55 protein-coding genes and 1 tRNA gene (2 of these 56 cut by a window edge) are annotated in these 56718 nt (G+C 61.3%); 34 read left to right on the top strand and 22 right to left on the bottom strand.

All coding sequences use genetic code 11. From position 1 onward, the window contains the following. Together JYU29_RS11855 and JYU29_RS11850 are read right to left on the bottom strand one after the other, a co-directional pair. On the bottom strand, window positions 1–1366 hold the 5' portion of the coding sequence (locus JYU29_RS11855; protein WP_213984985.1) for an ABC transporter permease subunit. Its footprint begins 428 nt before the window's first position; 1366 of the gene's 1794 nt are visible here — the first part of the coding sequence; the start codon lies at window positions 1364–1366; its stop codon lies beyond the left edge, outside the window. Then, the gene (locus tag JYU29_RS11850) at window positions 1363–2514 is read right to left on the bottom strand and encodes an ABC transporter ATP-binding protein (protein ID WP_213984984.1); all 1152 of its coding nucleotides are present in this window, start codon (window positions 2512–2514) and stop codon (window positions 1363–1365) included. The genes JYU29_RS11855 and JYU29_RS11850 overlap by 4 nt, the downstream gene beginning before the upstream one ends. Before the next feature lie 327 nt (window positions 2515–2841). Here JYU29_RS11850 and JYU29_RS11845 point away from each other — a divergent pair, with 327 nt between their 5' ends. From JYU29_RS11845 to JYU29_RS11795, 11 genes are read left to right on the top strand one after another with little or no spacing between them, the layout of a single operon-like run. Then, complete coding sequence (locus JYU29_RS11845; protein ID WP_213984983.1) at window positions 2842–3651, top strand: CoA transferase subunit A; 810 nt, start codon at window positions 2842–2844, stop codon at window positions 3649–3651. After that, the gene (locus tag JYU29_RS11840) at window positions 3648–4436 is read left to right on the top strand and encodes a CoA transferase (protein ID WP_213984982.1); all 789 of its coding nucleotides are present in this window, start codon (window positions 3648–3650) and stop codon (window positions 4434–4436) included. Before JYU29_RS11845 ends, JYU29_RS11840 begins: the two co-directional genes overlap by 4 nt. A 21-nt stretch (window positions 4437–4457) precedes the next feature. Further along, window positions 4458–5687 (top strand): CaiB/BaiF CoA transferase family protein, encoded by a 1230-nt coding sequence (locus JYU29_RS11835; protein ID WP_213984981.1) that lies wholly within the window; start codon window positions 4458–4460, stop codon window positions 5685–5687. Window positions 5688–5708: 21 nt separating this feature from the next. Then, a complete protein-coding gene (locus tag JYU29_RS11830) occupies window positions 5709–6782 on the top strand; it encodes a 2-hydroxyacid dehydrogenase (RefSeq protein ID WP_213985061.1) in 1074 nt (357 codons plus the stop codon). Window positions 6783–6790: 8 nt separating this feature from the next. After that, window positions 6791–7468: a class II aldolase/adducin family protein gene (locus JYU29_RS11825; RefSeq protein WP_213984980.1), complete on the top strand. Its 678-nt coding sequence runs from the start codon at window positions 6791–6793 to the stop codon at window positions 7466–7468. A gap of 11 nt (window positions 7469–7479) precedes the next feature. Then, a complete protein-coding gene (locus tag JYU29_RS11820) occupies window positions 7480–8997 on the top strand; it encodes an FGGY family carbohydrate kinase (protein ID WP_213984979.1) in 1518 nt (505 codons plus the stop codon). After that, window positions 8994–10556, top strand: a complete 1563-nt coding sequence (locus tag JYU29_RS11815) for an acetolactate synthase large subunit (protein ID WP_213984978.1) — start codon at window positions 8994–8996, stop codon at window positions 10554–10556. Before JYU29_RS11820 ends, JYU29_RS11815 begins: the two co-directional genes overlap by 4 nt. A 14-nt stretch (window positions 10557–10570) precedes the next feature. Next, window positions 10571–12889, top strand: a complete 2319-nt coding sequence (locus JYU29_RS11810) for a molybdopterin-dependent oxidoreductase (protein ID WP_250157353.1) — start codon at window positions 10571–10573, stop codon at window positions 12887–12889. 19 nt (window positions 12890–12908) lie between these two features. Beyond that, on the top strand, window positions 12909–13481 hold the full coding sequence (locus JYU29_RS11805; protein ID WP_213984977.1) for a peroxidase-related enzyme: 573 nt from the start codon (window positions 12909–12911) through the stop codon (window positions 13479–13481). 2 nt (window positions 13482–13483) lie between these two features. After that, window positions 13484–13891, top strand: coding sequence for a rhodanese-like domain-containing protein (locus JYU29_RS11800; protein ID WP_213984976.1), 408 nt, complete (start codon window positions 13484–13486; stop codon window positions 13889–13891). Window positions 13892–13945: 54 nt separating this feature from the next. Continuing rightward, on the top strand, window positions 13946–15586 hold the full coding sequence (locus JYU29_RS11795; RefSeq protein ID WP_213984975.1) for an acyl-CoA synthetase: 1641 nt from the start codon (window positions 13946–13948) through the stop codon (window positions 15584–15586). A gap of 20 nt (window positions 15587–15606) precedes the next feature. Here the strand turns inward: JYU29_RS11795 and JYU29_RS11790 are convergent, their stop codons facing one another. Genes JYU29_RS11790 through JYU29_RS11780 form a run of 3 tightly spaced genes read right to left on the bottom strand, consistent with a single transcriptional unit; the run spans window position 15607 to window position 19154 of the window. Beyond that, window positions 15607–16452: an alpha/beta hydrolase gene (locus tag JYU29_RS11790; protein WP_213985059.1), complete on the bottom strand. Its 846-nt coding sequence runs from the start codon at window positions 16450–16452 to the stop codon at window positions 15607–15609. 20 nt (window positions 16453–16472) lie between these two features. Further along, window positions 16473–17936 (bottom strand): NAD-dependent succinate-semialdehyde dehydrogenase, encoded by a 1464-nt coding sequence (locus JYU29_RS11785; protein ID WP_213984974.1) that lies wholly within the window; start codon window positions 17934–17936, stop codon window positions 16473–16475. An 18-nt stretch (window positions 17937–17954) separates the two neighbouring features. Next, the gene (locus JYU29_RS11780; RefSeq protein ID WP_213984973.1) at window positions 17955–19154 is read right to left on the bottom strand and encodes an iron-containing alcohol dehydrogenase; all 1200 of its coding nucleotides are present in this window, start codon (window positions 19152–19154) and stop codon (window positions 17955–17957) included. Window positions 19155–19359: 205 nt separating this feature from the next. Here JYU29_RS11780 and JYU29_RS11775 point away from each other — a divergent pair, with 205 nt between their 5' ends. From JYU29_RS11775 to JYU29_RS11745, 7 genes are all read left to right on the top strand, one after another. After that, window positions 19360–20046, top strand: coding sequence for a GntR family transcriptional regulator (locus tag JYU29_RS11775; protein ID WP_347879886.1), 687 nt, complete (start codon window positions 19360–19362; stop codon window positions 20044–20046). Continuing rightward, complete coding sequence (locus JYU29_RS11770; RefSeq protein ID WP_213984972.1) at window positions 20043–21593, top strand: sugar ABC transporter ATP-binding protein; 1551 nt, start codon at window positions 20043–20045, stop codon at window positions 21591–21593. Before JYU29_RS11775 ends, JYU29_RS11770 begins: the two co-directional genes overlap by 4 nt. Next, window positions 21593–22588, top strand: a complete 996-nt coding sequence (locus JYU29_RS11765; protein WP_213984971.1) for an ABC transporter permease — start codon at window positions 21593–21595, stop codon at window positions 22586–22588. Before JYU29_RS11770 ends, JYU29_RS11765 begins: the two co-directional genes overlap by 1 nt. A gap of 40 nt (window positions 22589–22628) precedes the next feature. After that, window positions 22629–23591 (top strand): substrate-binding domain-containing protein, encoded by a 963-nt coding sequence (locus JYU29_RS11760; RefSeq protein WP_213984970.1) that lies wholly within the window; start codon window positions 22629–22631, stop codon window positions 23589–23591. A gap of 58 nt (window positions 23592–23649) precedes the next feature. After that, complete coding sequence (locus JYU29_RS11755; RefSeq protein WP_213984969.1) at window positions 23650–24237, top strand: DJ-1/PfpI family protein; 588 nt, start codon at window positions 23650–23652, stop codon at window positions 24235–24237. Window positions 24238–24349: 112 nt separating this feature from the next. Beyond that, window positions 24350–24646, top strand: coding sequence for a putative quinol monooxygenase (locus JYU29_RS11750; protein ID WP_347879884.1), 297 nt, complete (start codon window positions 24350–24352; stop codon window positions 24644–24646). A gap of 108 nt (window positions 24647–24754) precedes the next feature. After that, window positions 24755–26377: an ABC-F family ATP-binding cassette domain-containing protein gene (locus tag JYU29_RS11745; protein WP_213984967.1), complete on the top strand. Its 1623-nt coding sequence runs from the start codon at window positions 24755–24757 to the stop codon at window positions 26375–26377. 46 nt (window positions 26378–26423) lie between these two features. On the opposite strand, the gene JYU29_RS11740 is transcribed toward JYU29_RS11745, so the two are convergent. The 6 genes from JYU29_RS11740 to JYU29_RS11715 form a co-directional block, all read right to left on the bottom strand. Beyond that, window positions 26424–28037, bottom strand: coding sequence for a ribulokinase (locus JYU29_RS11740; RefSeq protein WP_213984966.1), 1614 nt, complete (start codon window positions 28035–28037; stop codon window positions 26424–26426). A 5-nt stretch (window positions 28038–28042) separates the two neighbouring features. Beyond that, complete coding sequence (gene araD, locus JYU29_RS11735) at window positions 28043–28735, bottom strand: L-ribulose-5-phosphate 4-epimerase AraD (protein WP_213984965.1); 693 nt, start codon at window positions 28733–28735, stop codon at window positions 28043–28045. Between the two features lie 63 nt (window positions 28736–28798). Then, on the bottom strand, window positions 28799–29743 hold the full coding sequence (locus tag JYU29_RS11730) for an ABC transporter substrate-binding protein (protein WP_213984964.1): 945 nt from the start codon (window positions 29741–29743) through the stop codon (window positions 28799–28801). A gap of 37 nt (window positions 29744–29780) precedes the next feature. Continuing rightward, complete coding sequence (locus JYU29_RS11725) at window positions 29781–30764, bottom strand: ABC transporter permease subunit (protein WP_213984963.1); 984 nt, start codon at window positions 30762–30764, stop codon at window positions 29781–29783. 12 nt (window positions 30765–30776) lie between these two features. Further along, window positions 30777–32360, bottom strand: a complete 1584-nt coding sequence (locus JYU29_RS11720) for a sugar ABC transporter ATP-binding protein (RefSeq protein WP_213984962.1) — start codon at window positions 32358–32360, stop codon at window positions 30777–30779. Beyond that, entirely contained in the window at window positions 32357–33142 is a 786-nt protein-coding gene (locus JYU29_RS11715; RefSeq protein ID WP_213984961.1) for a DeoR/GlpR family DNA-binding transcription regulator, read from the bottom strand. The genes JYU29_RS11720 and JYU29_RS11715 overlap by 4 nt, the downstream gene beginning before the upstream one ends. 212 nt (window positions 33143–33354) lie before the next feature. Here JYU29_RS11715 and JYU29_RS11710 point away from each other — a divergent pair, with 212 nt between their 5' ends. Continuing rightward, complete coding sequence (locus JYU29_RS11710; protein WP_213984960.1) at window positions 33355–34005, top strand: D-lyxose/D-mannose family sugar isomerase; 651 nt, start codon at window positions 33355–33357, stop codon at window positions 34003–34005. 63 nt (window positions 34006–34068) lie between these two features. Here JYU29_RS11710 and JYU29_RS11705 read toward each other — a convergent pair whose 3' ends face one another. Next, entirely contained in the window at window positions 34069–34683 is a 615-nt protein-coding gene (locus JYU29_RS11705; protein WP_213984959.1) for a pyridoxamine 5'-phosphate oxidase family protein, read from the bottom strand. A 20-nt stretch (window positions 34684–34703) separates the two neighbouring features. Continuing rightward, on the bottom strand, window positions 34704–35993 hold the full coding sequence (locus tag JYU29_RS11700; protein WP_213984958.1) for an ArgE/DapE family deacylase: 1290 nt from the start codon (window positions 35991–35993) through the stop codon (window positions 34704–34706). Window positions 35994–36214: 221 nt separating this feature from the next. On the opposite strand from JYU29_RS11700, the gene JYU29_RS11695 reads away from it, so the two are divergent. From JYU29_RS11695 to JYU29_RS11670, 6 genes are all read left to right on the top strand, one after another. Beyond that, a complete protein-coding gene (locus JYU29_RS11695; protein ID WP_213984957.1) occupies window positions 36215–36949 on the top strand; it encodes an ABC transporter ATP-binding protein in 735 nt (244 codons plus the stop codon). After that, entirely contained in the window at window positions 36936–37652 is a 717-nt protein-coding gene (locus JYU29_RS11690; protein ID WP_213984956.1) for an ABC transporter ATP-binding protein, read from the top strand. The genes JYU29_RS11695 and JYU29_RS11690 overlap by 14 nt, the downstream gene beginning before the upstream one ends. Further along, entirely contained in the window at window positions 37649–38524 is an 876-nt protein-coding gene (locus JYU29_RS11685; RefSeq protein WP_213984955.1) for a branched-chain amino acid ABC transporter permease, read from the top strand. Before JYU29_RS11690 ends, JYU29_RS11685 begins: the two co-directional genes overlap by 4 nt. 13 nt (window positions 38525–38537) lie before the next feature. Beyond that, window positions 38538–39539 (top strand): branched-chain amino acid ABC transporter permease, encoded by a 1002-nt coding sequence (locus tag JYU29_RS11680; RefSeq protein WP_213984954.1) that lies wholly within the window; start codon window positions 38538–38540, stop codon window positions 39537–39539. Window positions 39540–39610: 71 nt separating this feature from the next. Beyond that, a complete protein-coding gene (locus JYU29_RS11675) occupies window positions 39611–40834 on the top strand; it encodes an ABC transporter substrate-binding protein (RefSeq protein ID WP_213984953.1) in 1224 nt (407 codons plus the stop codon). A gap of 132 nt (window positions 40835–40966) precedes the next feature. Further along, window positions 40967–42016 carry a histone deacetylase family protein gene (locus tag JYU29_RS11670; protein WP_213984952.1) on the top strand — a complete coding sequence of 350 codons (1050 nt, stop codon included), beginning with the start codon at window positions 40967–40969 and terminating at the stop codon, window positions 42014–42016. Between the two features lie 57 nt (window positions 42017–42073). On the opposite strand, the gene JYU29_RS11665 is transcribed toward JYU29_RS11670, so the two are convergent. The 3 genes from JYU29_RS11665 to cpdR form a co-directional block, all read right to left on the bottom strand. Continuing rightward, window positions 42074–43246, bottom strand: a complete 1173-nt coding sequence (locus tag JYU29_RS11665; protein WP_213984951.1) for a GAF domain-containing sensor histidine kinase — start codon at window positions 43244–43246, stop codon at window positions 42074–42076. A 237-nt stretch (window positions 43247–43483) separates the two neighbouring features. Continuing rightward, window positions 43484–43558: transfer RNA gene (locus tag JYU29_RS11660), tRNA-Val, on the bottom strand. 162 nt (window positions 43559–43720) lie between these two features. Beyond that, window positions 43721–44083, bottom strand: a complete 363-nt coding sequence (cpdR, locus tag JYU29_RS11655; protein ID WP_189503098.1) for a cell cycle two-component system response regulator CpdR — start codon at window positions 44081–44083, stop codon at window positions 43721–43723. Between the two features lie 219 nt (window positions 44084–44302). Here cpdR and JYU29_RS11650 point away from each other — a divergent pair, with 219 nt between their 5' ends. Continuing rightward, complete coding sequence (locus JYU29_RS11650) at window positions 44303–45190, top strand: N-formylglutamate amidohydrolase (protein ID WP_213984950.1); 888 nt, start codon at window positions 44303–44305, stop codon at window positions 45188–45190. Between the two features lie 210 nt (window positions 45191–45400). Then, window positions 45401–46171: a histidinol-phosphatase gene (gene hisN, locus JYU29_RS11645; RefSeq protein WP_213984949.1), complete on the top strand. Its 771-nt coding sequence runs from the start codon at window positions 45401–45403 to the stop codon at window positions 46169–46171. Between the two features lies 1 nt (window position 46172). Here hisN and JYU29_RS11640 read toward each other — a convergent pair whose 3' ends face one another. After that, entirely contained in the window at window positions 46173–47120 is a 948-nt protein-coding gene (locus tag JYU29_RS11640; RefSeq protein WP_213984948.1) for an alpha/beta fold hydrolase, read from the bottom strand. Window positions 47121–47222: 102 nt separating this feature from the next. Here JYU29_RS11640 and JYU29_RS11635 point away from each other — a divergent pair, with 102 nt between their 5' ends. After that, window positions 47223–47975, top strand: coding sequence for an SDR family oxidoreductase (locus tag JYU29_RS11635; RefSeq protein ID WP_213984947.1), 753 nt, complete (start codon window positions 47223–47225; stop codon window positions 47973–47975). On the opposite strand, the gene JYU29_RS11630 is transcribed toward JYU29_RS11635, so the two are convergent. Further along, complete coding sequence (locus tag JYU29_RS11630; RefSeq protein WP_213984946.1) at window positions 47972–49165, bottom strand: pyridoxal phosphate-dependent aminotransferase; 1194 nt, start codon at window positions 49163–49165, stop codon at window positions 47972–47974. The genes JYU29_RS11635 and JYU29_RS11630 overlap by 4 nt on opposite strands. Window positions 49166–49256: 91 nt before the next feature. Between JYU29_RS11630 and JYU29_RS11625 the strand changes: the two genes are divergently transcribed. The 5 genes from JYU29_RS11625 (at window position 49257) to map (ending at window position 52214) form a co-directional block, all read left to right on the top strand. Next, entirely contained in the window at window positions 49257–49937 is a 681-nt protein-coding gene (locus JYU29_RS11625; RefSeq protein ID WP_213984945.1) for a GNAT family N-acetyltransferase, read from the top strand. 15 nt (window positions 49938–49952) lie between these two features. After that, window positions 49953–50939, top strand: coding sequence for a cation diffusion facilitator family transporter (locus JYU29_RS11620; RefSeq protein ID WP_213984944.1), 987 nt, complete (start codon window positions 49953–49955; stop codon window positions 50937–50939). A 26-nt stretch (window positions 50940–50965) separates the two neighbouring features. Next, window positions 50966–51169 (top strand): hypothetical protein, encoded by a 204-nt coding sequence (locus JYU29_RS11615; protein WP_213984943.1) that lies wholly within the window; start codon window positions 50966–50968, stop codon window positions 51167–51169. A gap of 74 nt (window positions 51170–51243) precedes the next feature. Further along, the gene (locus JYU29_RS11610; protein WP_213985057.1) at window positions 51244–51456 is read left to right on the top strand and encodes a ParD-like family protein; all 213 of its coding nucleotides are present in this window, start codon (window positions 51244–51246) and stop codon (window positions 51454–51456) included. Beyond that, complete coding sequence (gene map, locus JYU29_RS11605) at window positions 51453–52214, top strand: type I methionyl aminopeptidase (RefSeq protein ID WP_213984942.1); 762 nt, start codon at window positions 51453–51455, stop codon at window positions 52212–52214. The genes JYU29_RS11610 and map overlap by 4 nt, the downstream gene beginning before the upstream one ends. Here map and JYU29_RS11600 read toward each other — a convergent pair. The 4 genes from JYU29_RS11600 to JYU29_RS11585 form a co-directional block, all read right to left on the bottom strand. Beyond that, window positions 52206–53297: a nickel/cobalt transporter gene (locus JYU29_RS11600; protein ID WP_213984941.1), complete on the bottom strand. Its 1092-nt coding sequence runs from the start codon at window positions 53295–53297 to the stop codon at window positions 52206–52208. The two genes, map and JYU29_RS11600, sit on opposite strands and share 9 nt — an antisense overlap. A gap of 4 nt (window positions 53298–53301) precedes the next feature. Beyond that, on the bottom strand, window positions 53302–53967 hold the full coding sequence (locus tag JYU29_RS11595) for a DUF1007 family protein (protein ID WP_213984940.1): 666 nt from the start codon (window positions 53965–53967) through the stop codon (window positions 53302–53304). 95 nt (window positions 53968–54062) lie between these two features. Beyond that, entirely contained in the window at window positions 54063–54965 is a 903-nt protein-coding gene (locus JYU29_RS11590; protein WP_213984939.1) for a LysR family transcriptional regulator, read from the bottom strand. 5 nt (window positions 54966–54970) lie between these two features. After that, window positions 54971–56158, bottom strand: a complete 1188-nt coding sequence (locus JYU29_RS11585; RefSeq protein ID WP_213984938.1) for an amidase — start codon at window positions 56156–56158, stop codon at window positions 54971–54973. Between the two features lie 545 nt (window positions 56159–56703). Between JYU29_RS11585 and odc2 the strand changes: the two genes are divergently transcribed. Next, window positions 56704–56718, top strand: partial view of an ornithine/lysine decarboxylase gene (gene odc2 / locus JYU29_RS11580; RefSeq protein WP_213984937.1) — the start only. 1119 nt of this gene lie beyond the right edge of the window; 15 of the gene's 1134 nt are visible here — the first part of the coding sequence; it begins with the start codon at window positions 56704–56706; the stop codon falls past the right edge of the window.

The raw sequence follows: 56718 nt of genomic DNA, 5'->3' as shown, positions 1-56718 counted from the left end.
TGTAAAGCGACAGGCCTAGCACCACCGGCGGCACGATTACCGGCGATACGAGCAGGAGCATCAGGATCGTCTTGCCTTTGATGCGGCTGCGCACGATGCCCATGGCTGCCAATCCACCGAGGGTCACCGCCATAGCCGAGGAAATAACGGCAATGGTGAGCGACGAGGTGAAGGCCGAGATCCACTGCGAGTCGGTCAAGAACTTCTCGTACCAGCGAAACGACCAGCCGGGCGGTGGGAAGGTGAGGAAGCTCGCCTTGGAAAAGGAGATGATCATCACGACAATGATCGGCACGATCAAGGTTGCGATCACGAAGCCGCCCATCAGGCGCACGGTCAGCGTGCCGGTCCAGCCGGGCAGGGCCGACAGAAGCCGCAGGATCGGCCAGCCGATCGTGTCGGCGATCGTCATGCCGATCGTACGGCGTTCGGTTACGGTCGTCGACGTGGCGGTGTCGTCGGTTTGTGGCTTGGCGTGCGTTTCGTTGAGCTTGCCCCCGCCCCAGATGAACTCGAAGCCGAGGAAACGGCCGGCAACGGCGACCACGACGAGGGTGATCGCCAAAAGCACCACGGCCAAAGCCTGCAGGAAGCCTTCGCTGGACACGAAATCCGCCTGCTGGGTGATGTGCATGGCAAACATCATGTCGCCCGGGCCGCCGAGCAGCGTCGGCGTGATAAAGAAGCCGAGTGCGGTCACGAAGACGAGAAGGAAGCCAGCACCCATGCCGGGTGCCGTGAGCGGAAGCAGAACGCGCCAGAAGGTGGCGATCGGTCCGGCACCGCTTGCCTGGGCCGCGCGTGTCAGACCGGGATCGAGCCGCGACACGCTGGAATAGATCGACAACACCATCAAAGGCAGAAGAACGGCCGTCATTCCGAGCAGGACGCTGCCGCGGTTGAACAGCAGCTGTGCCGGCTCGCTCAGGATGCCGAGCCATTGCAGAAATTTGTTGATCGGACCGTTGCGGCCAAGCAGCACCATCCAGGCATAGGTGCGGATCAGGATGGCGATGAAGTAAGGCAGGATGATCGCGGTGGCGATCAGCATCTGCGTGATGCCTCTGCTGCGATGGATCAGAAGCGCGGTGGGATATCCGAACAACAGGCAGAGAAACGCCACGGTGAAGGAGATCTGCATCGTGCGAACGAGCGCATCCCAGTAGAGCGGGACTGCGAAAACGCGTTCGAAATAGACCCATGGGGTCGCGCCGCTCATCGCGATCCGGACCAGGTCGAACAGCGGAAGCAGATAGATAAAAGCGAGGAACCCTGCCGCCGGCACGAGCAGCCAAGCCGGGTTCTTCAGCCGCTCGCGCCAGGGGGTGGCCGGTGCGGCGCTCCAATCGGCGGTGACGGTGCTCATTGCAGCACCCAGCAATCTTCAGCGCCCCAGCTCGCATGCAGGACATCGCCGACATCAGGCAGATGGCGGGTTGCGCTGTCGCCAGCGCGGATCAGCAGCGTTTCGCCGCCTTCCATCTGTGCCTCGATGCGCAGGATTTCGCCCAGGAACAGGGCCGAAGTTACGGTTACCGGGATGCTGTTTTGCGTCGGCTCGTTGCTGATCGCGATGCGTTCGGGACGCACAAGAACCGTGGCACGGCCAACATCGATCGCAGCCCGGCTTTCGGCGTTGAACACGAAGCCGGCGCGGTTCTTCAGCGTCATGGTGGAGCCGCGCTTTTGCACGATCTCGGCGTCGATCAGGTTGGACTCGCCCACAAAACCCGCGACGAAGCTGTTGTTGGGATGGCGATAGATTTCAACGGGATCGCCGACCTGCACGATCTTCCCCGCATCCATGACGGCAATGCGGTCGCTCATGGTGAGCGCTTCGCCCTGATCGTGGGTCACGAACAAGATCGTGCTGCCCAGCGTCTGGTGGAGATCGCGTATTTCGATCTGGATCGATTCCCGCAGGCGGCGGTCGAGCGCGCTCAGCGGCTCGTCCATCAGAACGACCTTCGGGCGCATGACGATGGAGCGGGCAATGGCGACACGTTGTTGCTGGCCACCCGACATCTGGTTCGGGTTCTTTTGTGCATGTTCGCTGAGTCGCATAATTTCCAGCGTTTCGGCGACGCGCCGGTCTGCGGTTTCACGGTCGACACCCGCCATGCGCAGGGGGAAGGCCACGTTTTGCGTCACCGTCATGTTGGGGAACAGGGCATAGCTTTGAAACACCATGCCGAAGCCGCGCTTGTGCGTCGGCACGTTATGAATGGGCTGGCCGTCCACGAGGATCGCGCCGCCATCCAGCTTCTGGAAGCCGGCCACCAGGTTCAGCAAAGTTGTTTTGCCGCTGCCTGAGGGGCCGAGCAGTGTGATGAACTCGCCGGGTTGCACATCAAGGCTGATGTGATCGGCGGCTACAAACGAGCCGTAGCGCTTCACCACTTCGTTGATCGCGATGCTTGATCCGATCACCGTGCGTGATTGGTTGGATGTACCACCGGCGTGTGTGGTCGATCCGCCCGGGCGCTCTCCGCGCCAAGCGACATTCTGAACCATCAGTCTCCTCCCTGACGTTCTATAATATAGAACAGCATTCCGTAATCATCTTCCGGTGGAGTTTGGCGCTTGTCAAGCCGGGTTCGTCCGGAAGGAATGATGTTCGCGTGAGCGGGTGAAGTTGAGAACATGGTTGCTGCCTTTCGCGGACAAGGAAAGGCTAGGCTGCGCGAATGGTGATTGACAGCAGCGCCATGCTCCCGATACGTTTAATTTCAGAATTAAGTTCTATATTGTGGAACGGATTATCTTCTATATTCCGGCCAGCGGCGGTGAGGAGCATCAACCGTTTGCCGGAAAGACGCTTCGAAACGGGCGGAGGAGCCTTTGTTGTCGGATCTCGAAACACTGGCACGGCAGGTGGAAGCCGGCATGCGTCTTGCGCTGCCGGTGGATTATGCCGGCGTGTCCATGGCCATGACGAAGCCGCTGATTGCGCGCGGCGCAGGTGATCTTCATGTGATCTGCGTGCCGACTGGCGGTCTCCAGGTCGATCAGCTGATCGGTGCGGGCCTCGTGAGCACAGTGGAAACCAGCGCCGTGTCGCTGGGTGAAGCCGGCGGCGCGCCGCGTTTCAATCAGGCCGTGAAGACCGGCGCGATCCGCATCATGGACGCGACATGCCCCGCCATTCATGCCGGGCTGATGGCCGCGCAGAAGGGCAGTCCGTTTCTGCCCATGCGTGGGCTGATCGGCACGGATGTCCTGCGAAATCGCGGCGACTGGCAGGTGATCGACAACCCGTTCGAAGATGCCGGCGATCCCATTGTTCTGATCCCTGCGATCAAGCCCGATGTGGCGATTTTCCATGCCCCGATGGCCGATCGCTTCGGCAATGTCTGGATCGGCCGGCGCCGCGAACTGGCCGCCATGGCCTATGCTTCAACCACCACGCTCGTGACGGTGGAGCGGATCGTGGACGAAAGCCTGCTCGCCAACGAGATGAGTGCCGCCGGCACGCTGCCTTCTCTTTATGTGTCGGACATCGCCGTCGCGCCGAAGGGCGCCTGGCCCTACGGCCTATGGGGGGAATACCCGACCGATACGGCAGAGCTCATTCGATATGCCAAGGCGGCGCGTTCCGATGAGGGTTTCGCCGATTATATGAGCGGCCGCATGCTGGAGCCGGCGCAATGAGTGGTGCCAGCCCGATCCTGCCGCGCGAAATTCTGATCGCCACCGTTGCGCGCCTGCTGGATGGCGTGCGCCATGTCGCGGTTGGCGCATCCTCCCCGATCCCGGCAGCGGGCGCGATGCTTTTGCGCGCCTTGAAGCAGCAAGCCGGCGAAAAGCCGGTGCGCATCTCCATTCTGGGCTCGGTGGAGCACAACTTCTTCACAAACGGCTCGGCCGAACTGTTTGATTGCGCGGGGCAGGGGCGCATCGACGCCTTTTTCCTCGGCGGCGGGCAGATCGACGGCCAAGGCAACGTCAATCTGGTTGGCGCCGGCGCATATCCGCAATCAAGCGTACGCTGGCCAGGTTCGTTCGGCTCCGCCTATCTGTATTTCGTCGTGCCGCGCGTGATCCTGTTTCGCGAAGAACATTCTCCGCGTGTGTTCGTGAACAAGGTCGATTTTATTTCCGCTCCCGGCACGAGCGCGGAAGGCGTTTACCGCCGGGGCGGACCGCATGCGCTTCTGACCTCCAAGGGGTTGTTTCGCTTCAACAAGACGCAAGGCAACTTCGCGCTCGACAGCGTGCATCCGGGGCACGACCTCGCCGAAATCAAGGATGCCACCGGCTTCCGCTTCGATCATCCGGCGCGGCCCGAACAAACACCCGAACCCGACGCGCGGACCCTGTCCCTTTTGCGCGGGCAGGTCATGGACGAACTCAGCGAAACCTATCCGGATTTTGCCAAGCAGATGCGCGACGATCTTCAGGCCCTGCAGGATCCGCAGGCGGCGATTGCGTCGTGAAAGAACGATTGGATTGAACCAATGCTGAACCCCGGCTCCCTGTCAAACCTCAAGGTCATCGACGCCAGCCGCGTTCTTGGCGGTCCATATTGCGGTCAGGTGCTCGCTGATCACGGCGCGGATGTGATCAAGATCGAGCCACCGGCAGGTGATGAAACGCGCGGCTGGGGGCCGCCCTTTCTTCACGGTACGGCCAGCTACTTCCTAGGCCTCAACCGCAACAAGCGCGGCATGGCACTCGATATGGCGCAGCCTGCGGGACAGGAACTGCTGCTGGCGCTGCTCGAAACCGCCGATGTGTTCATCGAGAACTTCAAGACCGGCACGCTGGAACGCTGGGGTCTCGGCAGCGAGGACTTGCAGCGCCGCTTTCCGCGCCTCGTGCATTGCCGCGTCTCCGGCTTTGGCGCCGATGGCCCGATGGGGGGCATGCCCGGCTATGACGCGGCGATTCAAGCGTCCTGCGGCATCATGAGCGTCAACGGCGAGCTCGGCGGCGAGCCCTTGCGTGTCGGCTTGCCGGTTGTGGACATGGTAACCGGTCTCAATGCGGTGATCGGCATTCTGATGGCGCTGAACGAGCGCGCCACCAGCGGCAAGGGCCAGTTCGTCGAGACCACGCTTTATGATTGCGGCGTATCGCTGCTCCATCCGCATCTTCCGAACTATTATCTCAACGGCAAGGTGGCCAAGCCCTCCGGCAACGCCCATCCCAATATCTGCCCGTATGATACGTTCGCCACCGGCACGGAGCCGATCTTTCTGGCGGTCGGCAATCATCGCCAGTTCACCACGCTGTGCAAGATCATCGGCCGACCGGATCTGCCGGATGATCCGCGCTTCGTCAGCAATGGCGAGCGCAACATCAATCGCGACGCGCTCAAGGTCGAGCTGGAAAAAGCGCTGGCTGCTTTCGAATGCGATGCGCTGGCCGACCAGTTGATCAAGGCCGGTGTGCCGTGCGGGGCGGTGCGCACGATCGACCAGGTGGTGGCCGATGCGCACACCCAGCACCGCGAAATGGTGGTGGATGTCGGCGATTATCGCGGCACCGGAAGCCCCATCAAACTGTCGCGTACGCCAGCGTCCTATCGCATGGCACCGCCCGCTTTTGCCGAACACACAACGGAAATCCTCGACGAGGTGAAGGCTGACCAGTCGCGCTATCGCGACGTTCTGCCCGGGCTCGAGGACGCGCTCAAGGGCGCGCTTGAGGACACCGTTGTTTCTACCAAAACCCGGACTGCCTGAGGACAGAAGCCCATGGATGCAATGCAAAGCTCGGCCAACAGTGCGGCGGACACAAAGACGCTCACCGTCGGGATCATCGGTGATGGCTTCATGCAGCCGCAGTTCTTCGAGGAAGCGCTGAGCCAGCGTCTCGGAGGCCGCTCGATCCGCTACAAGCACATGCAGCTGGATTGGCCGCTCAAGGTGCAGTCCACCAAGCACGACCCTAATCTGCCGGTGGCCGAATTCGTAGGTCGCCCGGAAGATTACTTCGACTTTCTTTCCGACCTCGACATCCTCGTCACCCATCTGGCGCCGATCACCGCCGACAGTCTCGATCATGCGCCCGATCTCAAGATCATCGCCGTGTCGCGCGGCGGTCCAGTCAACATCGAGATGCCGGCTGCGCGGGAACGGGGCATTACCGTCATCAACACGCCGGGCCGCAATGCTTCGGCGGTGGCCGAGTTCACAGTGGCGTCGCTGCTTGCTGAAACACGCAACCTCATTCGCGGCCATCTCAGCGTGGCGAGCGGCGAGTTCCGCCGCGAGTTTTATCATTACGACCATACCGGCCCGGAGCTTTGCGAGCTGACCGTCGGCATCATTGGCTATGGCGATATCGGCACCCGCGTGGCGCGCCTTCTGCAGCCGTTCGGTTGCCGCATCCTCGTTGCCGATCCGTTCAAGCAGCTGACCGATGAAGACCGTGCCGCCGGCATCGAGAAAGTCGAGTTCGATGATCTCCTGCGCCAGTCCGATGTGGTGACGCTGCATCCGCGCGTGACGCCGCAAACCAAAGGCATGATCGGCCGGGCGCAGATCGAGGCGATGAAGCCGGGCGCTTACATCGTCAACACGACGCGCGGGCAGGTGCTGGATTATGCCGCGCTCTATGATGCGCTGAAATCCGGCCATCTGCGCGGCGCTGCACTCGACACTTTCGATCCAGAGCCGCCACCCGCCGACTGGCCGCTGCTCAAGCTGGCGAATGTCACGCTGTCCCCGCATATTGCCGGTGCCTCGCGCTTTTCCATCACCAAGGCCGCCACGATGATCGCCGAGGATATCGGCCTGATCCTCGAGGGCAAAGAGCCCCGCTATCCCACCAAGTGAGTGAAGCCATGACCGAAGACGAACGCGTTCTGCGCACCGAACTGATCGAAGCCTGCCGCTCCATGAACCGGCTCGGCATCAACAAGGGAACGTCGGGCAATATCAGCGTCCGCAATGGCGACGGCTTCCTGATCTCGCCGACTGGCATTCCCTATGACAAGCTCGAGCCCGAGCATGTCGTGCAGATGAACTGGGACGCGACCTTTGCCGGCGATGTTCTGCCATCGAGCGAATGGCGCTTTCATCGCGACATCCTCCAAGCGCGGCCGGACCTGAAGTCGGTGGTGCACACGCATTCCACCTTCGCGACATCCGTGTCGATCCTGGAGAAGGATATTCCGGCGGTGCATTACTCCATCGCTGCGGCCGGCGGGTCGAGCATCCGCTGTGCGCCTTACGAGCTGTTCGGCACGCAGGAACTGGCCGATGTCGTGGTGAAAGCGCTGGAAGGCCGCCGCGCCTGTTTGATGGCGCATCATGGCGTGATCGCCGCGCATGTGTCGATCGCCCGCGCGCTGGCGCTGGCCGTGACGGTTGAAGAACTGGCGCACCAGTATCTCCTGTGCCTGCCGTTCGGCGAGCCGCCGGTCTTGAACGAAGAGCAGATCGCGGTTGTGACGGAGAAGTTCAAGACCTACGGCCAGCAGGCTGTACCGGCCCTCGAAGGGCTTCGTCAGGCTTCCTGAAAGCGCGCGCCATGGATCCGATCCTGCTTTGCCTCGATTCCGGAACGACAGCCGTCAAGGCCGCCGCTTTCGACCGGCATGGCCGGCTTCTGGCCGTGGCGCAATCCGACAACAATGCGCTGCGCCGCGAAGGCCAGCGCGTTGAACAGGACATGACCGTGACGCGCGATGATGCGTTCCATGTGTTGCGCGACTGTGTTGCCCAGATCGATGCGGGTGCAGTTCAGGGTTTGATCGTCACGGGGCAGGGCGACGGACTTTGGCCCGTTGACAGCGGCGGTGAGCCGGTTGGCCGCGCCATGACCTGGCTCGATGGCCGGGCGCGCGCTTTGGCAGGCACGTTGGGCGAAGCGGGTGCGTTCGCGGACATCGAAGCCGTCACCTTTTCGAGGCCGACTGCCGCATCACAAACGCTGCATCTTCTGTGGCTGCAACTAAATGATCCGTCACGCCTCGCGCGCATCGCCCATGCGCTGCGCTGCAAGGAATGGTTGTTCCTCTCGCTGACGGGCACGCTCATGGGCGAGCCGAGTGCTGCTTTGCCGGTATGGGGCGATTGGCGCACCAACACCTTCTCGCCTGTGGTGCAGGAAAGTCTGGGTCTTCAGCGCGGCATCGAGCTTTTGCCGCCGTTTCTGGATGTCGGCGAATGCCGCGCCAGTTTGAAAGGCGAAGCGGCCGCCGCGATCGGTTTGGCTGCGGGGTTGCCGGTGCTGCTTGGTCCAGGCGATGTGCAGGCGACCCTGATCGGAATGGGACTTGGCACCCGCACCGGTGTCACGCGCGCTTCCATCTTCGGCACGAGCGCCATTCACGCCTGTTTCCTGCTTGACCCCAACCTGATGCGCGAAAAGCCTGCTGGCGCCATGGTGCAGCGCTTTGTGCTTGATGACGGCTATCTCTGCTTTCATCCAAGCTTCAACGGCGCGACCTTGTTCAGCCATGTGGCCAAGCTCACGGGTCAGCCCGCTTCCGTTTCTGTGCCCTCTTATTCCGGCGTGGTGATGCATCCCTTTTTCGAGCCCGGCGGCGAGCGGGCGCCTTATACGTCGCCGCACGCATCAGGCGCGCTGTTCGGTGTCACGGCCGCGACAAAGCCGGCCGACCTTGCCTGGGCGGCGCGTGAGGCGCTGTGCTTCGTTGCCCGTAAAAGCCATGACATGATGAATGCGCCCGCAAACCGCCTGACGCTTGGCGGCGGATTGGCGGGCGATGCGCAGTTTGCCCGTTTTCTTTCCACGATCATGGGGACCGAGGTCGAGCGCAACACTGCCGGTCATGCCGGTTTGCGGGGCCTTGGCGCGGTTGGCGCGAAGGTCCTGTTCGATGCAACCAAGGCACAACTCGTTCAGGATTGGATCACCGAACCCGACGAAGTGCTTGCTCCCGGGCATGCTGATCTGCTCACCTATGCCGAAGAGAAATACGCGCTGTTCTCGAAACTCCTGGATGCTGCTTGCGGCGAATGGGGTACGGTTTCAACCATCGCGGATCGCGCGCAAAAACTGATGGAAGGGTCACCGGCATGAGCCAAAATCCAAACAACGGCGCTGATCTCTTGTGCGAAACGCTGCTCGCCAATGATGTGGATGTGTGTTTTGCCAATCCCGGAACATCCGAAATGCATTTCGTGGCGGCGCTCGACCGGCAGCCCACCATGCGCTGTGTGCTCGGCCTGTTTGAAGGCGTGGTGACGGGCGCAGCCGACGGTTATGCCCGCATGGCCGATAAGCCGGCGGCGACGCTGCTTCATCTGGGGCCGGGTCTGGCGAATGGTCTTGCCAATCTGCACAATGCCAAACGCGCACGCACGCCGATGGTGAATGTGGTGGGCGATCACGCGACCTACCATCTCGATTATGATGCGCCGCTGCATTCGGATATCGACTCGCTTGCCAGGCCGATGTCCCATTGGGTTGGACGCGCGACGGACGCCGATGCTGTCGGTGAGCGCACGGAAGACGCCATTCGCGCCGCTCATGCAAACGGCGGGCAGATCGCGACCTTGATCCTGCATGCCGACGCCGCCTGGAACGAAACAAGCAAGGGCGTGCCGCAGCCGATCGCTCGCGAGCAACAAAAGCAGCCGGATGCCGCCCGTATCCGCGAAGCAGCCGAAGCGCTTCGTTCCGGCAAGACCACCACGATCCTCGTCAGCGGCATGGCGCTGCGTGAACACGAGCTGGAGACGCTCGACCGTGTCGCGCGCAAGACCGGTGCCCGGCTGATGGCGCAGCAGGCGAACGGGCGTATGCAGCGTGGCGCGGGCCGCGTGGCCGTTGACCGCGTGCCCTACGTGGTGGATCAGGCGGTCGCCAAGTTCGCCGACACCGAACAGGTGATCCTGATCAGCGCCAAGGCGCCCGTCGGTTTCTTTGCTTATCCGAACAAGCCGAGCAGCATGCTGCCGGCGGATTGCCGTGTGGTCGATATGGTGGAAGACGACACCAATATCGCCGCAGCCGTAGCCGCACTCGCTGACGAAATTGGCGTTACCGGGGTCGAATCGGAACTGGCGCAGCGCTTTCGCCCCGATCGGGTCACGGGCAAGCTGACAGCCGAAGGAATTGCGGTGGCGCTCGCCCACCATGTTCCCGCCAATGCCATTGTTTGCGATGAATCCATCTCGTCTGGCCGCGACTTCTTCCGCACCACTCATGGCTCCGAGCCACATGACTTCCTGCAGCTGACCGGCGGTGCGATCGGTGTCGGTTTGCCACTGGCCACCGGCGCGTCGATTGCGTGTCCGGACCGCAAGGTCGTTGCGCTGCAGGCCGATGGCAGCGGCATGTATACGGTGCAGGCGCTTTGGACGCAGGCGCGTGAACGCTGCGATGTGGTGACGATCATCTTTTCCAACCGCCGCTACAACATTCTGCTCGGCGAGCTGAAGAATGTCGGCGCAGGCGCACCGGGCGAGAATGCCAGCCGCATGCTCAACATCGACGATCCCGCGCTCGACTGGGTGAAGCTCGCCAACAGCATGGGCGTGGAAGCCGCTTGCACCGACACGGCGGAAGGCTTTGCCGATCTTCTCAAGACCGCCTGCAGCCGACCCGGACCGTTCCTGATCGAAGCGTTGATCTGATTAACAGGAAAGCCATGACCATGGGCACCATCAAGCGTGTTCCGCATTGCTCCCATTGGGGCGCTTATACGCTCCTCGTGGACGACAACGATATCGTGGGTGTCGAGCCCTTCGCGCTCGACCCGGCGCCATCCCCGATCATCCGCTCGGTCAAGGAATGGGCCAATCCCGAGCGCCGCGTCTTGCGGCCGATGGTTCGCTCCGGCTGGCTCGACAAGCGCGAAGGGAGCGACCGCCATGGACGCGGACGCGAGAACTTCGTGGCCGTGCCGTGGGATGAAGTCACCGACATGGTGGCAAGCGAAATTCGCCGCGTGGCCGATGCGTTCGGCAATGAAGCGATTTTTGCCGGCTCTTATGGCTGGACGAGCTGCGGCCGCTTCCACCATGCTTCGTCGCTGCTCAAGCGTACGCTGAACCTGGTCGGCGGCTTTACCGGCCATGTCGACACCTATTCGATTGCCGCGGGACCCGTGATCCTGCGCCATACGTTGGGCGACGACAGGGCCTGCGGCGGTCAGGCGAACACGCTGGATTCCATTGCCGAGCACACAGAAACGCTGCTGGTGTTTGGCGCCCTGTCGCCGCGCACGGCACAGACGGAGGCCGGTGGCATCGCCCGCCACGGGCTTGAAACGCATCTGAAGCGCATGGTTGAGCGCGGCGTGCGCATCATCCTCGTATCGCCCTTGAAGGACGATCTGCCGGAATGGGTGCCTGCCGAATGGTGGCCGATCCGCCCCAATACCGACGCGGCGCTGATGCTGGGTCTTGCCGGCGAGATCGTGAAGGCTGACCGCCATGACAAAGGGTTTCTCGAGCGCTGCACCAGCGGTGCCGACCGGTTGCTGAACTATCTCGAAGCCGGCGAAGATGGCGTGCGCAAGGATGCGGGATGGGCGGCTTCGATCACCGGGCTCGATCAAGCCAAGATCGCCGAACTCGCGCGCGTTCTCGTGGATACCCGTAGCCAAATCACGGTGAGCTGGAGCTTGCAGCGCGCCCATCATGGCGAACAGCCGTTCTGGGCCGCGCTCGGCCTTGCTTCGGTGATTGGCCAGATCGGCTTGCCCGGCGGCGGCGTGGGCTATGGCTATGCCTCGCTCGGCGGCGTCGGTTTGCCGTTCAACCTCGGCAAATCGCCCGCCATTTCGCAGCTGGTGAAGCCGATCAACAGCTTCATTCCCGTGGCGCGCATCTCCGACATGCTGCTCAATCCCGGCGGCACCTACACCTATGAAGGCGAGGAGCGGACCTATCCCGACACCAGGCTGGTGTATTGGGCGGGCGGCAATCCTTATCACCACCATCAGGACCTCAACCGCCTCGAGGAAGCCTGGACGCGGCCGGAAACCATAATTGTGCAGGACCCGATGTGGACGGCGACCGCCCAGCGCGCCGACATCATTTTGCCCGCCACCACCTCCATCGAGCGCAACGATCTGGCCGGCAACAAGCGCTCCGACATGGTGCTTGCCATGCATCAGGCGATCGAACCGCTCGGCGAAGCGAAGTCAGACTTCGCGATCTTCGACATGATCGCGGCCAAGCTCGGCGTCGGCGAGCGCTTCAACGAGGGTCGCGACGAGATGGGCTGGCTGCGCCATCTCTATGACAACAGCCGTGACGATGCCAGAACGCGCTTCGGCTTCGACATGCCGGACTTCGAGACCTTCTGGGAACAAGGTTATGCGCCCGTGCCGGTGAAGGAGAACAACGTTTATCTCGCCGACTTCCGCGATGCGCCGGATGCGCATCCGCTGGGCACCGAAAGCGGCAAGATCGTGCTCGGTTCGGAAAAGCTCGCCAAGCTCGATTACGCCGATTGCCGGTCTCATCCCGCATGGATCGAGCCGGCAGAATGGCTGGGCAGCGCGACCGGTGCCGATGAACTGCACCTGATTTCCCACCAGCCGGCGGGCCGCCTCCATAGCCAGCTCGAAACCGGCGAAGCGAGCCGTGCCTTGAAGAAGAACGGCCGCGAACAGGCGCGCATTCACCCGCAGAAGGCGGCCGAGCTCAACATTGTGGACGGGCAGACCATCCGCTTGTGGAACGAGCGCGGCGCGTGTCTCGCGACCGCTGATGTCAGCGATACCGTGCGCTTCGAGGTCATCGTTTTGCCGACCGGCGCCTGGTTCACGCCGCATGGCAATAGCGGGCTCGATGTGGCGGGCAACCCCAACGTGCTGACGCTCGATATCGGCACATCCCAGTTCGGCCAAGGCTGTTCGGCCCATACCTGCCTCGTTCATGTCGAGCCCTATCATGGCGACACGAGCGATGCCTTCGCTGCCTATCAGACGAGACTGGTCGCACTGGCGGCTGTTTGACACTACCGGAGGAGATACAATGACCCAAGCTGCCGCGATCAGTCGCTTTCCTGTTCCCGAGATTGGGGATTTGCCCGACGATATTCGTGAGCGCGTGCTTGCGGTGCAGGAAAAGTCCGGCTTCGTGCCGAACGTCTTCCTGACGCTGGCGCATCGCCCCGACGAATTTCGCGCTTTCTTTGCCTATCATGACGCGCTGATGGACAAACCCGGTCCGATCACCAAGGCCGAGCGCGAAATGATCGTGGTGGCCACCAGCAACATCAACCAGTGCCAGTATTGCGTTGTGGCGCATGGTGCGATCCTGCGCATTCGCGCCAAGAGCCCGACCATCGCCGACCAGGTCGCGATCAACTACCGCAAGGCCGACATCACGCCGCGCCAGAAGGCGATGCTCGATTTCGCGATGAAGGTGTCGCAGCGCGCTTATGATGTCGGCGACGACGATATCGCCGTTCTTAAGGACCACGATTTCACGGAAGAAGATGCCTGGGATATCGCAGCGATCTCTGCTTTCTTCGGCATGTCGAACCGCCTGGCCAATGTCACGAGCATGCGGCCGAACGACGAATTCTATGCGATGGGACGCTGATCATGGCCAAGGGTTACAAGGATATGCTCGCCGAAGCGGATGCCGTGGTGCAGTCCGTTTCCACTGGTGACATGGTCGCCAAGCCGGATGATGTCGTTTTGGTGGACATTCGCGATCCGCGCGAACTGGAGCGAGACGGCACCATCGAGGGCGCGCTGCATGCGCCACGCGGCATGCTGGAATTCTGGATCGATCCGGAAAGCCCCTATCACAAGCCGGCCTTTGCCGAGGACAAGACCTTTGTCTTCTATTGCGCGTCCGGCTGGCGCTCGCTGCTGGCCGCCAAGGTCGCGCAGGAAATGGGCTTGAAAGCGCGCAGTATGTGCGGCGGTTTCAAGGAATGGAAAGAAGCCGGCAATCCCGTGGCGGAAAAGAAGCGTCGCGAGCCGGACGCCAAGCCGCAAGGCTGAGCTGAAGGCGAAGGTTTGGACCGCAGGAAAAGCAGATAAGGCATAGGCAGGCTGGTGGTGAACAAATACGATCAAGGGCTCGAACGTCGTGTCGCCAACCATCAGTCGCTGACGCCGCTGTCTTTTCTGGAGCGCGCCGCGCGCACCTATCCCGACCACATCGCCGTGGTGCACGGACAAACGCGACTGAGTTACCGCGACTTCTTCCGCAACACCCGCCGGCTGGCATCGGCGCTGGTCGGGCAAGGGATCGGCAAAGGCGACACGGTCACCGTGATGCTGTCCAACACGCCGCCGATGCTCGAAGCCCATTTCGGTGTGCCGTTTGCCGGCGGAGCGGTGCTGCATTCGCTCAACACGCGCTCGGATGCGGCAACGATCGCCTTCCAGCTCGATCATGCGGAATCCAGGATCGTCATCGTCGATCGCGAATATTCGGCGGTGATGAAGCAGGCGCTGGAACAGGCCACGGTCAAGCCGGTGGTGATCGACTTCGACGATCCCGATTATCCCGCCGATGCGCCGTTTCCCAAGGGCGAGCGCATTGGAACGATCGATTATCACGCCTTTCTTGAAAGCGGTGACCCCGACTTCGCGGTGTCGATGCCCGACGACGAATGGGACGCCATTGCGCTGAACTATACGTCCGGCACGACCGGCAATCCCAAAGGCGTCGTTGTGCATCATCGTGGTGCCGCCCTGGCTTCACTCAGCAACATCATTCATTCGGGCATGAACCGGCATCCGATCTATCTCTGGACGCTGCCCATGTTCCATTGCAACGGCTGGTGCTTTCCCTGGACGCTGGCGATCCAGGCTGGCACGCATGTGTGTCTGCGGTGGGTTCGTGCGAAAGCGATGTATGACGCTCTGGCTGATCATGACGTCACTCACCTGTGCGGTGCGCCAATCGTGATGTCGACGCTGATCAACGCGTCGGACGAAGACAAGCGTCCATTCGAGCAAAGCGTCACCTTCAACACCGCCGCCGCGCCGCCACCCGAAGCGGTGTTGCAGGCGATGGCAGAGGAGGGCTTCAACGTCACGCATGTTTACGGGCTCACGGAAACCTATGGTCCGGCCGTCGTGAACGAGTGGCATGACGACTGGAACGCGCTGCCGCCCGCCGAACAGGCGGTGAAGAAGGCGCGGCAGGGCGTCAACTTCCTGGCGCTGTCGGAACTCACGGTGCTCGATCCGCTTACCATGGAGCCGGTGCCGGCCGATGGCGAAACGCTGGGCGAGGTGATGTTTCGCGGTAACATCGTGATGAAGGGCTATCTCAAGAACGAGAAAGCCACCGAAGACGCTTTTGCCGGCGGATACTTCCATTCCGGCGACCTCGGCGTGCTGCATCCCGACGGCTATATCCAGCTCAAGGACCGCTCGAAGGACATCATCATCTCGGGTGGCGAGAACATTTCGTCCATCGAGGTGGAAGACGCGTTGTACCGCCATCCGGATATCGCCTTTTGCGGCGTGGTGGCGATGCCGGACGAGAAATGGGGCGAGCGCCCGGCAGCCTTTATCGAGCTGAAACCCGGCCGCACAGCAACAGAAGCCGAGATGCTCGCCTTCTGCAAAGCCAACCTCGCCAGCTACAAATGCCCCGCACGCATCATCTTTGCGGAGATCCCCAAGACATCCACGGGCAAGATCCAGAAGTTCAGTTTGCGGGGCTTGTTGAAGACCTAGGCAGAATTTGAACTGTTGGCTTACGCTTGCGCTGCTTCCACAAGGTTGCTCAAGCGACGGCCGAGCGGTTGATCGGGATCTCCGAGTTCCAGCATGACGCTCATGTGGTTGTGTTCAGGCACTTCCATGAGGTCCAGTGGCAGGTTCTGGCTTTGCAGCTTTTGGTGCAAAGCGCCGGCCTGGTCATGGAAGGGCGCTGTTTCCGCTCCGCCAAAGGCCAGGATCCGAGGTGGACCCGCATGATGGCTGGAAGAAAGAGGCGACCATGATGCCGCTTCTTCATGCGTCATCGCAGCTTCATCGCGCAGAAAGCTGTCGGGTATGCCCGAAAGATCATAGATGCCGCTCACGAGCAGCAGACCACGAAGATCGGGCAGTCGGGGTGCCTTGGTCTCGTTTGGCCCGGTGGCAGCAAGATAGGATGAAAGGTGGGCTCCGGCTGAATGGCCGCTGACCGTGATGCGGTCGGGGTCGGCGCCAAAGGAACGCGCATTGTCTCGCAGCCAGCACACGGCTCGCCGGACCTGATCGACCAGCACCGGCAGCCTCTGACCGGGCATGAGATCATATTCAACCAAGGCGCAGATGCCGCCGACGGCAAGCACCGGGGCGGCTACGAAGCGGTAGTTTTCCTTGTTGCCAGAACGCCAATAACCTCCATGAACGAAGACATGGAGCGGAGCGCCGTCCGACACCTGATCCGGAAGGATAAGGTCAACCGTTTCGCGTGGGCTGGCGCCATAAGCGATATCCGCGCGCGTGGTCGCCTTGGCCGACAGGGCGCCGCTGCGCGCGGCGAACTCGGCAGCGATCGCATCGAAGTCAGCCACGAAGTCTTTGATCAGGTAGGGGTCGGACCGGGTCACATAGGGTTGAGCTTCCATGTCTAAATGTCCACCGCGTAGTATTTGGCTTCCATGAATTCGAGGATGCCCGTCACGCCGCCTTCGCGTCCGAGACCGCTTTGCTTCACGCCGCCGAACGGTGCTGCGGGATCAGACATCAAGCCACGATTGATGCCGAGCATGCCGCTTTCCAGACCCTTGCCGACCCGCATCGCACGCTTGAGGTCGCGCGAATAGATGTAAGCGGCGAGGCCGTATTCGGTGTCGTTTGCGAGGCGGATGGCCTCTTCTTCCGTTTCGAACTTGTAGACGGGAGCAACCGGTCCGAAGATTTCCTCGAAGGCGATGTCGGCGTCCGTGGGCACATTCTCCAGCACAGTCGGCGGGTAAAAATAGCCGCTGCCTTCCCGCGGCTTGCCGCCGGTGGTCGCGCGAGCGCCGCGCTGGAGTGCGTTGGACACGAGCTGGTCGATCTTCTGCACAGCTTTTTGCGTGATCATGGGGCCGCATTGCGTAGCGACATCGGTGCCGGCACCAACCTTCAGCGACGCCATGCGCTTGGTCAAACCGTCCACGAAAGCGTCATGGATGCCGGCCTGAACATAAAAGCGGTTTGCCGCCGTGCAGGCTTCGCCGGCATTGCGCATCTTTGCGATCATCGCGCCATCGAGCGCTGCATCGAGGTCCGCATCATCGAAAACGAGGAACGGCGCATTACCGCCGAGTTCCATCGAGCAGCTGACCACCGTCTTGGCGGCTTCTGCGAGAAGGGCGCGCCCGACGCCTGTCGAGCCGGTGAAGGACAGCTTTCGCACGCGCGGATCGGCAAGCATCGCGCTGACCACGGGACCGGGATTGCGGGTGGTCAAAACGTTGACCACGCCGGCCGGCACGCCGGCCTCCTCGCCAAGACGCGCCATGGCGTAAGCGGTCAGCGGCGTTTCCGATGCCGGCTTCAGGATCACGGTGCAGCCGGCAGCCAGAGCCGGTCCAATCTTGCGCGTCGCCATTGCGGCCGGGAAGTTCCATGGGGTGATCAGCACCGAAATCCCGATTGGTTCATGATCCACCAGGATCTTGTGCGAGCCCGACGGGGTCGGGCGGTATTCGCCAGGAATGCGTGTGGCTTCTTCGGCATACCAGCGGAAGAATTCGGCGGCATAGCCCACTTCGCCGCGCGCATCGGACAGAGCCTTGCCGTTTTCCAGCGAAATCAGCATCGCCAGATCGTCGGCATGCTCGGTCATTAGGTGGAACCAGCGGCGCAGGATTTCCGAGCGCTGGCGCGACGGCGTTGCGCGCCAGCCGGCAGCGGCTGCATGTGCGGCATCCACGGCGCGCAGGGCATCATCGATTCCGGCATCGGCGACATGGGCGAGAACCTCGCCTGTCGAGGGATCGACCACAGGAATGTCCTGCCCTTTCTCCCATTGGCAGTTAATGTAGAGACCTTCGGCGTGAAGAGCCGGGTCGGCAAATCCTCGTGTTCCGAGCGTTTGAAGCATGGCTGTGTCCTTTGAAGGTCAGATCAGGGCAGCGAAGTCGCCGGAATAGGCTGCACTTACGAGCCTCTGCATTTCCGGCAGCGGCAATGGGCGTGGATTGTTCTGAATAAGCCGGGCGATCCCGCAGCTTTGTTCGGAGACCCAGGTGATACGCTCTTCTTCCAGTCCGAGGTCGCGCAACGTGGCCGGTATGCCGATGCGCTTGAACAAGGCGGTTATCGCGGGGATCACCGCTTCACCGTTGCTGAGGCCGGTAACGCGTGCAATCTCGTCCAGCTCCGGCGTGATCTCGGGGCGGTTCCAGGTCATGACATAAGGCATGAGGCAGGCGACCCCGGCGCCATGCGCAGTGTGGGTGAGTGCGCCCACCGGATATTGGATCGCGTGGGCTGCCGCCGTGCCGGCAACGCCGAACGCAAGGCCCGCGAGCGTTGCTCCCATCATCACCTGCTCACGGGCGAGCCGATCAGAGCCGTCCGTGCAGGCGGCTTCGAGGCCAGCCCAAAGAAGCGCAATCGCGCGCAAGGCGAAATGATCAGACATCGCGTTCTTGCCTACGAACACCCGGTCTTGTGCGATGCCCGGAACCGGTTCGCGACGGATCGCGGTGAAGGCTTCGATCGCGTGGGTGAGCGCATCGGCGCCTGCGATGGCGGTAAGACCGGGCGGGCAGGTGATCGTCAGGTCCGGATCGCAGATCGATGCGGTGGGAATGAGGTAGGGGCTGGAAATTCCGACCTTCAAACTGCGCTCTGCATCCGACAACACGGCAACCGGTGTGACTTCCGAACCGGTTCCGGCCGTGGTGGGCACAGCGATCAAAGGCACGACGGGACCCGGCACGTTGTATTCGCCGTAATAATCCTGCGGCTTGCCGCCATGGCGCAACAAGACGGACAGGCACTTCGCCATGTCGAGGCAGGAACCGCCGCCGATGCCGATCACGAGATCCGGGTCGAAGTCTCGGGCCGCCGCAGCGCTTTCGATCGCCGAATCCACAGGAACATCGGGCAGGGTCGCGCTGTCGACCTGAACCTGCAGACCCGCATCCTGAAGCGTCGCAACCATGGAAAGGAGGTCAGCGTCGTTCGATAGCCGGGCATCGGTAACCACGAGGGCGCGGCTGCCCAGCTGTTTTGCCACGCGGTCAAGCGCATGCCGCTGCCCCGAGCCGAAGATCAGCTCCCGGGGCGCTCGCAAGGTGCCAAATAGGTTCATTCACTTCCCCTCAGACCTATGTCGCTGCGGTCGGTAGAAGAGATGTCAGTCTGTGGATTGCGCCGGCAAAAAAGCTCCCTGCCGGATCCATCCACCCACCAACATCCTCCCCGATATCGGATCATATACGATATTGTATTTGACATCAGATAGGATTTTTGCAACTTCTTTTCGCAGCGGGGACGTGGTTTTGAGGGTGCAGGTGATTTCAGCGGCAGCAAGGCGCGACGTGAAGCAGGTCCTTCCAAGGCCGAGCAGTGTCGTTGAAGGTGTTTATGACAACATCTATCACCGGCTGATGGCGCTTGAGATTGCGCCCGGAGCCCGGATACCTGTGGATGTTCTGTCTCGTGAGATTGGTGTCTCACAGACTCCGGTTCGCGAAGCCCTCACGCGGTTGGAGCGGGAAGGTCTTGTTCGCAAGGAGCACCTGATCGGCTATAGTGCGGCGCCGCAGTGGACGCGCAAGCAGTTCGACGATCTTTATGCGTTCCGCTTGTTGGTCGAGCCGGAAGCAGCGAGGCTTGCGGCTGAACACATGACGCCGGACGTTTTGCGCCTTCTTGAAGCCGTCGCCGCGGACATGGAGCATGGTGAAGGCCCTGTTGACAGGACCACCCGGTATTCCCGCTTTGCGCGCGCTGACGCGCACTTTCACGATGAAATTCTGAAGATCTCCGGAAACGAGATCATCCGCAGCACGCTGTCGAATCAGCATGTGCATCTCCACATCTTTCGCCTGATGTTCAACACGCGCGTGACGCAGGAAGCGCTTGAAGAGCATGAAGACCTGCTCGAGGCGTTCCGCGCCGGTGATCCGGATGCGGCAGCGACCGCCATGCGGCACCATGTCGAACGCTCGCGCGATCGACTGCTCCAGGCCTTCGAATGAGCGCGCAGGCTCTTGCCCGAGCGCCATCGTGCGCGCAGCCGCTGACTTTGCGCGCCGAGGGGCTCGGCAAGACTTACGGCGCAATCACGGTTTTATCCGACATCAGTCTGGACATCCGGGCAGGCGAAGTTCACGCGATCATCGGTGAGAACGGTGCGGGCAAGTCCACGCTCATGAAGCTGTTGTCCGGGCATGTCAGGCCGACAACCGGGCGCCTGTTCATGGAAGAGGAGGCGGTCGCTTTCGACGATGCCGTGGACGCGGAAAGCGCCGGCGTCGTGCTGGTTCACCAGGAAATCCTGCTGGCGCCTGATCTCACCGTTGCACAGAACCTCTTCCTTGGCCGCGAACTGACGCGCGGCTTCATGATCGATGACAAGGCGATGGATCGGCGCACGAACGCGGTGCTTGCCCGCGTCGGATCGGTCGCTAGGGCGTCGGATCGCGTCGGCGACCTGGCACTGGCACAACGTCAGCTCGTTCAGATCGCGCGCGCCATTCTGGAAGACCGCAAGATCATCATCCTCGACGAGCCGACAGCGGTTCTCGCCAATGATGAGGTCACGGCCCTTCTGGAAATCGTCCGCAACCTGCGGGAACAAGGCGTCGGCATCCTCTACATTTCCCATCGGCTCAACGAGGTTCAGGCTTTGGCGGACCGCATCACGGTTCTTCGCGATGGACGGATGGTCGGTACCTGGCCGGCCAGCGAATTGAGCCAGCGTCGCATGGCCGAACTAATGGTCGGCCGCGAACTCAGCATGCTTTATCCCGAGAAGCGGCCTGTTGTGACAGGCGAGCCAATCCTTTCGGTAACCAACCTTGTTGTCGAAGACGGTGCAACGCAGGGTTCATTCACCCTCAGAGCTGGCGAAGTTCTTGGCATCGGCGGCATGATCGGCTCCGGGCGTACGGAGTTGTTGGAAGGTCTTTTCGGCTTGCGCCCCTCCCATGCCGATAGCGTGTTGGTGAATGGGTGCGACATAACTCATCGATCCGTCAGGACGTTGATGGCTGCGGGCCTGGTTTACCTCACCGAGGATCGGAAAGGGAAAGGGCTTCTTGTTGATGCACCGCTTGCCCCGAACCTGACGCTACAGGCCCTCGACGGCGTCAACCCGGGCATCGTTCTCAACCGGCGGCGGGAGGTCGCCGAGTTGGAGCAGGCAGTTGCAAACTTTGATATCCGGGTGCGGTCGTTGACGCTCGACGCCGGCAAGCTGTCAGGCGGCAATCAGCAGAAGCTGCTGTTGGCGAAGGTCATGATGTCTGACCCGTCCATCGTCATCATAGACGAGCCGACACGCGGCATCGATATCGGCAACAAGAGCCAGATCTACGGCTTCATCGACGCCATGGTTCGTGCCGGTAAGGCGTGCCTCATCATCTCCTCTGAGATGCCGGAACTGGTTGGGCTCTCGGACCGTGTGCTGGTGATGCGGGAAGGGCGGTTCGTCGCCGAGCTGACAGGCACGGAGATCAACGAGGAAAATGTCGCTTATGCCGCCACGACCGGGCGGCACGCACAGGCGGGAGGAACAGCCTGATGACCATTTCAGCCGTCGGCACAACAGCGCCTGTAAGACGCAGCCGCATCCGCTGGGCGGATCTTGCGCCGTTCATCGCGCTTGCCCTCATCATTCTGGTTGGCACGCTGATCAACACCAACTTCGCGTCGCAAGCCAACCTGCTCAACGTCATCACTCGCAGCGCCTTTGTCGCCATTATCGCGATCGGCGCCACCTTCGTGATCGCGTCGGGAGGGCTGGACCTTTCCGTTGGCTCGATGATGGCCTTTGTGACCGGCATCATGATCATGGCGATGAACGGTCTGGCGCCGGCTTACGGAGCCTGGGCCATCGTCATGGGGGCTGGCGTCGCGCTCGTCGTTGGCGCGCTGTGCGGCTTGTTCAACGGTCTCATCATAACGATCGGCCGGATTGAGCCCTTCATCGTAACGCTGGGCACGATGGGCATCTTCCGAGCCTTTATTACTTTCATGACGGATGGTGGATCGCTGCCGCTCGATCGCAGCCTGCGCGAAGCCTATCGCCCTGTCTATTTCGGCAGCTTCCTGGGGGTGCCTTATCCCGTGCTGATCACGTTCGTGGTGATCTTGCTTGGGGCTTTTGTGCTTTACAAGACCAAGTACGGAAGACGGGTTGTTTCAGTGGGGTCGAATGCCGAGGTGGCGCGCTTTTCCGGCGTTGATGTCGGAACCGTTCGGACACTGACTTATGTCATTCAGGGCCTGTGCGTCGCGGTTGCTGCGATCTGCTACGTGCCCCGTCTCGGTGCTGCAACGCCGACCACCGGTCAGCTCTGGGAGCTTCAGGTCATCACCGCAGTCGTGATCGGCGGCACTTTGCTCAGGGGCGGCAAGGGCCGGATCTGGGGGACTGTTGCCGGCGCGCTGATCCTTGAAATCATCGCCAACGTAATGGTGCTGTCGGACATGGTTTCCGAGTACCTCGTTGCTGCCGTTCAAGGCGCCATCATCATCATCGCGATGCTCGCGCATCGCTTAACCAGCAGCCGCTGAAGCGGCGCAGAACAGTCAACGGAGGAGAACGACTGTGCAGATGAAGAGCTTGAAGAAACGAATAATCCTGTCGACGGCACTGGTTGCCTTCGCAGCTTCGATGAGCGTAGGTCATGCGCAGGAACGGAACGTCAAGATTGCGGTTTCCATTCCCGCCGCGACCCATGGCTGGACCGGCGGCGTGGTTTACCATGCTGAGCAGGCCGAGAAGGAAATAGAAGCCGCTTTCCCGAACATCGACGTCATCGTGTCAACCGCGTCTTCAGCGTCGGCCCAGGTGTCGTCGCTGGAGGACCTGTCGGCCACGCAGGACCTCGACGCCCTTGTAATCCTGCCCTTTACCTCCGAGGAACTCACCGGACCGGTGGAGCAGGTGAAGGAAAAAGGCACTTTCATCGCAGTGGTCGACCGCGGGCTTTCGGATCCCTCGGTACAGGACCTTTACATCGCTGGCGACAACATCGCAGTTGGCGCTAATACCGCGAAGTGGCTGTCGGAAAAACTGAACGGCGAAGGCGAGATCGTGGTTCTGCGAGGCATCCCGACGGTCATCGATGACGAGCGCATCAAGGGCTTCTCGGATGTGATCGCCAAGACCAACATCAAGATCCTGGACATGCAGTATGCGAACTGGAACCAGGATGAAGCCTTCACGCTGATGCAGGATTATCTGGCCAAGCATCCGAAGATCGATGCGGTCTGGGCCAATGATGATGACATGCTGCTTGGCGTGATCGAGGCCGTGGACCAAGCCGGACGCACCGACATCAAATACGCGCTTGGCGGCAACGGCATGAAGCAAGTCATCGACCTGGTGAAGAAGGGAGACGAGCGCACGCCGATCTCCACGCCTTATCCGCCTTCGATGATCAAGTCGGCCATTTACATGGTGGCAAGCCAGTTCAACGGCCAGGCACCTATGCGCGGATCCTTCCGCCTGGATGCACCGCTGATCACGCCGGACAATGCCGATCAATTCTACTTCCCCGATTCACCATTCTGATGAACGACGGGTGCCTCCAAGGGGCACCCTGTTGTCTTGATATGCATAGGAGACCCACATGAGCGGCAAGAAAATCCTCATGCTGACCGGTGAATTCACCGAGGAATATGAGATCTTCGTTTTCCAACAGGGCATGGAAGCCGTCGGGCATACGGTTCATGTCGTTTGTCCGGATAAAAACGCCGGCGACCGGATCAAAACATCGCTGCACGATTTCGAAGGCGACCAGACATATACCGAAAAGCTCGGCCACTATGCCGACATCAACAAGACCTTCTCGGAAATCAACATCGAGGAGTATGACGCGATCTATGCAGCAGGTGGCCGCGGCCCGGAATATATTCGCACCGACAAGCGCATCCAGAACTTCGTTCGCTACTTCCATGAAAGTGGAAAGCCGATCTTCACGATCTGCCACGGTGTGCAGATCCTGATGGCCGTTCCCGGTGTTCTGAAGGGCCGAAAGGTTGCGGGCCTTGGAGCATGCGAGCCTGAAGTCACGGCCGTGGGCGGCATCTATATCGATGTTAGTCCTACTGAAGCCTATGTCGATGGCAACATGGTATCAGCCAAGGGTTGGACTGCGCTTGCCGCTTTCATGCGCGAATGCATGAATGTTCTTGGTACGAAGATCACCCATAGCTAATCGGTGAAGAGGGCGGCGCTGTCTTCCGGGGGCGCGCCGTCGTTTTCCTTGAAGTCACCCTGAGGAATGGAAGTAAGAACCGCAGATGTCTCAGAGGTGCGATCCAGCTTTTGTGGTGCTGGCGGAATTTACTGTTCCGCTGGAAAGCAGAGCGCTGTTTCTGGCAGCAGCCGACGCGGATGCTTGCCAGTCACTGGCCCATGAGCCCGGATGCCTGACGTTTGATGTGATCGGTCTGGATGAAGACGTGGTGCTCTTCTACGAGGTCTACCAAGACGAGGCGGCCTTCGATCATCATCAAACCACTTCGCACTTCCAGGAATTCCAGAACGCGGTTGAACAGCTCAGGCTCACCCAGCCGAAGGTGCGGCTGGGGCGTCGCGAACAGAATGGCCGGCCCGCTGACTGAGGGCGCACTCCGGCAGCAAAACTGAACATTGAGGCCGGTGCCCCTTGCGTGGCGGCGGGCGGGATGGTTTGAGGCGGTTTCCTTCGATAACCGACCTGGAAGACCCGCATGATCCGCCTTGAAAGCATCGGCAAGCAGAACGGCAAGCAGATTGTCTTTATCGAGGCGTCGGCGGCGTTGCAGCGTGGTGAGAAGATCGGGCTCGTCGGCCCTAACGGTGCGGGCAAGACGACACTGTTTCGCATGATCACGGGCGAGGAACTGCCGGACGAGGGGCAGGTCCAGGTCGATCGCGGCGTGACTATCGGTTATTTCAGCCAGGATGTCGGCGACATGGCGGGCCGCAGCGCGGTGGTCGAGGTCATGGATGGCGTTGGGCCGGTCAGCACGCTTGCAGCCGAGATGGCGGAGCTGGAAGCGGCCATGGCCGATCCGGACCGTGCCGACGACATGGACGAGATCATCGCCCGCTACGGCGAAGTGCAGGGCCGCTACGACGAACTCGATGGGTATGCGCTGGACGGTCGAGCCCGTGAAGTGCTGGACGGGCTTGGCTTCAGCCAGACCATGATGGAAGGGGATGTCGGCAAGCTTTCGGGCGGCTGGAAGATGCGTGTAGCGCTGGCCAAGATCCTCCTGATGCGCCCCGACATCATGCTCCTCGACGAGCCATCCAACCATCTCGACATCGAAAGCCTGATCTGGCTCGAGGGCTTCCTCAAGGGTTTCGACGGTGCCGTGTTGATGACGTCGCATGATCGCGAATTCATGAACCGGATCGTCAACAAGATCATCGAGATCGACGGCGGCGCGCTGACATCCTATTCCGGCGACTACGAGTTTTACCGCCAGCAGCGCGCTATCGCCGAGGTGCAGCAACAGGCGCAGTTCGAGCGTCAACAGGCGATGCTGGCCAAGGAGGTGGCTTTCATCGAGCGCTTCAAGGCGCGCGCGAGCCATGCGGCGCAGGTCCAGAGCCGGGTCAAGAAGCTCGACAAGATCGAGCGCGTCGAGCCGCCCAAGCGCCAGCAGACGGTGCGCTTCGAGTTTCAGCCGGCACCGCGCTCAGGCGAGGACGTTGCGACGGTCAAGGGCGTGCACAAAAGCTATGGCGACCGGACCATCTATGACGGGCTCGACTTCCAGGTACGCCGGCGTGAGCGCTGGTGCGTGATGGGCGTCAATGGCGCTGGCAAGTCGACGCTGCTCAAGCTGATCGCCGGCGCTTCGGAGCCGGATTCGGGAACGGTGACGCGCGGTCCGAGCGTGAAGATGGGCTATTTCGCTCAGCATGCGATGGAACTGCTCGAAGGCGAGCGCACCGTTTTGCAATCGCTGGAAGACAGCTTTCCGCAAGCGGGACAGGCGGCGCTGCGCGCGCTGGCCGGTTGCTTCGGTTTTTCCGGCGATGAGATCGAAAAGAAATGTCGCGTGCTGTCAGGCGGCGAAAAGGCGCGGCTGGTCATGGCCAAGATGCTGTTTGATCCGCCGAACTTCCTTGTTCTCGACGAGCCCACCAACCACCTCGACATTGCCACCAAGCAGATGCTGGTCGAGGCGCTGTCGCGCTTCGAGGGCTCTATGCTCTTTGTCAGCCACGACCGCCATTTCCTGGCTGCGCTGTCTAATCGTGTGCTCGAGCTGACCCCTGAGGGCCCGCATCTCTATGGCGGTGGATATTCCGAATATGTCGAACGCACGGGCCAAGAAGCTCCGGGCATCCGGAGCTAGGTTCTGGTCGCTACGTCGCTGACACCCTTCCAAGGCGAGCAGACCCTCAGGGGCTGCTTGGTGTGGACGTCTTGGTGACGGAAGCGTCGGAGGCTTTCAGCCGGAAGGCGCGCAGGCGCGGCAATACCGTCGACAGATCAACGGCTTCACCCGCGCCGAACCCGAAATAAAGCTCGCGGAACAAGGCAAACAGCTCCTCGTAGGCGGCTCGTGCCTCGGGACGAGGGTGAAAGATCTTCAACGGCGGGCTCAAGCGGGCCTGTGCTTCCTGCACGTCAGCAAAGGCTCCGCAGGCAAGGGCTGCGAAGATGCACGATCCGACGCCGGTCGGCGACGTTGTCGGCACGTACACGTCTTCGCCCAGAACATCGGCGTAGATCTGATTGAGGACGTCGTTCTTTTGCGGAATGCCGCCGCCGTTGATGACGCGTCCGGTTCCGACGCCGCAACTGCGCATGCGCTCCAGGATGATGCGCGTGTGCATGGCCATGCCTTCGATTGCGGCATGCATTTCGTCTGCTGCCGTGTGACCGAGATCCCAGCCGAGCGTGACGCCGCCGAGATCCGAGCGAACAAGCACGGTGCGATCGCCGTTGTCCCATGTCAGGCGCAGGAGACCGGTTTCGCCTGGTCCGCGATGCTCCAGCCCTCCCACAAGCGAAGTGACATCGGTCCCTGCGCGCTTGGCAATGGCTTCAAAGATGTCGCCGGTGGCGGACTGCCCGGCTTCTACGCCGGTTGCACCTGGAACGACGCTGTCGGGCACCGCACCGCAGATGCCAGGAACGAGGTGGGTATCGGTTGGGCCGATCGCGATGAAGCAGGTGGATGTGCCAACCACATTGACGATGTCATCGAGCTTTCCACCACTGCCGATCGCATCCCAATGAGCGTCGAAAGCGCCGAACGGGATGGGGATGCCGGCTCGAAGGCCTAGCCGCTCGGCCCAAAGCGGCGACAATGTCCCGGCGATGTCGAGCGCCGTTCCCATCCTGCCTTCGAGCTTCGCGTTGATACCGGCAAGCAGCGGATCGACGCGTTCCAGGAAATCTTGCGGGGGATACCCGCCCCACGCCGCACCCCACATCCATTTGTGTCCCATGGCACAGACACTGCGGGGAAGTTGGGCGACTTCGGTGATGCCGCACAGCGTGGCGGCCACCATGTCGCAATGCTCCAGCGCGGTGGCGACGCGATCACGCTTGTCCGGATTGTGACGAAGGAAATGCAGCAGCTTGGCGTAGCCCCATTCGTGCGAATAGGTGCCACCGCACCATTTCAGCGCTTCGAGATTTTCGGCACGCGCAAGGGCTGTGATTTCGTCGGCTTCGCGGTGACCGCGGTGATCGGCCCAAAGATAGTAATCGTCGAGCGGAACGAGGTTTTCATCCACGATCACGACGCTTGAGCCGGTCGTGTCGGCCGCGAAGGCTGCAACGTCGCTGCCGTCGATGGCTGCTGCCGCGATCGCCTCGCGTGTGGCCTTCACCAGCGCCGTCATGTGATCGTCATGCGATTGTTGTGCAAGAAGCGGATCGGCGGGATCGCGCTTCAAGGGGTAGGGTGCAATGGCGGACCCACGCGTTTGGCCGCTATCCGTGTCCATGATGGTAACACGAACGCTCAGGGTCCCGAAATCTGCGCCGGCAATGAGAGGCATGGTGTTCAGTCCTGCCCGTAGGTTGCGCCGGTGCCGTGCTTGCGCCGGTAATGCCGGTCCATCAAGCTTTGTGAGATCGGCGGAAGGTTGCGGTCCAACATCATTGAATGCCAGGCCATCTTGGCGACTTCTTCCAGAATTGTGGCGTGGAGAACGGCTTCTTCGGGCGTTCTGCCCCAGGCGAACGGTCCGTGACCGGCCACGAGAATGGCTGGCACTTCGAGGGGATCGCGCCCTTCAAACGCTTCCACGATGACATTGCCGGTGGCGGCGACATAACGGTCGCGGATTTCCTCGTCCGTCAGGTTGCGCGTGACCCGGATTTCGCCGTGGAAGTAATCGGCATGGGTTGTGCCGAAGGTCGGGATCGGCGTGCGCGCCTGGGCAAAGATCGTGGCGAAGGTGGAATGGGTGTGAACCACGGCGCCGATCTCGGGAAAGGCGCGGTAGAGAACGAGATGCGTATCGAGGTCTGAGGACGGACGCAAACGGTTGTCGTAGGCTCCGCCCGTAAGATCGGCGATCACCATATCGTCGGGCGTCATCACTTCGAAAGGAACGCCGCTCGGCTTGATGATCACGCGCCCGGTTTCGCGATCGATGGCGCTCGCATTGCCGAAGGTCGCCTTTACGAGACCGTGTCTGACGGTGTCGATATTGGCTTTGCAAACGGCATCCCTGAGGTCGGCGAACGTCATAAAGGCAATCCTGTTACTCGCAGATGCGCGCGCCGGAAACCGGCGCGCGCGTTGTCCCTTGGATCAGCGCTTGGCTGTCCAGCCCTGATACTCGCCGAGATTTTCAGCGGTGATCAGCTTCGGCTCGATCAGAACCGTTGCCTGTTCCGGCGTCTTGCCCTGGAAGACCTCGTAGCCGAGATCGAGAGCCTGGCCTGCCATCGTGTATGGATCCTGCGAGGCGGATGCCTTCACCAGCGAGTTCGGGTCGGAAAGCGACTGTTCGGTATCCGGAGCGCCGTCGACGCCCGTGATGATCAGGTTCGTGCGGTTGAGCTGCTTGGCGGCAAGCTGGGCACCCAGAGCCATCGGATCGTTGGCGCCGAACACGGCATCAAGGTCCTGGAAGCGGGTCAAAAGGCCCTGCATGACTTCAAGACCGCCTTCGCGCGAACCCTGGCCATTCTGGTCGTCCGACACGACAGTGATCTTTTCGTTGGCCTTGAAGACGTCGCTGCAGCCGCGGAAACGATCGTTGAGGGACGAGGACGACGGGCCCTTGATGATGGCGACGTTGCCTTCGCCCTTGAGCTGGTCGACGATGTACTGGCAGGCCTTCTGGCCGGCTGCGACGTTGTCGGTCATCACGGTGACATCGGCACCTGGGGCCGACACGTCGAATGCGGCGACGACGATGCCGGCGTTCTTGGCGCGCATGACAGCAGGCGCGATTGCCTTGTCGTCGACGGCGTTCAGCATGATGATGTCAACGCCGGCGGCGATGAAGTTGTCGATCTGGCTGACTTGCTTGTTGAGATCGTAGTCAGCCGAAACCGACGTGATCTGCACGTCCGGATTGATTTCGCGCGCGCGGTCCTCGATGCCCTTGATCGTGGCGACGAAGAACGGGTTGCCGAGAAGGCCGACGGAGATGCCGACGCTCTTCAGTTCCTTGTCCTGCGCGTTTGCCGCGCCGGCGAGACAAACGACGGCTGCTGCCGACATCATGAGTGTTTTCAAAAGACGCATGGGTTTCCTCCTGTGATGCGTTCGTGTTCCACGGCTTTCAGGTGCGAGCGCCGCCTGAAAGTCGATACCGGTCGAGAGCCACGGCTGCGATGATCACGAGGCCCTTGATTATGAACTGCCAGATGTCGGAAACACCTGTGAGAATGAGGCCGTTCGACAGAACGGCGATGATCAGCGCGCCGATCAGCGTTCCCCAGATCGAGCCGACGCCGCCAACGAGGCTGGTGCCGCCCAGGATCACGGCGGCGATGGCATCGAGCTCATAGCCCTGGCCAAGCTGCAGACCGTTGGCGGCATAAAGGCGCGCGGCCGACATGACGCCGCCGATGCCAGCCATCAGGCCGGACATGCCGTAAACGAACAACAGCACCAGCGACACCTTGATGCCCGTCAGGCGGGCGGCTTCCTTGTTGCCGCCCACGGCATAGATCCAGGTGCCGAGGACGGTGCGGCGCAGGATGAACCAGGATACGAGGATCACAGCCAAAGCGATCAAGGCGAGATATGGAATGCCGAACAGTGATCCGTTGCCGATCGCTGCAAAGGGGAGGTCGGCGTTGAACACGGTCGTGTCTTCGCCCATCAAGCGAGCCACGCCGCGCACGGCAGTCAATGCGCCGAGTGTAACGATGAAGGGCGGTAGTTTGAGGTAGGCGATCAGCGCGCCGTTGACGAGGCCGAACAGGAGGCCGAGCGCCATGCCGGCCGGGATGCCCAGCAATCCCATTCCCGGCAACAAGGAGACGATGATCGCGCCCATCGCAGAGGATGCAAGGATCGCGCCCACCGAAAGATCGATGCCGCCGGTCAGGATCACGAAGGTCATGCCTGCCGCCAGAACCACGTTGATCGCGGCCTGTTGTGTCACGATCGACAGATTGCTCACCGACAGGAACTTGCCCGTCAGCAGTTCGAAGCCGATGCCAAGCAGGATCAGCACCGGCAACATGCCGAGCGCCACGATCACGGTCTTGATGTGCTGGTTGTTGCGCGTCTTGGGCGCGTCTTGAGCTGCACTCATCTCGCGTTTTCCTTAAACTGCTTGTTGTGCGGCGGGCGCGCTATCCGTGCGCCCCACAGACAATGCCATGATGGCTTCCTGGCTGATCGGGCGATGGTTTTCCGATTGGATTTCTCCCGCGATCGTGCCTTCGCGCATCACCAGAACGCGATCCGACACACCGATGATTTCTGGCAGCTCGCTCGAGATCATCACGACCGCCAGTCCCTTTTGGGCAAGCTGGTCGATCAGGCGGTAGATTTCCGACTTCGCGCCAACATCGACCCCGCGTGTCGGCTCATCCAACAGGATCACGGTCGGACTGATTTCCAGCAGGCGCGCCAGGAGCACCTTCTGCTGGTTTCCGCCCGACAGAGCGCCAACATTGATGCTGGCCGAAGGTGCCTTGATGCCAAGCGCCTTCAGCGCCTGGTCGGCCCGTTCGCGAGCGCGGCGAAAATTGCGCTGGCCGCCGGTGCCTGCATCCTGGCCGATCACGCACAGGTTCACATTGTCTGAGATCGTCATATCCAGAAACAGGCCGAGGCCCTTCCGGTCTTCCGTGAGATACACGATGCCATGTTCAAGCGCTTCGGCGGGCGAGCGCGGCGTTACGTCGACGCCATTGAGGCGCACGCGGCCGGCAGTGGCTGGATCGGCGCCATAGATCAGGCGGGCCAGCTCGGTTCGTCCGGAACCAACCAGGCCTGCAATCCCAAGCACTTCACCACGATGAACATCGAAAGAACAGTCATGCACGAAGACGCCGTCGCTCATGCCTTCGACCGACAGCACCACCTCGCGCTGGCCTTCCTGCGGTTTGTGTTCCTTTGTGTAGAAGGTGGACAGATCGCGGCCCACCATCATGGCCACGAGGCGCTCGGCGTTCAATTCGTCGCGCTCGAGCGTGCCGACATAGGATCCGTCGCGCAGCACCGAGCAACGGTCGGACAGCCGGTAGATCTCTTCCATGCGGTGACTGATGTAGATGATGGCGATGCCTTCGCTTTTCAGGCGGGCAATGACCTCGAACAGCTTCTCCGTTTCTCGACTTGAAAGGGAGGTCGTGGGCTCGTCCATCACGATGATGCGGGCTTTTGCCGACAAAGCGCGGGCGATTTCGACCAATTGCCGTTCGCCCAGCGACAGGCGTTCAACCAGCATGTCAGGGCCGAAACTCAAGCCGAGCTGGTCAAGGATCGGCTGGGTTTCTTCACGCATGGCTGAGCGCATGACGATGCCACGGCTCGAGCGCTCGTTTCCGAGGAAGATGTTCTGGGCGACCGTGAGGTTGGGCGCCAGCGAAAGTTCCTGATAAATAACGGCGATGCCGTGTTCCTTGGCCGCTTTGGGATTACCGCTCGGCACAGTCTTTCCATTGACCAGCACTTCGCCACCGGCATCAGGCGTATAAGCGCCTGACAGGATCTTCATCATCGTAGATTTGCCGGCGCCGTTTTCGCCCATCAGGGCGTGAACCTCGCCGGGAAAAGCGGTCAAGGAAACATCTTGAAGCGCGCGCACCGGTCCGAACGTCTTGGAGATGCCGCGCATTTCCAGAAGCGGTTGCACGTTGCTTGCGTCTCGGCTGGGGCTTGCGATGGTGCTCTGGTTCATGCGGGCACTCCCTTGTTCAAGGCTGCAACGGTGAACTGGACGCCGTGGTCCTCGAGCATCTTGGCATCTGCATTGGTCAAACCGTCATCGGTGATCAGGCGATGAATGCGCGTCAGCGGCAAGGCGACCGTGGGCGGGCGTTCACGGAACTTCCGGCTGTCGACCAGCACGATGATCTCGTTGGCGCGGTTGCACATGTCGTTGATGAAACGCACCAGCAAAGGATGACTTTCCAGAAGCCCTTCGGCGCTGACGCCCAAAGATCCAACGAAAAACTGCGCCGCATAAAAGGTGTGTCCGCTTTGCGCCGCATCATAGATGATACCGGGTTCGCGATGCAGATCACCGCCACCGACTGTCAGCTGGCAGGTGCCGAACTCGCTGAGATAAGCGGCAACCGGCATGGAATTGGTGAAGACCCTCAGATTGCGCTGGGCGATCTCGCAACCAAAATGAAAGCAGGTCGAGCCGCCGTGAACGATCACCGAACTGCCGTCGCGCACCAGGCATGCCGCGACCCTTGCGATGGCTCTTTTGGCATCAACCGCAATGTCGCGCCTTTCGATGAAAGGCAGGGCGACGGAGCGACGAGCAGGAAGGCCGTCCATGGCGGCGATGCCACCATACACTTTCTGGCCAAGACCAGCTTCCACCAGCTTGTCGATGTCGCGGCGCACTGTTGCAGCGGACACGCCGACTTTGCTCTTCAACTCGTTCACCGAGATGAAGGGGCGCTCACGAAGAAGATTGGCGATGGTCGCATGACGAAGAAAGTCGCTCATCCCTCCTCCTCCAAGGCTGCGGACACCGAATGGCTACACCCTCACCAATCAAAATGCAACAAGGTGATCAGGATCGATCACCGATTTGCAAGATGCGTCAAAGCTGGTTCATGGATCAGTTCGCGTTTTTGCCTTGAAGGGATCAGCGTGACATGATCCAAGCCGCCAGCTTTCATTGAGGCGGGTATGCAATCGAATTGGGAGGAAGCGACTTGAAACGGTCTGAGATCAACGCAGCCGTTGCTGCCGCACAGGGCATGCTTCAACAATATAATTGGGCTCTGCCGGATTGGGCGAATTGGGGTCGCGCAGAGCACAATCGTGAACCGGAGTTGTCGGCATGGTTGGTCGAGCGACAGATGGGTTGGGACGTCACGGACTTCGGTGAGGGTGACTTCGCATCACGCGGATTGACGCTGTTTTGCGTCCGCAATGGTCTTCAAGGACGGGCGGATGATGTTCCATATGCCGAAAAGCTACTTTTCGTCGGCGTCGGTCAGGAAACGCCATTTCACATGCACAAGATCAAGGTCGAGGACATCATCGTGCGTGGTGGTGGCCGGCTGGCAGTGGAGTTTACGCGCGAGCGCAGTCTCGGCAGCCACGAGGACGTGCGGGTCGATGGACGCTCCATTCCCGCCTTCAACGGTCCTGTTTTCCTTGAAGCTGGCCAGAGTGTCCGCATACCGCGCGGCTTACAGCACCGCTTCTGGGGAGAAGACGCGCCGGTGTTCGTGGCCGAAGTCAGCCAGTGCAACGATGACCTGAACGACAACTTCTTTCTGGGTGGCACAGGACGTTTTGCCGACATCGAAGAAGACGTCGAACCGGCGGTTCTTCTATGGAGCGATCCACGCGCTTAGCCTGGATCGGTCAACCACGCGCATCACTTTCGCCAGCCTGGCATCGTACCGCCATCTACGCTGTCAGTAGAGGGTTGCCTTATAACGTTCTGCCAGGCTGCGATCGATATCGGCGGCGGCGTCTTGCAGCCCGGCCTGGTCCTTGAGCATCGCGCCGAAGGACGGGAAGCTGCTGCGTTCCATGAAGCTGTCGGGATTCCAGAGCTCCGAGCGCATGAAGGCCTTTGCGCAATGAAGGTAAACTTCCTCAACCTTGACCGTCATGACGCTGAGCGGGAGGCGGCCGTCATGTTCGAAAAGCTTCATCAGCTCGGGGTCGATGCTGATTTCCGCTCGACCGTTGATGCGCAGGGTTTCGTTCATGCCCGGAATCATGAAGAGGAGGCCGACGTTGGGGTTGGTGAGCAGGTTCTCGTAGGTGTCGAGGCGATTGTTGCCGGGGCGATCGGGCACAGCCACGGTGTTGTCGTCCAAAGCCCGCACGAAACCCGGCTTGTCGCCTTTGGGGCTGACGTCGGCGCGCCCGCTCTGCGCGCAAGAGCCGATCATGACAAACGGACTGCGCTGGAGAAAGGCATGGGCGTGCTTGTCGAGTTTCGACATCTGCTTCAGCACGGCGCGCTCGACCGGAGGCTTGTAGATGGTGCGGAGCTCTTCTGCGGTGCGGATGACGGTCATGAGCCGATCTCCTTCTTCTGCTAAGATATGGTCTCCGTGCCGCACCACTCGGCGATGAACAGCGCCATCGCGCCCGTGATACGCTTCACGGAAGACAGGCTGACGCATTCGTCGAAGCCATGGACGTTGCGTGAGATCGGTCCGTAGCACAGGGACGGAATACGATCATAAAGCGCGTAAACACGGTTATCGAGGTAGCCGAGCGTGGTGAAGCTTTTGAGCGGCTCACCAACGGCATCAAGATGGGCGTTCTCAAGCACGCCTTCGGCTTCCGAGCCGGGCTCCAGCCGGTATCCTTCGGCATGAAAGCCGTTGAAGGTCACAACGGGCGGACTGTTTGCGAGATAAGCGTCCTTTGATGCGAACGCTGATACGCAGTCGCGGATTTCCTCGGCGGCATTTGCCGCGTCGACGCCGGGATAGATGGAGATGCGGCAGTCCACGCGGCACCAGGCCGGCACGGAAGAGGCCCAATCCCCTCCCGTGATCTTTCCGATATTCAGGTTGATGGGGTGGGGGAGGTCGTTCAAATAGCGCTCGTTGTGTTTGCGCGCGTTCCAGTCTTCTTCAAGCTGCCTCAGGGCCGCAACCACGCGATAAGCGGCGTCAATGGCGTTAAATCCCGTGTCCATCTCGCGAACATGAACCGGCAAACCCTTGACCTCGACCTGGAACCACAGCACGCCGGTATTGGCGCGCACCAGCATCTCGTCTTCCGGCTCGGGGATCAGCACCGCGTCAGCCTTGTAGCCGCGCAGATGGGTCATCAGGGCGCCGTTGCCAGTGGCTTCTTCTTCCACCACGGACTGGACGTAAAGCGTGGAAGCCGGCTGCAGGCCAAGGCGCTTCAGGGCATCCAGCGCAAAGATGTTGGCTGCGGCTCCCGCCTTCATGTCGGCCGACCCACGGCCATACATCCAGTCGCCGCGGATCACCGGATCGAAAGCGCCGTGCATCCACATGTCGGCAGGACCTGGGGGCACCACGTCCAGATGCGACTGCAGGATCAGAGACCGCCCTGTTTCCTCACGTGGGCGGTGGATGCCGACCACGATCGGCGCTTCGGAATGGTCATCCATCCAGGGAGAGCCGCCCCGATGCTTGCCGATGGCTTCCCGATCCATGGAGAAGCGGTCCATCGCATAGCCGCGTGACCTGAGTTCCCGGAATACTAAGTCCTGGATCGTATGTTCCGCGCCACGTGTGGAAGGAAAGCGCACCAGGTCTTGCGTGAAGGCAACCTGCTTCTCGAAGCCTTCGGACGCCGAGGCAAGAATATCTTCGCGCAGCTTGGGATCAAGTTTGGACATAGCTGCAGTATCCGCCTGCCTCGGAAGGCTCAGTTCAAGCAAAAAAGGACGTCTTCCGCTCAAGTAGGGCACGCAAAAAGAACGCCGTCAATGCCGCGGATATGGAATTAGGCTATTAATCAGTCACGGAACAGAAATGGTCAAAATAGATGCATTTCGGTATTGAGGTTAGTTCATCGGAAGGCTAGCCTTTCCCCAATTGCCACGAACAAGGCTGTTGGATGCACCGCAACTTCCTCAAGACTGATCAGCTGACGGTCGCCTTCGGTGGCATCGTCGCCTTGAGCAACGTCACCTTGTCCATCGCCGAGGGAAGAACAACGGCAATCCTTGGCCCGAACGGAGCCGGCAAGACAACGCTGTTCAACGCCATTGCCGGTGCCGTGCGTCCGACGGGCGGCCGGGTGTTCTTTCAGGGCGCCGACATCACCAAGGCTTCGCCAAGCCGCCGCTGCCATTCCGGCATTGCCCGTACGTTTCAGATCACCCAGCCCTTCAGCGGATTGTCCGTGCGCGAAAACGTCATGGTGCCGCTTGCTGCCGGCGGCATGAGCATGAAGCAGGCCCGCGAAGAGGCTTCGACCTATATCGATTTTGTCGGCCTCAACGCCAAGGCGGAAGATCCGGCCCGCGTCTTGAGCACCGGCCAGCGAAAGCGCCTCGAGCTTGCCCGCGCTTTGTCGACCCATCCCAAGCTGCTTCTTCTGGACGAAGTCACGGGCGGCGTGGACCGTCCCAGCATTCCCGAACTGCTCAACGTCATACGGCGCCTGCGCGAGGAGCGAAACATCACGATCGTCGTGGTGGAGCACAATATGGAGGTTCTGCTCGGCCTTGCCGATGATGCCTTCTTTCTCAACCGTGGCGAAGTGATCGTTGAGGGCAGCATAGCGGAGGTGGCCGACCACGAAACCGTCCGCCGCATCTACCTCGGAGATGCCGATGCTGCAGCTTGAGCGGGTGAATGTGCATTACGGCGCCACGCGCGTTCTTTGGGACGTGTCGATGGAAGTGGGCGCGGGCGAAATCGTTGCCATCATGGGACCGAACGGGTCCGGAAAAAGCACGGTGCTGAAGGCCGCCATGGGCTTGAAGAAGCCGTCATCCGGCGTGGTGCGCCTTGATGGCGAGGAGCTTCAGGCGAGGTCTGCCACCGTGCGCCCGCAACGCGGCATGAGCATCGTTCTCGAGCGACGCCGGCTGTTCCCACGCATGAGCGTGGAAGAAAACGTGATGCTGGGCGCTTACACCCGCAAAACCGCTGAAGCGCGCGAAACCTATCGCTGGGTGTTGGACCTCCTGCCGGAGATCAAGCCGCATCTGAATGCGACGGCCGGCAAGCTCAGCGGCGGCCAACAACAGATGGTGGCGATCGCGCGCGGTTTGATGGCGAACCCGCGCGTGCTTTTGATGGATGAGCCGTTTCTCGGCCTGTCGCCGGCAATGGTGAAGACCGTTTGTTCCATCATGCAGATGATCAACGAGCGCGGCGTCGCCATCCTGTTCAACGAACAGAACGCCAAGCTGTCCTTTGCCATGAGCCATCGCGGATATCTGCTGGAAAGCGGCCGGGTTGTCCTGAGCGGCTCGGGCGAGGACATGCTCGACCATCCGGAAGTCAGGCGCGTGTATTTGGGCATGCGGGAGGAGGCCGCTTGAGCAGCACCCAGTTCATCGAACTCGTCCTCAACGGCCTGATCACCGGCTCGATCTATGCGCTTGTGGGCTCCGGTATTGCGCTTGTTTACGGCACCACGCGGGTCCTGAACTTCGCCCATGGCGAGCTCATGATGCTTGCCGGCTATGGTGTGCTGCTTTTTTCCGTGACACTCGGCTGGCCGGTTCTTCTTGCCGCCTTGGCGACGATCCTGCTCGTGATGCTTCTCGGCGCCATCATCCAGCGGGTGACAATCGCGCCCCTGATGAAGCGCGAGGACTGGGCCTTCAACGTGGTGGCCGTGACCATCGGTCTGTCGATCTTCCTGCAAAGTGCGGCGCAGCTGATCTGGGGCGAGCAGTTTCAGGGCGTACCTTACTTCTTCAGCGGTGTGGCCGTGATCGGCGATGTGCGCATGCCCTGGCAGCGGATCGCGATCCTGCTTGTCGCTCTGGCCGTAATGGGCTTGTGCGCGCTGGTTCTGTTCCGCACGCGTCTTGGCCGCATCATTCGCGCAACGGCGCAGGATGCGGAAGCGGCCTTGGCTGTCGGCATCCCTTCGGGCCTCGTGCATACGGCAGTGTTCTCCATTTCCGCGGCGCTTGCCGGAACGGGCGCAATTCTTTTGTCGCCGCTGGTGACCGTCAGCCCCTGGATGGGCGCATCCTACCTGCTCAAGGGCTTTGCAGTGGTGATTCTGGGTGGGCTCGGCAGCTTCGGCGGCGCAGTCGCGGCGGGGTTTCTGCTCGGCCTGATCGAGTCCTTCAGCGTGAGCTTCGTGTCGTCCGAATGGAGCAACGTCGTCGCCTTCGTTTTCCTGATCGCGGTGATCTGGGTCCGTCCGGAAGGGCTTTTCGCCGGACGTGGCGCTTGAGGGAGGCTGCACGATGCTAGAGGTTTTCGGTCGCCGTCCCTACCTTGTTCTGCTTGTCATGGCGCTCCTGCTTGCACCGGTGCCGTTTCTGCAGCTGAACGATTACATCGTTCACGTCCTCACCTTGTTTCTGATCTTTGCCGTTTTTGCCACCGGCTGGAACATCACGCTTGGTTTGTTGGGTCTGAAGACCCTCGGCCACCATGCCTTCTTTGCCATTGGCGCCTATGCCTCGGCGCTCGTATCGCATTATTTCGGCGTCAGTCCGTGGATCACCATGTGGCTCGGCGCTTTAATCGCGGCGGTTGCCGGTATCATCATCGGCTTTCCGATCCTGCGCATCCGGTCCATGCCGCATGTGGCGATCGTGACCTTGGCGTTCGCGGAGATCGTTCGGCTTGTTTTCGCCAACCTGAAGGACATCACGCGCGGCGAACTCGGTTTCTGGGGCATTCCGCCCTTCAATCCGATCGGGATCGGCGACACCGCCATCCGCTTCGGCCTCGGCAATGCCGCTGGTTCTTTCGCGCTGGCCGCGGTCCTGTTCGTCGGCGTGCACCTGATTTTGCTTCTGCTTTTGCGTGGACGCTGCGGTTTGACGTTTCTTGCCATTCGCGACGCGGAAGCGGCTGCGGAAAGCCTGGGCGTGCGCCTCGCAGCATGGAAGCTGTTTGCCTTCGGCATCAGCGCGGCTGTGGTGGGTTTGAGCGGCGCTGTCTACGCGCATTACCTCATGATCCTCACGCCGACCTCGGTTGCCGGCCCCGAAATGCTGATCAGCCTGCTTGCGATGATCATCGTGGGCGGCGTAGGCCGCTTCTTCGGGCCGATCTATGGTGCGTTGCTGCTTACCGCGACATCGGAACTCCTGCGCGACTTCGGAGACTACCGGATGTTGCTATACGGAGCGCTGATCATCGTTTTCGTTTTCATCGCGCCCGCCGGCATAGCCGGGCTAAAACCGAGGTTGGGCCGCAAGCCGGCCGAGGCGACGAAGCCCGTGGAGGCCGTTTAACGAGCTAAGCGGCGGTTGGGCCGCCGCTGCCGATGCCAGTTGTTGAGAACCACAATAAGGGAACGAACATCATGTCCAGGCTATCCTTTCCGGCACTCTTATCTGCGGGCTTGCTAGGAGCGGCGCTCCTGGGGTCGCCCGCCTATGCTCAGGAAGAAATCTCGATCGGCGCGGTCGGGCCGCTGACCGGTCCTGCGGCCAACACCGGCAAGGATCACCGTCAGGGTCTCGACCTGGCTGTGAAGGACTGGAATGAGGGGCGCGGCGATTACGTGTCCAAGAACCCGCCGAAGATCAAGTTCGCGATGGAAGACACATCCGGAAAGCCGGAAGTCGCCATCAGCGCCGCCCAGCGCCTGATCACGCGCGAAGGCATCAAGATGCTGATCGGTGACACGCTGCACAGCCACTCCACCCTGGCGCTGATGGAGCTTGCCCCGCAATACAACCTGCCCATCCTCAGCGCGGAACCGGTCAGCTCGGCGATTGCCGACAAGGTGCTGTCGGACGAAGAGCGCTACAAGCTCTACTGGAAGGGCAACTGGAACAGCAGCGGCTATGGCACTGCCGTTCATGATTTCTACAAATGGGCGTTCGACAACAAGACCATCGATCCCGGCAGCAAGAAGATCGCTTTCGTGGTGGAAGACACCGATTACGGCATCGCCAATGCCGAGAAGATCGGTGAGCTCTTCGAGGGTGATGGGTGGAGCGTAACGTCGACGGAAACGGTGCCGCCCGCGACAACCGACTTCTATCCGCAGCTGTCGAAGCTGCGCGAGGCCGCTCCCGACGTCGTGGTTTCCGTGTTCACCGTTGCCAATTCCGGCATCGCCTTTGTTCGGCAGCTGAAGGAACAGGCGCTCGAAACCTCGCATCTCGCCATTTATTACCCGACGAAGCCTGAATTTCTCGAGCAGGCAGCCGATGTGGCGGAGGGGACATACTGGGCTGCGCTGACCTTCAGCTCCGAACTCAACCCCGAGCACAAAGCCTTCAGCGACCGGGTGGAAGCCGAATATGGCAATCCCGGCACCTACAGCACGGCGCATGCGTATTGCGTCATGCAGGTCGCCCTGCGCGCCATCGATGCGGCGGGATCAACAGACCCGGACGCCATTGCCGAGCAGCTCAAGAACACGGATTATCCGTGTGTCGTCGGACGCTTCAAGTTCGACAAGGATCATGCGGTGCAATCGGGGCCTGACTTCATTCCGGTGCCGGTGGCACAGATCCAGAAGGGCAAGAACCAGATCATCTGGCCGGAAAACGTCGCCACGGCCAAGCCGCAGTAACGATCATAGAAACAAGCGCCGTAGGCTCGATGATCAGCCTGCGGCGTCTTCTAATTTGCCTGCCGCCGGTTCTTGGCTGGCGATTTGGCTCGAAGCGTTGCGGCGTCTTGGGCAAACGGAGGAAAAGGCTAAATGCGTGCTTTCTACCATCCGGATCAGGCATTGCATGATCCTCAGCAATATATGCGCTTCGGGCGAGTGGTTGCGCCCAAGGATCTGCCGATCCGAACCGAGCGCCTGCTTGCTGCGCTGGCGAGCCACGGCATTTCGCCTGAACGTCCCGCCGAATATGGTACCGACCCGGTCCTCGCCGTGCATGACGAGGGCTTTGTTCGCTTTCTTCAAACAGCCTGGGACAAGTGGCAGGGCTTGCCTCCGGAGCGCGGACCCGAAGTGTGGCCGAGCACCTTCCCTTACTGGAGCGGCAGACCGGATGAAGATGTGCGGCCGCCATGCCGTCCAACCGGGTTCATTGGCCAGTTAGGCTGGTATCTCGGGGATCTGTCGGTGCCGATCAGTCAGCAGAGTTGGCATTCGGCGATGCGTTCGGCGGAAACGGCGGTGGCTGGCGCCGAAGCGATCCTGGCCGGCGACAAGGCGGTCTACGCGCTATGCCGACCGTCCGGCCATCATGCACGGGCAGACCGCGCCACGGGCTTCTGTTATCTCAACAACACGGCAATCGCCGGCCATCACCTGCGCGCGAAGTTCAGCAAGGTCGCGATCCTTGATGTCGATGCGCACCATGGCGATGGCACGCAGCAGATCTTCTATCGTCGCGACGATGTTCTGACGATCTCGGTGCATGCCGATCCCGATAACTATTATCCCTTCTACACAGGCTATGCCGACGAGCGCGGCAATGGTCCGGGCGAGGGGGCCAACCTCAACCTCCCACTGCCGCATGGCGGCACCGGCGCCGATATGGTGGCCGCCTTGGAGAAAGCGGCAGCGGCGATCCGCGCGTTCGGCGCAGATGTTCTCGTGGTCGCGCTAGGCTATGACGCCCACAAGGATGATCCGATCGGCGTGTTGAAGCTGGAAGCCAGCGACTTCGGCATCATCGGCGAGATGGTACGACAGATCGGGCTGCCGACGCTTGTGGTCCAGGAAGGCGGCTACGCGATCGAAGCCATCGAAGGATGCCTTCATTCGTTTCTGACGGGGTTGGATGCGGGTTAGGCAGCGTTCTAGATCTGCGCGCAGTCATGAAGCCGGGTTCGAAACAGCTCGAAGGGCTCAGCTGATCGGCATACGGAACGTGAAGCGGGTTTCATCGGGATCGGATGCAACATCGATGCGCCCGCCATGCGCATCCGCAATCTGGGACGCGATATAGAGGCCAAGGCCCAGGCCCTGCAGGCTTGTCTCGTCTCCGCGATGGTATGGCTGGAAAAGACGTTCCATCGTTTTGGGCGGGATTGGCTGCCCGCCATTGGCCACTGCAAGATTGAAGTGGCCATCCGCGATCTTCGCTTCGATCACGATGGGCTTTTCGACATCGCCATGCGTGATCGCATTGCCCAGCAGGTTTGAGAACATTTGCGCGAGACGGGACCGGTCGACGTCGACGGCCTCCGAAAGATCGAAGCGCATCTCGATCTGGCGACTGGGATGTCCGGCTTTGATCTCGTTGACGACCTGTGCGAGCAGCGGCTCGATCCGTTCGTCGCGGGATCTCGTCAGTCCGATGCCGCCGCCGAGGCGACCGCGCGCGAAGTCCATCAGATTGTCGATCAAGCCGCTCATGCGACCGACACTCTCGCCCATCAGGCGCAGTATCCGCACGGACTTCGGATCGGTGTGCATGCCATCGAGCATGCGCAGCCCCCCGCCGATACCGGCCAGTGGATTGCGCAAATCGTGACCCAGCACCGCGATGAACTGTTCGCGCAACAGCGAAGTCGCGGCCGTGTCCTTGGCGTTGAATTCAGCGGCCTCTAGGCGGTCTTCGGCATCCAGATGATGAGCGATCAGCTCGGCGAAAAGCGTAAAGGTGCCGATGATCTGCGGATTGTTGACCGCGTGAGGATTGGGATCGACCGCGCATAATGTGCCAAAGAACCGGCCATCGGCGGTGATGATCGGCACCGAAATGTAGCTTTGAAGACCGTAAAGCCGCGGAGTGGGATGGTCGCGATACTGAGTGTCTTCAGCCACATTATCGATGGCGACGACGCTCTCTTGCTGCCGAACTTCATGGCAAAGCGTGGTTTCGACCTTCAGCTCCCCGCCGGGCGGCAGGCCGAATTCGATGTTGTCCAGAACCTGGCACGCGACCCAGCGATCATTCGTGACGCGCGCAATGGCGGCGAAGCCCATGCCTGTCGCTCGACAAACGACGTCCAGAATCGTCGGCACAGCCGCAATGCGCTGCACTTTGTCGATGTCCTGCTGAAAGTCGTGTGCCACTAAATTACCAATCGATCGGGCTGCCTATGAGATCCTTAGCAGCCAAGGGCCTAGGAGTCATGGTCGGCTATGATCGAATGTCCGGAATGGGGAAGACGAAGCAAGCATTCTTCGACTGGCGGGGAAAAGGTGTGTGGGATTCTCCCGGCCGTTGCTGCTTGAAGCGAGATGCTCGATCACTGCTAAAACGCGAGCTCCTGAAGGAGCAACTTCAATCGCGAAAAGGAGAGGATCGGATGGTGGGCGTGACAGGGATTGAACCTGTGACCCCTACGATGTCAACGTAGTGCTCTCCCGCTGAGCTACACGCCCATCCGTGGCGCGGCTTACACCATTTTGGCGGCGCGCCGTCAAGTGAGGTTCTCTCGCTTTTCCAGCACTTTGCGTTCTTTCCTGTTGGAAGGTGGCAAATGGCTGATGGGCGAGAGGCGATGCCGGTTCTGCGGGAAACCGGACATCGGAAACAAAGCGGCTTCAAGCCGCGTGGAGCATCTTCTCGACTTCGTTGACGAGGTCGCGCAGATGGAAGGGCTTCGACAGCACCTTGGCGTCGCGCGGTGCCTTGGAGTCCGGGTTCAGCGCCACGGCTGCGAAGCCGGTGATGAACATCACCTTGAGATCGGGATCGATCTCGGTGGCGCGGCGGGCAAGTTCGATGCCGTCCATTTCCGGCATCACGATATCGGTCAAAAGCAGGGAAAACGGCTCTTCGCGCAGCCGTTCATAAGCGCTGGCGCCGTTGTCGAAGTCGCTGACGTCATAGCCCGCACGTTCCAGCGCCTTCACCAGGAACCGACGCATGTCATTATCGTCTTCTGCAAGAAGAATGCGTTTCATCGAGCCCGTCCGAATATCCCAGCCCGCACGCTCAGCGCGGGATTAACCATGGCGGAGATATGCGGGCAGGAGGGTAAACATCCAGTGAATAGCTCGGCGCAAATCCAACGAAGCGTCGGGCGCGCTGGACAGGAATCGGGTCGCATGGCACGGTCATTGGCCATGGGTACAAGGTCAAACAGGAGCAGCGCTGTGCGTTGTTCGACGGGGTTTTAGCGGGTGACGGCAACCAAGGATTTCCCGGCTGGCGCCTTTTCGCTGAGACAGCCCGTTTCGCATCATGTGCCGTTCGTGTTCAACTCACCCCATAGCGGCCGGTTTTATCCGGCGCGGTTCATGGCGATGACGCGGCTGGATGCCAAGGCGATCCGGCGCTCGGAGGACTTCTTCGTCGATGAACTGTTTGGCGGTGCCGTAGGGCTCGGCGCACCGCTGCTGCATGCGCATTTTCCGCGCGCTTACCTCGACGTGAACCGTGAGCCTTTCGAACTCGATCCCAAGATGTTCCGCGACCAGCTGCCGCCTCAGGCCAATGTGCGCTCCGCACGCGTGGCCGGCGGTCTCGGCACGGTGCCGAAGCTCGTGGCGGAAGGGCAGGAGATCTATGCCAGCCGCCTGCCTTATGCAGAAGCAGCTGCTCGCATCGAGGATCTTTACCTGCCTTACCACGACCAGCTGAGCACGCTTCTGGCCAACACCTGGGGCACCTTCGGCACGGCGATCCTGATCGATTGTCATTCGATGCCCGGCAGTGTTCGTGTGGGCGATCATGGTGCGCGACCGGATTTCATTATCGGCGACCGGTTCGGTGCTGCTGCTGCTGCACCCTTGTCGGACGCGGTGATCGAGCTGCTCACGGGCATGGGCTACAGCGTTGCGCATAACCGCCCTTATGCCGGCGGTTTCATCACCGAACATTACGGCCGCCCGTTCGAAGGCGTGCACGCCATCCAGATCGAGGTCAATCGCGCGCTCTACATGAACGAAAGAACGCTGCAGAAGACCGCAGGCTTCGACCCGCTTGCGGACGACCTGATGCGGTTCTGCGCAACCCTGATGGGGCTCTGGACCGAGCTGATCTGGCCTCTGCCACTCGCGGCCGAATAGGCCGGCATGCGGCCTTCCAGATAAAAAAAGACCGCATCACGGGCGCGATGCGGTCGAAGTCTAGGGAGGAAACGCCCAAGGAGGGCATGAGCAGAAAATCTGCTCACCCTCACGCTAGGGGCGTCCGCGCAGAGCGTCAAGCTATAAATTAAGCTGAATTTGCATGTGCCTTTTATACAGGCAGAATGATCAGGAAACAGGAGTTCGGTGATGACGGATGCAGCGTTTTTCCGCCGGTTGGCGGCAGCAGCAGCGGATCAGACACTGCCGCGCTTTCGCCAGAAGGGCATGGTCAGCAATAAGCTGGCATCCGGTTTCGATCCGGTCACCGAAGCGGATCAGGAAGCCGAGCGCGTGATTACCGCGCTGATCGGCGAGACTTATCCCGAACACGGCATCCTGGGCGAAGAGCATGGTACGAAGCACGGGGACGGTCGCCATGTCTGGGTGATCGATCCGATCGACGGCACACGCGCCTTTATTTCCGGCCTGCCGGTCTGGGGTACGCTGGTGGGGCTGACCGAAAATGGCGATGCGGTCGCCGGCATGATGAGCCAGCCTTTCACCGGTGAGCTGTTTTATGCGACCACCGCAGGCGCTTTTTACGAAGGACCAGGTGGCGGCGGGCCGTTGAGAACGCGGCAGGGGAGCAGTCTCGCCGACGCCACCTTGTTCACCACCACGCCGGCTTTGTTCAAGAATGAAAAGCGCGCTCTTTTCGATCGTCTGGAAAGCAGTGTGCGGCTGTCGCGCTATGGCGTCGATTGTTATGCCTTTGCCATGCTGGCAGCCGGCCATGCGGATCTGGTGATCGAGGCGGGCCTGCAGCCTTATGACATCGTCGCGCTGATCCCGATCATCGAACAAGCGGGTGGCGTGATCACCAGTTTCGACGGCGGTCCGGCGGAGGGCGGCGGCGATGTGATCGCGGCAGGCTCGGCTGAACTGCATGCTGCCGCGCTGAAGCTGATCCAGTCCTGATCTAATCCGTGCCCGGCACGAAAGCGTCGAATGCGGCCATGAACTGGTCGCGGAAAGTGTCGCGTTCTTGCAGGAGCTCGTGCTTGGCGCCGTCGATCGTGAGCAGCGAGCCGGAACGCAGCCGTCGCGTGTAAAGCTCGATCGCGCGGGTGGACACGATCGTGTCGTTGCCGGCCGCCACGAACAGGGTCGGGATATGCATGCGCGACACGAAGGCCTGATCCTGGATCTCCGCCGCCGCTCGCGTCATGGCGCGCACCCAGGCGGCGGTTGGGCCGCCAAGCGCCAGTTCGGGATGGGCGGCATAGATCGCCTGGTTGCGGCGGTAACGATGAAGGTCGGAGGTGACCTTGTTGGTTTCGAAGGGGGCGGCTTCGCGCGGCCGCGGGCCGCTGCCGAGATACATTCCGCCCAATCCCAGCCAATAAAGCAGGTTCGACACGCGGCTCACCGACGGCATGTCGGTGGTGTAGCCGGTCAGCGTGATCAACGGACCGGACAGAACCATGCGGCGGATGCGGTTGGTCATGCGCGGCGCGGCCAGAAGGGCGATCAGCGCGCCGGCGGAATGGGCGAGCATATAGAAAGGCGCGCGGCAGTCCGGCAGCACGACATCGATAAATAGCTGGTCGAGATCTTCGACATATTGGTGGAAGCTTCGGATATGGCCGCGCCCGCGATCGCGATGGCTGCGATCCGAATTGCCCTGACCGCGCCAGTCCAGCGTCACGACTTCGAAGCCGCGCGCCTGCAGATCGCGCACCGTTTCGAAGTACTTCTCGATGCACTCGTTGCGGCCCGTCAGCGTAACGACCGTGCCGCGGATCGGCCGGACTTCGGTGCGAAACAGCGCGTAGCGGATGCGCTTGCCATCGCGCATGGTGAGCATGCCGGCGGTAGCACCCTCCGGAATGGGGTTTGCCTCCGTTTCGAAAAGAAGCTCACTCATGAAAGGATCGACCGGGCAAAGCACTCATGTCCTTTTGATAGGAGTTGACGAGGCGAAAGCAAAGACGTGATGTCCGAAAGGCATGAGGGAAGGGAGGAAACAATGGCGCAAACCAAGATCGCACTTGTGACGGGCGCCGGTAGCGGCATCGGTCGCGCGTCGGCGCTGGCTTTGGCGAAACATGGCTGGACCGTGGTGCTGACTGGCCGCAGGCGCGAGGCGCTGGAGGAAACGGCTCGGCTGGCAGGCGAGGCAAGCACGACCCATGTGCATTCCTGCGATGTGTCCGATGCCGATGCTGTGGAGGCGCTGTTCCACGACATCGAAAACCGGTTCGGTCGCCTCGACCTCTTGTTCAACAATGCCGGCATCTTTTCTGCCGGAGGCACGATCGACGAGATCCCGGTCGAGACCTGGAACGCGGTTGTCGGCGTTAATCTCACCGGAGCGTTTTTATGCGCGCGCTCGGCCTTCGCGCTGATGCGGCGGCAAAGCCCGCAAGGTGGGCGCATCATCAACAACGGTTCGATTTCGGCCCATGCGCCACGGCCCCATTCGGTGCCTTATACCGCCACCAAACATGCGATTACCGGCCTCACCAAAACGCTTTCGCTGGATGGACGGCCGTTCGACATTGCGTGCGGCCAGATCGACATCGGCAATGCCGCCAGCGAGATGACGGACCAGATGGGCAAGGGCATTTTGCAGGCCAATGGCACACTTGCGCCCGAGCCGTTGATGGACGTCGCCCATGTCGCCGATGCCGTGCTGCATATGGCGAGCCTGCCGCTGGAGGCTAATGTGTTGTTCATGACTGTGATGGCCACCAAGATGCCGTTTGTCGGGCGCGGCTAGGCGGGATTGGCTTCCAGGAAGGCTTTCATCCGCTCCAGTGCCAGTGCGATATTGTCTTCGGAATTGGCGTAGGACAGGCGCAGATAGCCTTCGCCCAGAACGCCGAAGTCCGGACCGCCGATCAGTGCGACGCCAGCGTCTTCGAGGAGGGCGGAGGCGAGTTTCTTTGCTTTCCAGCCTGTACCGGAGATATTCGGAAAGGCGTAGAAGGCGCCTTTCGGGATGGCGCAGTGGATTTCGGGCAGCGCGTTCAGGCCCTCGACCACCAGCTGGAGGCGTTTGTCGAAGGCGCGCATCATCGCTTCGACTGCATCCTGCGGCCCGTCGATGGCCGCGATCCCAGCATATTGCGCTGGCGCGTTGACGCAGGACCAGCAATTGACGGCCAATTTGCGCACTTTATCGTACAGATTTGCGCTCTTTTGCGCATTTGGCCAGATCGACCAGCCCATTCGCCAGCCGGTCATCGCCCAGGTCTTCGACCAGCCGTTGAGGATGATCAGCCGGTCTCGAATTTCGGGGAACTGCAGAAGCGAAGTATGCGCTTGCCCGTCATAGATCATCGTGTCGTAGATCTCGTCGGACAGGATCGCGACCTGCGGATGTGCTTCCAGTCCTTTCACCAGCGCTTCGATCTCTGAACGCGGAGTGACGCCGCCGGTGGGGTTGGCGGGCGAGTTCAGGATCAGGAGCCGGGTTTGCGGGGTGATCAGCGAAAGCGTCTCGGCTGCCGAGAAGGCGAAGCCGTTTTCTTCGCGGATCGGAACGGGGACGGGACGCGCGCCGGTAAACTCGATCATGGAGCGATAGATCGGGAAGCCCGGATCGGGATACAGGATGTCGACGCCCGGTTCGCCGAACATCGTGATCGCCGCAAACATGGTCGGCTTGCCGCCGGGCAGGATCATCACGCTTTCGGGCGAGACTTCGACGCCGGTGGTGGTCAGCGTGCGGCGAACAACGGCTTCGCGGGTGGCGAGCAGACCGGTTGCCGGGGTGTAACCGTGATGACCGTCACGCAGGGCCTTGATCGCGGCTTCGACGATGTGGTCGGGCGTGCGGAAATCCGGCTGGCCGATGCCCAGATTGATGATGTCGCGTCCTTCCTGCGAAAGAGCGGTGGCGCGCGCCAGGACGGCGAAGGCGTTTTCTTCGCCCATCCTGTCGAAGCCTGCGATTGTCTGGATCATCCCGGTTCCTCCGCTGGGTCTTTCCCTCCGGGTGAGTTGTGCCAGAACGCAAACGAACTGCAATGCCGAACTGTCCTGAGGTAATTCACCCATGCACGCCGATCTCAGCCACTGGACCCCGCGCCAGCGTCCCGAGCGCAAGATGCTGCAAGGCCACTATGTCCGGCTGGAGCCGCTCGACCCGGCGAGGCATGGCGACGATCTGTTTGCGGCCTCGCAAGCGTCGCATTCGGCTGAACGCTTCCGCTATCTGTTCGAGGAAGCGGCAACCGGTCGTGCGGTTTTCGATGTGTGGATGGAGAAATGTGCCGCCAGCGAAGATCCGCTGTTCTTTGCTGTCGTTGATCAGAGAACGGACAAAGCAGTCGGGCGGCAGGCGCTGATGCGGATCGACGCGACCAATGGCGTCGCCGAGATCGGCAACGTTTACTGGGGGCCTGATCTGTCGAAAACACCCGGCGCCACCGAAGCCATGTATCTGTTCGCCAGATACGTGTTCGATCTCGGCTATCGCCGTTACGAATGGAAGTGCAACAACCGCAACGAGCCGTCGAAGCGCGCGGCGGAGCGGTTCGGCTTCACCTTCGAAGGCGTGTTTCGCCAGCACATGATTCAAAAGGGCGAGAACCGCGACACGGCCTGGTTTTCCATGCTAGACAGCGAATGGCCGGCCTTGAAGGCTGCTTATGACGCCTGGCTCGATCCCCGCAATTTCGATGCCGACGGCAGGCAGAAGCGCAAGCTCGGCGACTTGCAGCACAAGGTTGCTTAAGCAGAGACGACGATTATGGCGCAGGCTCACGCTCATCACGACCATTCGCACGAGACGCATGCTCACGGTGGCGGCGCGCATGATCACGGCCATGGTGGTCATCATCATGGGCACGGCCATGTGCATGGTTCCACCGACAAGAAGCGGGTGCTGATCGCAGCGCTTCTGACCGGCGGTTTCATGGTTGCCGAAGCGATCGGCGGCCTGCTCACCGGTTCGCTGGCGCTGGTGGCCGATGCCGGCCATATGCTGACTGATTCCATCGCCCTGCTTCTGGCCTGGTATGCTTTTCATCTCGGCGACCGCGCACCGACCGGGCGTCTGACCTATGGCTTCGACCGCGTAAAAACGCTGGTCGCTTATACGAACGGCCTGACCGTCTTCGCGATCGGTCTGTTTATTCTTTATGAGGCCGTACGCCGCGCCTTTGAGCCGGTGCAGGTTCTGGGCCTGCCGATGCTGGGCATCGCCGTGCTTGGTCTCCTCGTCAACATCGCCGCATTCTTTGTGCTGCATGGCGGAGACCGCGACAGTTTGAACATGCGCGGCGCGATCCTGCATGTGCTGGGCGATCTGCTCGGCTCGGTCGCGGCAATCGTGGCCGCCCTGGTGATCATCGCGACCGGCTGGTGGCCGATCGATCCGATCCTGTCGGTGCTGGTTGCCGTTCTTCTGTTCCGCAGCGCCTGGGCTCTGATGCGCGAATCCGGCCAGGTTCTCCTGGAAGGCGTTCCAGACCGGCTCGACCGCGACGAGGTGGTTCGCGACCTCGAATCCAGCATCGCTGGCGTGCGAGAAGTGCATCACATGCATGTCTGGTCGATGGACGGATCGCGCAACATCGCCACGCTGCATGCCTGTTTGACGGACGACGCCGAACCCTCCAGCGTGGTGCGCGCCGTCAAGAAGCGTTTGGCCGAGCGGCACAATATCGCCCATGCGACGGTGGAAACCGAGCGCGACACCTGCGCCGACGTCGCTGCGCACGCGCACGCGCACTGATTGCCGATCGCTCGAAAGGACCGGACATGATCGCTCCCGAAAATCGCGGCCCAGTGCTCGCTGCTGCCATCTTCCTTCTGGTTTTCGGCGTCGGAGCCTTTCTGCTGCCCAAGATCATGCTCGCCGTCGGCAGCTATTCCACCATGGCGGCCGGCATCATTGCCGTTGTCTTCGTTCTGGCCTTTTTCGGCGTGTTCTATCTGCGCAGCCGGCGGCAAGCGGGGCGCTGAGATCTCCAGCGCTCTTGGCATCCTTGTAGATGATGTGTAGTCAATCCATATATGGTTCATATATGGATGAGATTATGGGCATCGTGAACATCGATGACGAGCTGCATGAGCAGCTGCGCCGTGTCAGCAAGGTGTCTTGCCGGTCGATCAATGCGCAGGCGGCCTACTGGATCAGGATCGGCATGCTCTGCGAAACCAATCCGACGGTGCCGTTCACTGAGATCATGGCGCGCGAGCTGAGTTCGGCTGGCGTTTCCGCGCCTTCAACGGCGGTGCTTGACGGATGACCAAGCAGCCTCATGAGGTGGCCCTTCTGGCTGAGTCCGGCCGGCTGCTCGCATCCGTTTTCACGCTGATCGACCGCACGCCGCTTCTAGGCAGATCGACGCTCGAGATCAACGACATGGTGGAGCGCTTCATCACGCATGATCTCGCCGCGCGTCCTGCGAGCAAGGGGCAGTATGATTATGGCTTCGTGCTCAACGCCTCGATCAACGAGGTCGTGTGCCATGGCGTGCCGTCGTCATCCGACGTGCTTGGGGACGGCGACATCGTCAACTTCGACATCACGCTGGAAAAGAACGGGTTCATCGCCGATTCCAGCAAGACCTATCTGGTGGGCGAGGTGAACCCGGCGGCCAGGCTGTTGGTGCAAACCACCTATGATGCGATGTGGCAGGGCATCCATGCCGTTCGTCCCGGCGCGCGTCTCGGCGATATCGGCTATGCCATCGAGCGTCATGCCAAGCGCAACGGCTATTCCGTGGTGCACGAGTTCTGCGGTCACGGCATCGGGCGCGAGATGCATGAAGAACCGCAGATCCTCCATTTCGGCAAGCCGGGAACGGGGATGGTGCTGCGTGAAGGCATGGTGTTCACGATCGAGCCGATGCTCAATCGCGGTCGCCGCAGCGTGCGCACGCAGGCCGATGGCTGGACTGTGGTGACACGCGACGGGTCCTTGTCGGCGCAGTTCGAGCACACGGTGGCAGTTACCGCTTCCGGCGTATCTGTGCTGACGCTGCGCCCCGACGAGCTAGGCTGACAGGCTGGCGCCGAGCAAGGCGAGACCGATCAGGAGCAGCGCCGCCGCACCCGCGATCTCGATCGTGGTGTGAACCGCCGCCCCGAACGAGCCTTGGCCGGAAACCGAGAGCGCCACGTTCTTCGCCATCACGGCCAGGGTTGCCAGCAGCGACACGGTGATGGCCGTACCAAGCGCCATGGCGAAGACCGAAACGATGCCGCCGAACCAAAGCCCGTTCAGCAGCGAGAAGGTCAGAACGATCAGCGCGCCGGAGCAGGGGCGCAGGCCAACGGCAACGATCGCCGCCCAGGCCGCGCGCAGATCGAAGCGCTCGCCCTGGAGGCGCGATGGATCGACGGCATGCATCTGGCCGCAATCGTCGCAGATTTCCATGCGTTCGGCCGTCGCTTCGCTGGCGCTGAAACGCGAACCGGTGGTGGCAGCGGCGCTGCGGTTCATCACCGACGGCGTCTCACAGGCCGGCTGCGCGTCAAACAGGTCGTGAATGGGTGCGCCGCTGCTTGTCGCCATCGCGGGACGCGGCATCAGGGCTGGCATGAACTTCCGCAGCTTGCGCGCAAGCAGCCAGGCGCCGTAAGCGGCCACCATGGCGAAGCTCAGCACTTCCAGGAACCACGTTGCCTTTGTCATGGAGATCGACGTGCCGCGCAGGAACAGAAACACGGTGCCGATGACGATCACCGCCGACAAACCCTGCAGCAGCGAGGAGATCACCGAAAGAACGATGCCGCGCCGCAAGGCCACGTTGTTGGCCAGCATGTAGCTCGAAATCACCACCTTGCCGTGGCCGGGGCCGGCTGCGTGGAAGATGCCATAGGCGAAAGACAGCCCGATCAGCAGCCAAAGCTGCGAGCCATCATCGCGCATGCCCTTCAGCGCTACCGTCATGGCGCGGTAAAAGCTCTGCTGATAGGCGTTCACCCATTGAAAGAACCCGCCGAAAAACCCGGTGGGCGCCATCGATGGCTCGGCCGTGCCGATGCCCAACGAGCTTTGTGCGTGAGCATGGCCCAGAAAGTGGGTCATGACGAAAGCAACGGCGATCAGCGCGAACATCGCGCGCGCGGCGTTCTTCTTCATGCAATCATCCAGCAGCTGTGCAGTTCAGTTCAAGTTTGGTCGCGAAGATCTTGCTCATGTCCGTGCCTGTCGGATCGTTGAAGAAGGCATCGGTGAGCGTGGACTGGTTGGCGGCGATCGCTTCATCCGGATCGGGACGGATCACGGAGCGGCTGCAGGCCTTGGGCAGATGTTCGGCAGCCATGGCGTGATCGTCCACGAAATCGATCGCAGTGTAAAAGGTCGGGTCGTAAACGCCGAAATCGAGCTTGCCCTTCAAGGGCAGGGGCTCGGCGAGCTTGGATTCGAATACGATGATCAGCTGGTTGTCTTCCATCATGGCGATCAGCTTGTCGGGCGCGACCATCTTCACGTCCTTGCCGTCCTGCGTCACGACCTGGAAGTAATTGTATTCGGCAAGTGATTCATGGACGGTCTTGCCGACTTCCTCCAGCTCGTGATGATCGAGCTTCAGATCCTTGTTGGCGTCGAACTCCACCAGCACGGTGCTCGAAAACAGGTCGTCGAAGCGCCAAACATGCTGCAGCGCCTGGACCTTGTTGTCTGCACCGATCACCACATCGAGACGCGCTTCGGCAAAGATGTGCGGATGCACAAAAGCCGGCGTGGTGGACGCTGCAAGCGCACCCAGCGCAGCAAGGCTGGTGACGACTCGTCGTGAAAGGCGCATCGCCGGCTCCCGTTGTTGGCGCCACTGTGCCGAGGAGTTCGGCGAAAGTGGGACGAAATAAGCCTAGCGAAGTAAACTCACTCCAGACTGATCCCTTACATCCGTGCTTCGCGGGCCTTGAACCAGGCAGCGAGGAAATCCACCAGCGCGCGAACCTTGGCCGGCAGATAACGGCGATGGGGATAAACCACGAAGATGCCGCCATCGCGCGGAATGCGATCGTCCAGCACCGACACCAGCGTTCCGGCTTCGATCGCGGGTGCTGCCACGAAATCGGGCAAGAGTGCGAAGCCGAGGCCCGAAACGGCGGCTGCGCGGCTCGCCAGCGGGCTGTTGACCTCCAACGGACCGCTTACGCCCACGCTGATCGTTTCGCCGGCTTCGTTGGAAAAGGGCCAGGACGACAGATAGCGCGTATTGGTGTCGATGATGCAGGGAAGGCTGCTGAGATCCTGTGGCTTTTGCGGAATGCCGTGCTTTTCGATCAGTGCCGGCGAAGCGCAAAGCCGCGTCGTGAAAGGCGCCAGCCGGCGCGCGATCAAGGACGAGCTTTCCAGCCGCGTGATGCGGATTGCAAGGTCGAACCCTTCTTCCACCAGATCCACGAAACGGTCGTCGAGCCGCACTTCGAGCGTGATCTGCGGGTTTTCCTTGGCGAAATCCACCAGCGATTGGCCGATCGCGGCATCGGCGAAGGTGCGCGGCGCCGACATCTTGATGCGTCCGCGCACATCGCCGGAACTTTCGCGCACCGTGTCCGACAGGCTGTCGATCTCGCGCACGATCTCGACCGCGCGCTGATAATAGGTGTGGCCGGCTTCCGTCATGGAGAACTGGCGCGTCGTGCGGTTGAGAAGCAGCGCGCCGAGTTCGTCTTCGAGCTCGCGCACATATTTCGAAAGCAGCGCCTTGGAGCGCCCGATCTTGCGCGCGGCGGCCGAAAAGCCTTCCGCTTCCACCACATCGATAAAGGCCCGCATACGGGTGAGCGTATCCATGAGCTTCAGCCCTTGTGTTCGAGGATGTGGCTAGCCAGCGAAACCAGCTGACGGTCGCTGCCAGCTGGACCCAGCAGCGACAAACCGAACGGCGCGCCGTGAACCGTGCCGAGCGGGATCGAGATCTGCGGCAGGCCGGACAATCCCGACAAGCACAGCAGCTGCAGCGCGCGCTCGCGATAGGCTTGCAGATCGTCGAAGGACGCGGCCTTCAAAGGGGCAGCGCCCGGGACGGTCGGCAGAACAAGAAGGCCGTCGTCACCCAGAAGCGCGGCAAGCTCGTCGCGGAATGTCTCGCGCTTGGCGCTTTCGGCGTCATAGATGTCGTGCGTCACCGTTTGTCCGAAGGCGAAGCGTTCTTTCACGCCCGGTCCCAACCCGCGATCTCCGGAAGACAGCCACGCGCCGTGTTCCTGCCAGGCCTCGAAAGCCTGGATGTGGCGGAAGGTCCAGTAGAGGGCTTCGAGGGACGTGGAGAGTGGGTCGGCAACGGTCGGGGCGCCGATCAACGGAGCCGCTGTCTCCACCATGCGGGCATATTCGTCCGCCTCGGCGGATCCCAGCACCAATGCATCGAGCGCTTCGAGCCGGATCGTCCGCCATGTTTGGGATGTCTGTGCGGATCCCAGCAGCACGTCAGCGACATGCTCATAGGTTTGCGCATTTCGCGCAAACCAGCCGAAGGTGTCGAAGCTCGGTGCCAGCGGCATTGCGCCGTCGAGCGAGATCACTCCATGCGTCGGGCGCAGACCGATCAAGCCGCAGAAGCTCGCCGGTGCGCGGATCGAACCGCCGGTGTCCGACCCAAGCGCAAAATCCACCAGGCCGGCCGCAACCGCTGCCGCGGAACCGGACGACGATCCGCCGGTCACGCGATCGGGTGCGGCGCTGTTGATCGGCTCGGGATAATGGGCGTTCTGCCCCATCAGGGAGAAGGTGAGTTCGTCGGTCTGCGTCTTGCCCGCGAATCGCGCGCCCGCGTCGAGCAGGGTTTGCACGCTGGGAGCCGTTGTTTCGGCCGGTTGCGCTTGCGCCAGCTTCTGCGGATTGCCGCCGCCGGTCGGCAGGCCCGCAACACCGTAGATGTCTTTCACGGCGAAGCTCGATCCGGACAAGGGTCCATCTTTGTCTTCGGAAACAATGACTTGGGTGTTCGGCATGAAGGCGTTCACGCCGTCGCTCAGGGTGGTCATCGTTCAAGCTCCGAATACGGTTTGTTCAACATCGGTGTTTGCGCGAAGTTTTTCAACCTGGGTCCGTTTTTCCATTGATTGTGACGGACGGTCTGCATATATCCGCCTTGCCCAAAGTCGCACGTGCCTGTGGGCGTCCCCCAAACCTCGGAATGGCGAGGCGAGGGCAGGTAACCGGGGAGTAACGAACCCGGTCGGTAAAGCGGCCACCGCTGATCCGAGGACGTCTTGAAGCAACGACGGTGCGGGCCTTTCTGGTTACCCCTCGGTGTCCAAATCCGGGGTTAAACAAAGAGGCACACCCTCATTGCCGGTAGTGCGGACTGGGACCATCCCGTCCAATCCAAGGCAGACAAAGCGAGCTTGAGCCGGGCGGCTCTTTGCTCATCGCCGTGTGATACGTTGTTCTGGTTCCGGTGTTTCCACCGGCTGGTTCCAGAAAGAACTGTCATGCCTTTGTCCATCGCATCTGCAACGAGGCCTGCTTGGCCCGTGCAGCGCAGCCTTGATCGCGCCTCGAACAACGCGCGTGTTTGGAGATTCACATGGCTACTCAGCGC

The sequence above is a fragment of the Tianweitania aestuarii genome, from assembly GCF_018457165.1.
Lineage (GTDB): Bacteria > Pseudomonadota > Alphaproteobacteria > Rhizobiales > Rhizobiaceae > Tianweitania > Tianweitania aestuarii.
Note: the sequence above shows the minus strand (reverse complement) of the source record. Positions and strands in the feature narration are given on the sequence as shown.

Coding starts and splice junctions, on each gene's coding strand:
- JYU29_RS11610 (WP_213985057.1), top strand. CDS start 51,244: ATGGGCATCGTGAACATCGATGACGAGCTGCATGAGCAGCTGCGCCGT.
- JYU29_RS11820 (WP_213984979.1), top strand. CDS start 7,480: ATGGATCCGATCCTGCTTTGCCTCGATTCCGGAACGACAGCCGTCAAG.
- JYU29_RS11745 (WP_213984967.1), top strand. CDS start 24,755: ATGATCCGCCTTGAAAGCATCGGCAAGCAGAACGGCAAGCAGATTGTC.
- JYU29_RS11800 (WP_213984976.1), top strand. CDS start 13,484: ATGGCCAAGGGTTACAAGGATATGCTCGCCGAAGCGGATGCCGTGGTG.
- JYU29_RS11600 (WP_213984941.1), bottom strand. CDS start 53,297: ATGAAGAAGAACGCCGCGCGCGCGATGTTCGCGCTGATCGCCGTTGCT.
- JYU29_RS11615 (WP_213984943.1), top strand. CDS start 50,966: ATGATCGCTCCCGAAAATCGCGGCCCAGTGCTCGCTGCTGCCATCTTC.
- JYU29_RS11700 (WP_213984958.1), bottom strand. CDS start 35,993: ATGTCCAAACTTGATCCCAAGCTGCGCGAAGATATTCTTGCCTCGGCG.
- JYU29_RS11730 (WP_213984964.1), bottom strand. CDS start 29,743: ATGCGTCTTTTGAAAACACTCATGATGTCGGCAGCAGCCGTCGTTTGT.
- JYU29_RS11765 (WP_213984971.1), top strand. CDS start 21,593: ATGACCATTTCAGCCGTCGGCACAACAGCGCCTGTAAGACGCAGCCGC.
- JYU29_RS11850 (WP_213984984.1), bottom strand. CDS start 2,514: ATGGTTCAGAATGTCGCTTGGCGCGGAGAGCGCCCGGGCGGATCGACC.
- hisN (WP_213984949.1), top strand. CDS start 45,401: ATGACGGATGCAGCGTTTTTCCGCCGGTTGGCGGCAGCAGCAGCGGAT.
- JYU29_RS11815 (WP_213984978.1), top strand. CDS start 8,994: ATGAGCCAAAATCCAAACAACGGCGCTGATCTCTTGTGCGAAACGCTG.
- JYU29_RS11830 (WP_213985061.1), top strand. CDS start 5,709: ATGCAAAGCTCGGCCAACAGTGCGGCGGACACAAAGACGCTCACCGTC.
- JYU29_RS11740 (WP_213984966.1), bottom strand. CDS start 28,037: ATGCCTCTCATTGCCGGCGCAGATTTCGGGACCCTGAGCGTTCGTGTT.
- JYU29_RS11630 (WP_213984946.1), bottom strand. CDS start 49,165: ATGATCCAGACAATCGCAGGCTTCGACAGGATGGGCGAAGAAAACGCC.
- JYU29_RS11770 (WP_213984972.1), top strand. CDS start 20,043: ATGAGCGCGCAGGCTCTTGCCCGAGCGCCATCGTGCGCGCAGCCGCTG.
- JYU29_RS11620 (WP_213984944.1), top strand. CDS start 49,953: ATGGCGCAGGCTCACGCTCATCACGACCATTCGCACGAGACGCATGCT.
- JYU29_RS11715 (WP_213984961.1), bottom strand. CDS start 33,142: ATGAGCGACTTTCTTCGTCATGCGACCATCGCCAATCTTCTTCGTGAG.
- JYU29_RS11720 (WP_213984962.1), bottom strand. CDS start 32,360: ATGAACCAGAGCACCATCGCAAGCCCCAGCCGAGACGCAAGCAACGTG.
- JYU29_RS11755 (WP_213984969.1), top strand. CDS start 23,650: ATGAGCGGCAAGAAAATCCTCATGCTGACCGGTGAATTCACCGAGGAA.
- JYU29_RS11625 (WP_213984945.1), top strand. CDS start 49,257: ATGCACGCCGATCTCAGCCACTGGACCCCGCGCCAGCGTCCCGAGCGC.
- map (WP_213984942.1), top strand. CDS start 51,453: ATGACCAAGCAGCCTCATGAGGTGGCCCTTCTGGCTGAGTCCGGCCGG.
- JYU29_RS11640 (WP_213984948.1), bottom strand. CDS start 47,120: ATGAGTGAGCTTCTTTTCGAAACGGAGGCAAACCCCATTCCGGAGGGT.
- JYU29_RS11805 (WP_213984977.1), top strand. CDS start 12,909: ATGACCCAAGCTGCCGCGATCAGTCGCTTTCCTGTTCCCGAGATTGGG.
- JYU29_RS11840 (WP_213984982.1), top strand. CDS start 3,648: ATGAGTGGTGCCAGCCCGATCCTGCCGCGCGAAATTCTGATCGCCACC.
- JYU29_RS11695 (WP_213984957.1), top strand. CDS start 36,215: ATGCACCGCAACTTCCTCAAGACTGATCAGCTGACGGTCGCCTTCGGT.
- JYU29_RS11680 (WP_213984954.1), top strand. CDS start 38,538: ATGCTAGAGGTTTTCGGTCGCCGTCCCTACCTTGTTCTGCTTGTCATG.
- JYU29_RS11810 (WP_250157353.1), top strand. CDS start 10,571: ATGACCATGGGCACCATCAAGCGTGTTCCGCATTGCTCCCATTGGGGC.
- JYU29_RS11725 (WP_213984963.1), bottom strand. CDS start 30,764: ATGAGTGCAGCTCAAGACGCGCCCAAGACGCGCAACAACCAGCACATC.
- araD (WP_213984965.1), bottom strand. CDS start 28,735: ATGACGTTCGCCGACCTCAGGGATGCCGTTTGCAAAGCCAATATCGAC.
- JYU29_RS11835 (WP_213984981.1), top strand. CDS start 4,458: ATGCTGAACCCCGGCTCCCTGTCAAACCTCAAGGTCATCGACGCCAGC.
- JYU29_RS11705 (WP_213984959.1), bottom strand. CDS start 34,683: ATGACCGTCATCCGCACCGCAGAAGAGCTCCGCACCATCTACAAGCCT.
- JYU29_RS11635 (WP_213984947.1), top strand. CDS start 47,223: ATGGCGCAAACCAAGATCGCACTTGTGACGGGCGCCGGTAGCGGCATC.
- JYU29_RS11825 (WP_213984980.1), top strand. CDS start 6,791: ATGACCGAAGACGAACGCGTTCTGCGCACCGAACTGATCGAAGCCTGC.
- cpdR (WP_189503098.1), bottom strand. CDS start 44,083: ATGAAACGCATTCTTCTTGCAGAAGACGATAATGACATGCGTCGGTTC.
- JYU29_RS11675 (WP_213984953.1), top strand. CDS start 39,611: ATGTCCAGGCTATCCTTTCCGGCACTCTTATCTGCGGGCTTGCTAGGA.
- JYU29_RS11670 (WP_213984952.1), top strand. CDS start 40,967: ATGCGTGCTTTCTACCATCCGGATCAGGCATTGCATGATCCTCAGCAA.
- JYU29_RS11785 (WP_213984974.1), bottom strand. CDS start 17,936: ATGCTTCAAACGCTCGGAACACGAGGATTTGCCGACCCGGCTCTTCAC.
- JYU29_RS11595 (WP_213984940.1), bottom strand. CDS start 53,967: ATGCGCCTTTCACGACGAGTCGTCACCAGCCTTGCTGCGCTGGGTGCG.
- JYU29_RS11585 (WP_213984938.1), bottom strand. CDS start 56,158: ATGACCACCCTGAGCGACGGCGTGAACGCCTTCATGCCGAACACCCAA.
- JYU29_RS11690 (WP_213984956.1), top strand. CDS start 36,936: ATGCTGCAGCTTGAGCGGGTGAATGTGCATTACGGCGCCACGCGCGTT.
- JYU29_RS11760 (WP_213984970.1), top strand. CDS start 22,629: ATGAAGAGCTTGAAGAAACGAATAATCCTGTCGACGGCACTGGTTGCC.
- JYU29_RS11780 (WP_213984973.1), bottom strand. CDS start 19,154: ATGAACCTATTTGGCACCTTGCGAGCGCCCCGGGAGCTGATCTTCGGC.
- JYU29_RS11590 (WP_213984939.1), bottom strand. CDS start 54,965: ATGGATACGCTCACCCGTATGCGGGCCTTTATCGATGTGGTGGAAGCG.